Annotated in this window: 44 protein-coding genes (1 of these 44 cut by a window edge); 28 read left to right on the forward strand and 16 right to left on the reverse strand. The window is 50.1% G+C overall.

What is annotated here, in order from left to right:
- The 3 genes from JTN23_RS07015 to JTN23_RS07025 all read left to right on the forward strand — a co-directional run.
- Positions 1 to 2,136: PKD domain-containing protein (locus tag JTN23_RS07015; RefSeq protein ID WP_247233360.1), on the forward strand; the 2,136-nt coding region annotated here is incomplete at its 5' end.
- A 244-nt stretch (positions 2,137 to 2,380) separates the two neighbouring features.
- On the forward strand, positions 2,381 to 2,785 hold the full coding sequence (locus JTN23_RS07020; protein WP_247233361.1) for a hypothetical protein: 405 nt from the start codon (positions 2,381 to 2,383) through the stop codon (positions 2,783 to 2,785).
- An 833-nt stretch (positions 2,786 to 3,618) separates the two neighbouring features.
- Positions 3,619 to 6,615: a PKD domain-containing protein gene (locus tag JTN23_RS07025; RefSeq protein WP_491630934.1), complete on the forward strand. Its 2,997-nt coding sequence runs from the start codon at positions 3,619 to 3,621 to the stop codon at positions 6,613 to 6,615.
- 1,113 nt (positions 6,616 to 7,728) lie between these two features.
- Here the strand turns inward: JTN23_RS07025 and JTN23_RS07030 are convergent.
- Both JTN23_RS07030 and JTN23_RS07035 read right to left on the reverse strand, forming a co-directional pair.
- Positions 7,729 to 9,171, reverse strand: coding sequence for a DUF6371 domain-containing protein (locus tag JTN23_RS07030; RefSeq protein ID WP_310586710.1), 1,443 nt, complete (start codon positions 9,169 to 9,171; stop codon positions 7,729 to 7,731).
- 170 nt (positions 9,172 to 9,341) lie between these two features.
- On the reverse strand, positions 9,342 to 10,616 hold the full coding sequence (locus tag JTN23_RS07035) for a hypothetical protein (RefSeq protein ID WP_247233366.1): 1,275 nt from the start codon (positions 10,614 to 10,616) through the stop codon (positions 9,342 to 9,344).
- A gap of 654 nt (positions 10,617 to 11,270) precedes the next feature.
- On the opposite strand from JTN23_RS07035, the gene JTN23_RS07040 reads away from it, so the two are divergent.
- The 3 genes from JTN23_RS07040 (at position 11,271) to JTN23_RS07050 (ending at position 14,153) form a co-directional block, all read left to right on the forward strand.
- Entirely contained in the window at positions 11,271 to 12,128 is an 858-nt protein-coding gene (locus tag JTN23_RS07040) for a helix-turn-helix domain-containing protein (protein ID WP_247233368.1), read from the forward strand.
- Positions 12,129 to 12,130: 2 nt separating this feature from the next.
- Entirely contained in the window at positions 12,131 to 13,441 is a 1,311-nt protein-coding gene (locus JTN23_RS07045) for a tyrosine-type recombinase/integrase (RefSeq protein WP_247233370.1), read from the forward strand.
- Positions 13,442 to 13,868: 427 nt separating this feature from the next.
- Positions 13,869 to 14,153 carry a hypothetical protein gene (locus JTN23_RS07050; RefSeq protein WP_247233371.1) on the forward strand — a complete coding sequence of 95 codons (285 nt, stop codon included), beginning with the start codon at positions 13,869 to 13,871 and terminating at the stop codon, positions 14,151 to 14,153.
- 252 nt (positions 14,154 to 14,405) lie between these two features.
- Here JTN23_RS07050 and JTN23_RS07055 read toward each other — a convergent pair whose 3' ends face one another.
- From JTN23_RS07055 to JTN23_RS07065, 3 genes are all read right to left on the reverse strand, one after another.
- Positions 14,406 to 15,350: a DUF808 domain-containing protein gene (locus tag JTN23_RS07055; RefSeq protein ID WP_247233372.1), complete on the reverse strand. Its 945-nt coding sequence runs from the start codon at positions 15,348 to 15,350 to the stop codon at positions 14,406 to 14,408.
- 306 nt (positions 15,351 to 15,656) lie between these two features.
- On the reverse strand, positions 15,657 to 16,097 hold the full coding sequence (locus JTN23_RS07060) for a carboxymuconolactone decarboxylase family protein (RefSeq protein ID WP_247233373.1): 441 nt from the start codon (positions 16,095 to 16,097) through the stop codon (positions 15,657 to 15,659).
- 75 nt (positions 16,098 to 16,172) lie between these two features.
- Complete coding sequence (locus tag JTN23_RS07065; protein WP_247233374.1) at positions 16,173 to 16,748, reverse strand: Crp/Fnr family transcriptional regulator; 576 nt, start codon at positions 16,746 to 16,748, stop codon at positions 16,173 to 16,175.
- A 153-nt stretch (positions 16,749 to 16,901) separates the two neighbouring features.
- On the opposite strand from JTN23_RS07065, the gene JTN23_RS07070 reads away from it, so the two are divergent.
- A complete protein-coding gene (locus tag JTN23_RS07070; RefSeq protein WP_247233375.1) occupies positions 16,902 to 18,437 on the forward strand; it encodes a family 43 glycosylhydrolase in 1,536 nt (511 codons plus the stop codon).
- 59 nt (positions 18,438 to 18,496) lie between these two features.
- On the opposite strand, the gene JTN23_RS07075 is transcribed toward JTN23_RS07070, so the two are convergent.
- A complete protein-coding gene (locus JTN23_RS07075; RefSeq protein ID WP_247233376.1) occupies positions 18,497 to 20,323 on the reverse strand; it encodes an AMP-dependent synthetase/ligase in 1,827 nt (608 codons plus the stop codon).
- A gap of 443 nt (positions 20,324 to 20,766) precedes the next feature.
- Entirely contained in the window at positions 20,767 to 21,792 is a 1,026-nt protein-coding gene (locus JTN23_RS07080) for a sugar phosphate isomerase/epimerase family protein (protein WP_247233378.1), read from the reverse strand.
- Positions 21,793 to 22,043: 251 nt separating this feature from the next.
- Here JTN23_RS07080 and JTN23_RS07085 point away from each other — a divergent pair, with 251 nt between their 5' ends.
- Complete coding sequence (locus tag JTN23_RS07085) at positions 22,044 to 23,165, forward strand: TlpA disulfide reductase family protein (RefSeq protein ID WP_247233380.1); 1,122 nt, start codon at positions 22,044 to 22,046, stop codon at positions 23,163 to 23,165.
- A gap of 201 nt (positions 23,166 to 23,366) precedes the next feature.
- On the forward strand, positions 23,367 to 24,104 hold the full coding sequence (gene ric / locus JTN23_RS07090; RefSeq protein ID WP_247233382.1) for an iron-sulfur cluster repair di-iron protein: 738 nt from the start codon (positions 23,367 to 23,369) through the stop codon (positions 24,102 to 24,104).
- Positions 24,105 to 24,295: 191 nt separating this feature from the next.
- On the opposite strand, the gene JTN23_RS07095 is transcribed toward ric, so the two are convergent.
- Both JTN23_RS07095 and JTN23_RS07100 read right to left on the reverse strand, forming a co-directional pair.
- The gene (locus JTN23_RS07095; protein WP_247233384.1) at positions 24,296 to 24,841 is read right to left on the reverse strand and encodes a hypothetical protein; all 546 of its coding nucleotides are present in this window, start codon (positions 24,839 to 24,841) and stop codon (positions 24,296 to 24,298) included.
- Between the two features lie 80 nt (positions 24,842 to 24,921).
- Positions 24,922 to 25,494, reverse strand: a complete 573-nt coding sequence (locus JTN23_RS07100) for a Crp/Fnr family transcriptional regulator (protein WP_247233386.1) — start codon at positions 25,492 to 25,494, stop codon at positions 24,922 to 24,924.
- Positions 25,495 to 25,706: 212 nt separating this feature from the next.
- Between JTN23_RS07100 and JTN23_RS07105 the strand changes: the two genes are divergently transcribed.
- The 10 genes from JTN23_RS07105 (at position 25,707) to JTN23_RS07150 (ending at position 35,360) form a co-directional block, all read left to right on the forward strand.
- On the forward strand, positions 25,707 to 26,153 hold the full coding sequence (locus JTN23_RS07105; protein ID WP_247233389.1) for a response regulator: 447 nt from the start codon (positions 25,707 to 25,709) through the stop codon (positions 26,151 to 26,153).
- Between the two features lie 345 nt (positions 26,154 to 26,498).
- Positions 26,499 to 27,056 carry a GNAT family N-acetyltransferase gene (locus JTN23_RS07110; RefSeq protein WP_247233390.1) on the forward strand — a complete coding sequence of 186 codons (558 nt, stop codon included), beginning with the start codon at positions 26,499 to 26,501 and terminating at the stop codon, positions 27,054 to 27,056.
- Between the two features lie 63 nt (positions 27,057 to 27,119).
- Positions 27,120 to 27,923, forward strand: a complete 804-nt coding sequence (locus tag JTN23_RS07115) for a hypothetical protein (RefSeq protein ID WP_247233391.1) — start codon at positions 27,120 to 27,122, stop codon at positions 27,921 to 27,923.
- Positions 27,924 to 28,025: 102 nt separating this feature from the next.
- A complete protein-coding gene (locus tag JTN23_RS07120; RefSeq protein ID WP_247233392.1) occupies positions 28,026 to 28,349 on the forward strand; it encodes a helix-turn-helix domain-containing protein in 324 nt (107 codons plus the stop codon).
- 85 nt (positions 28,350 to 28,434) lie between these two features.
- A complete protein-coding gene (locus JTN23_RS07125) occupies positions 28,435 to 29,532 on the forward strand; it encodes a serine hydrolase domain-containing protein (protein WP_247233393.1) in 1,098 nt (365 codons plus the stop codon).
- Between the two features lie 86 nt (positions 29,533 to 29,618).
- The gene (locus JTN23_RS07130; protein ID WP_247233394.1) at positions 29,619 to 31,160 is read left to right on the forward strand and encodes a sensor histidine kinase; all 1,542 of its coding nucleotides are present in this window, start codon (positions 29,619 to 29,621) and stop codon (positions 31,158 to 31,160) included.
- Between the two features lie 62 nt (positions 31,161 to 31,222).
- Complete coding sequence (locus tag JTN23_RS07135) at positions 31,223 to 32,683, forward strand: serine hydrolase domain-containing protein (protein WP_247233395.1); 1,461 nt, start codon at positions 31,223 to 31,225, stop codon at positions 32,681 to 32,683.
- A gap of 18 nt (positions 32,684 to 32,701) precedes the next feature.
- Positions 32,702 to 33,391: a LytR/AlgR family response regulator transcription factor gene (locus JTN23_RS07140; protein ID WP_247233397.1), complete on the forward strand. Its 690-nt coding sequence runs from the start codon at positions 32,702 to 32,704 to the stop codon at positions 33,389 to 33,391.
- A 378-nt stretch (positions 33,392 to 33,769) separates the two neighbouring features.
- Complete coding sequence (locus JTN23_RS07145; RefSeq protein WP_247233399.1) at positions 33,770 to 34,186, forward strand: response regulator; 417 nt, start codon at positions 33,770 to 33,772, stop codon at positions 34,184 to 34,186.
- A gap of 829 nt (positions 34,187 to 35,015) precedes the next feature.
- Positions 35,016 to 35,360 (forward strand): TM2 domain-containing protein, encoded by a 345-nt coding sequence (locus JTN23_RS07150; RefSeq protein ID WP_247233400.1) that lies wholly within the window; start codon positions 35,016 to 35,018, stop codon positions 35,358 to 35,360.
- 224 nt (positions 35,361 to 35,584) lie between these two features.
- Here the strand turns inward: JTN23_RS07150 and JTN23_RS07155 are convergent, their stop codons facing one another.
- A complete protein-coding gene (locus JTN23_RS07155) occupies positions 35,585 to 36,013 on the reverse strand; it encodes a response regulator (RefSeq protein ID WP_247233401.1) in 429 nt (142 codons plus the stop codon).
- Positions 36,014 to 36,200: 187 nt separating this feature from the next.
- Positions 36,201 to 37,235, reverse strand: coding sequence for a LacI family DNA-binding transcriptional regulator (locus JTN23_RS07160; RefSeq protein ID WP_247233402.1), 1,035 nt, complete (start codon positions 37,233 to 37,235; stop codon positions 36,201 to 36,203).
- Positions 37,236 to 37,481: 246 nt separating this feature from the next.
- On the opposite strand from JTN23_RS07160, the gene JTN23_RS07165 reads away from it, so the two are divergent.
- From JTN23_RS07165 to JTN23_RS07195, 7 genes are all read left to right on the forward strand, one after another.
- Positions 37,482 to 40,553: a SusC/RagA family TonB-linked outer membrane protein gene (locus JTN23_RS07165; RefSeq protein ID WP_247233403.1), complete on the forward strand. Its 3,072-nt coding sequence runs from the start codon at positions 37,482 to 37,484 to the stop codon at positions 40,551 to 40,553.
- A gap of 14 nt (positions 40,554 to 40,567) precedes the next feature.
- Positions 40,568 to 42,319 carry a RagB/SusD family nutrient uptake outer membrane protein gene (locus JTN23_RS07170; RefSeq protein WP_247233404.1) on the forward strand — a complete coding sequence of 584 codons (1,752 nt, stop codon included), beginning with the start codon at positions 40,568 to 40,570 and terminating at the stop codon, positions 42,317 to 42,319.
- A 129-nt stretch (positions 42,320 to 42,448) separates the two neighbouring features.
- On the forward strand, positions 42,449 to 43,867 hold the full coding sequence (locus tag JTN23_RS07175) for a Gfo/Idh/MocA family protein (protein WP_247233406.1): 1,419 nt from the start codon (positions 42,449 to 42,451) through the stop codon (positions 43,865 to 43,867).
- A 90-nt stretch (positions 43,868 to 43,957) separates the two neighbouring features.
- Positions 43,958 to 44,704, forward strand: coding sequence for a glucosamine-6-phosphate deaminase (locus tag JTN23_RS07180; protein WP_247233408.1), 747 nt, complete (start codon positions 43,958 to 43,960; stop codon positions 44,702 to 44,704).
- A gap of 343 nt (positions 44,705 to 45,047) precedes the next feature.
- On the forward strand, positions 45,048 to 46,469 hold the full coding sequence (locus tag JTN23_RS07185; RefSeq protein WP_247234106.1) for a DegT/DnrJ/EryC1/StrS family aminotransferase: 1,422 nt from the start codon (positions 45,048 to 45,050) through the stop codon (positions 46,467 to 46,469).
- Between the two features lie 7 nt (positions 46,470 to 46,476).
- A complete protein-coding gene (locus JTN23_RS07190; RefSeq protein ID WP_247233410.1) occupies positions 46,477 to 47,847 on the forward strand; it encodes a neutral/alkaline non-lysosomal ceramidase N-terminal domain-containing protein in 1,371 nt (456 codons plus the stop codon).
- A 21-nt stretch (positions 47,848 to 47,868) separates the two neighbouring features.
- Complete coding sequence (locus tag JTN23_RS07195) at positions 47,869 to 49,194, forward strand: NHL repeat-containing protein (RefSeq protein WP_247233411.1); 1,326 nt, start codon at positions 47,869 to 47,871, stop codon at positions 49,192 to 49,194.
- Positions 49,195 to 49,314: 120 nt separating this feature from the next.
- Here the strand turns inward: JTN23_RS07195 and JTN23_RS07200 are convergent, their stop codons facing one another.
- From JTN23_RS07200 to JTN23_RS07210, 3 genes are all read right to left on the reverse strand, one after another.
- Positions 49,315 to 49,545 (reverse strand): hypothetical protein, encoded by a 231-nt coding sequence (locus tag JTN23_RS07200; RefSeq protein WP_247233414.1) that lies wholly within the window; start codon positions 49,543 to 49,545, stop codon positions 49,315 to 49,317.
- Between the two features lie 156 nt (positions 49,546 to 49,701).
- Positions 49,702 to 50,130, reverse strand: a complete 429-nt coding sequence (locus JTN23_RS07205; RefSeq protein ID WP_247233416.1) for a response regulator — start codon at positions 50,128 to 50,130, stop codon at positions 49,702 to 49,704.
- 35 nt (positions 50,131 to 50,165) lie between these two features.
- Complete coding sequence (locus JTN23_RS07210; RefSeq protein WP_247233418.1) at positions 50,166 to 50,321, reverse strand: hypothetical protein; 156 nt, start codon at positions 50,319 to 50,321, stop codon at positions 50,166 to 50,168.
- 283 nt (positions 50,322 to 50,604) lie between these two features.
- Between JTN23_RS07210 and JTN23_RS07215 the strand changes: the two genes are divergently transcribed.
- The gene (locus tag JTN23_RS07215; RefSeq protein ID WP_247233419.1) at positions 50,605 to 51,648 is read left to right on the forward strand and encodes a chemotaxis protein CheB; all 1,044 of its coding nucleotides are present in this window, start codon (positions 50,605 to 50,607) and stop codon (positions 51,646 to 51,648) included.
- Between the two features lie 101 nt (positions 51,649 to 51,749).
- On the forward strand, positions 51,750 to 52,751 hold the full coding sequence (locus JTN23_RS07220) for a chemotaxis protein CheB (protein WP_247233420.1): 1,002 nt from the start codon (positions 51,750 to 51,752) through the stop codon (positions 52,749 to 52,751).
- Positions 52,752 to 52,766: 15 nt separating this feature from the next.
- Here the strand turns inward: JTN23_RS07220 and JTN23_RS07225 are convergent, their stop codons facing one another.
- Positions 52,767 to 53,126, reverse strand: a complete 360-nt coding sequence (locus JTN23_RS07225) for a response regulator (RefSeq protein WP_247233421.1) — start codon at positions 53,124 to 53,126, stop codon at positions 52,767 to 52,769.
- Positions 53,127 to 53,316: 190 nt separating this feature from the next.
- Positions 53,317 to 57,671, reverse strand: the 3' portion of a protein-coding gene (locus tag JTN23_RS07230; protein WP_247233422.1) for a chemotaxis protein CheB. Its footprint extends 121 nt past the window's final position; the window shows 4,355 of its 4,476 coding nt (coding positions 122–4,476); its start codon lies beyond the right edge, outside the window — the gene reads right to left on this strand; it ends in the stop codon at positions 53,317 to 53,319.

The following is a 57,671-nucleotide window of genomic DNA, read 5'->3' on the forward strand; positions in this document are numbered from 1 at the left end:
GGGGACGGCTTTGGTGATGCGACCAAAACTGTGATAGCTTGTGCTGCTCCGGCTGGTCATGTCACCCAGGCTGGTGACTGCAACGACAGCGACAACACTGTCTATCCAGGTGCTCCTGAACTACCTGATGGAAAGGATAATGATTGTGACGGCAACACCGATGAAGATACCCCTGCTACCCAGCAGCTGGTGAGCTTCACGCTGATCAATGCCGATAATGAGCAGCCCATCCGGGATATAGCCCCTAATGATGTGCTGGATCTGAACAGCCTGCCTACGCGTAACCTGAACATCCGGGCCAACACGGCTCCTTCTTTGGTGGGTAGCGTCAAGTTTGTCCTGAGCGGTAAGCAGAGCAGGACTCAGACCGAGACAGGCTTCCCTTACGCCCTTTTTGGAGATCAGAACGGCAACTACCGCAACTGGACACCGGCTCTGGGTACGTATACCTTACTGGCTACTCCTTATTCGGAAGCGAATGCCGCAGGCTTAGCAGGGACTGCTCTTACACTTAGCTTTACCGTAGTAGAGCAGGCTGCTCCTGCCAATCAGAATCCTACGGCTGATGCGGGCGCAGACCAGACCATCACCCTGCCTGTTAACACAGTAACGCTGGCTGGTTCCGGTAATGATCCTGACGGCAGCATCGCCTCACACCAGTGGACCCAGCGGAGCGGACCTGGCACCGCTACTCTAACCAATGCAGGTACTGCTGCCCTGACTGCTAGTAATCTGGTGGCGGGCACCTATGTCTTCCGCCTGACGGTCACCGATAACCAGGGAGCCACTGCCTACGATGAAGCTTCCGTCTTAGTGAGTCCGGCTCCTTCAACTACTCAACAGGTGGTAAGCTTCACTCTCATTAACGCTGATAACGAACAGCCTATCCGGGATATAGCCCCCAATGATGTGCTGGATCTGAACAGCCTGCCCACGCGCAACCTAAGCATCCGGGCTAACACGGCTCCTGACCGGGTGGGTAGCGTGAAGTTTGTTCTGAGTGGCAAGCGGAGCCATACTCAAACTGAAACAGGCTTCCCCTACGCCTTGTTCGGCGATAACAGCGGCAACTATAATGGCTGGACACCGGCTGTGGGTGACTATACGCTGGCAGGTACTCCTTATACTCAGGCAGGCGCGAAAGGGACGGCCGGTACTACGTTGACCATCAACTTCTCCGTTGTGGAGCAGGATGCTCCTGCCAATCAGGATCCTACGGCTGATGCGGGCGCAGACCAGACCATCACGCTGCCTACTAACAGCGTTTCTCTGTCTGGCTCGGCCAACGATCCGGATGGCAGCATCGCCTCCCACCAGTGGACCCAGCGGAGCGGACCCGGTACGGCCTCTTTGGTTAATACCAGCACCCCTACATTGACAGCGAATAATCTGGTAGCCGGTACCTATGTCTTCCGATTAACAGTAACGGACAATCAAGGGGCTACCGCATTTGATGAAGCTTCTGTCACAGTCAATCCCGCACCCTCAACTACTCAACAGGTGGTGAGCTTCACGCTGATAAATGCGGATAATGAGCAACCCATCCGGGATATAGCCCCCAATGAAGTCATTGATCTGGCTGCATTACCGACTCGTAACCTGAACATCCGGGCTAACACCAATCCTTCTCCGGTGGGCAGCGTGAAGTTTGTCCTGAGTGGCAAGCAGAACCGTACCCAGACGGAGACCGGCTTCCCCTACGCTCTCTTTGGAGATGACAATGGCAACTACCGCAACTGGACACCCGCTTTGGGAAGTTACACCTTAAAGGCTACTCCCTATACTCAAGCAGGGGCCACGGGTACTGCCGGAACCATGCTAAGTATTAACTTCACGGTAGTGGATCAGTCCATGGCTCGCTTGGCTGTGGAAGAAAAAGTGGAAACAGAAGCCTTACAGGTCCTGTACTTTCCTAATCCGTTCACTGAATCCTTCGCTCTTAAGGTACAGGGAAAAGGGCAGGGGAAGCTACCTGTTGTAGTGTATGATGTTCAGGGACGACCCGTATTACAGCTGGAAGATATACAGCCTGAGCAGACTCTTAGTCTGGGCTGGGAAGCAAAGCCGGGAGTTTACTTCCTGCAGGTCGGCACGGGACGTAAAGCTAAACACTACAAGTTGATCAAAGTACAGTAGCTAGAAGTTTACAGAAAATAGAGGATCACAAAAAGAGCCTGCTGCACCAGCAGGCTCTTTTTGTGATCTATGTAGCTGATTTAAGTTCTTTGTACCTCTTGTTGGTTCTACTTCCGATGAATTCCTTCTATGTAAACTAAGCAGCAATTGCCTTACGGGTGGGTATAACTGTATCTTAATGAGCTTATAATATTCTGTATTTAAGTAGCTTATACAGCAAAAGGTCACAAGCATAGTAGCATAGATGAAAAAAGGTTTAGCCACACGAACCGTGCCCCTATGGAAAGCAGCGGCCCTCATGCTTCTGGTCCTGCACCTTCTTACTCAGATGAAATCTAGCATTCCTGAGTCAGGTACTCCCTCTCTATCATCTATCAGAGAAAGTACTATCAACAGGAGTACATCCTTTATGCTCAGAATGAGTAGTTCGATAGCCAGGAACTATATCTATCGGCAGCTACAGGCCTCCCACCACTACCGGGAGCTCTCTCATAATTCATACTACGTGATCGGTACAGACAATAAGCGATACTACCACATCAGTATCCGGTATAGGATCAAGCATTCGAGTGGGGAAGATGTGATTAATACCCACTGTTTTAACTTCACTGAATCAGGAACGCTTATAGAAACCTTTTCCTGTGACTGATGGCAAGTTTTGAAAGCATACCACCTCTCTGCTTTTATCAATTGCTAGTAGCGTAGCGATCCAGCCGGAGTACAATTTCCATAAGTTGGTGGTGAGTCATCTCAAACAGTAGTCAGGTAGCTTTATTCTTCTATTGTAAAAGAATAGATAATGGCTGTTCAACAGCATACGAGCTGTCGTCGAAAGTCCTGGAGTCAACACATGTATACTTTCAAAAGTAGCAGGTAGTTTACTTCACAGATCCGAATCAGTAGCGATAGAGAGTTTACTGTTTTTCAGATTGGTGCTGATTTGCTATTCTTTATAACCACCTACTAGCATAGAGATAAAAATACCCTAAAACAGGTATTGACAAGAGCTGCCCTATTCCTATATTTTTACTGATGGTTAAGGATATTGGATTGACATCCATACGCTTACTACCATCTGTCTCAGAGAAGTTCCTTAACTATATTGTCCACACATTTATATCTTCTAGCTGAACTATGGAGCAATACTACCTCCCTACTCTGCTGATCTAATCAGCCACTTTCTCATCTTTTGTTCTACTACTTCTAGTTGCGCCGCACAGTTTATATAGTAGTAGTGCTCTGCTTCGTCCCCAGCTACCAGGCTAAATCCATTAAGCTGCTTTTCTTTAATCTTAGCATGGTTGTAAAAGGGAGTTTGTTTGTATTCGTACAGGTATAAAATGTCTATGCCCATTTTGCGGAGACTTTACATCATATATAGTTCACTTATACATTTCAGTTTTATTTACCACAACCGCACCCTATTTTATGTCTGAACATTTATTCTCCCTCGTTATCAAGCACTGCCTATGTTTGCTGGTCATGCTCGCAAGTTTTTCCTTTAATACCAGCGCTCAGTACACTATCAACACTTACACCGGTACTGGAATTAATGGATACAGCGGTGATGGGGAAGCTGCTACGGCAGCTATGATAAATAACGTTCATGGAGTAGCCATAGATGGAGCCGGTAATCTCTACCTTGCTGATCAAGGGAACCACCGCATCCGCAAAGTGAGTACCAGTGGCATCATCACCACAGTAGCCGGTACTGGAACTTCAGGCTACAGTGGTGATGGGGGACCTGCTACCGAAGCTATGATAAGTCAGCCTGGGGGAATAGCGGTAGATGGAGCCGGTAACCTCTACTTTGCTGATGGTGCTACTCGCATCCGTAAGGTAAGTACCAGTGGCATCATCACCACGGTAGCCGGTAATGGATTTAATGGCTGCAGCGTTGATGGAACAAATCCTACGGAAGCCATGCTGAACCCTAATAGTGTAGCGGTAGATGGAGCCGGTAACCTTTACATTGCTAGTTATGGTTGTAGTCGAATTAGTAAGATAAGTACGAGTGGCATCATCACAACAGTAGCAGGTACAGGAACTCGTGGCTACAGCGGTGATGGGGGACCTGCTACGGAAGCTATGATTGGTATTGTTCAACATTTAGCTGTAGATGGAGCCGGTAACCTCTATATTACTGATTATAGTAATGCTCGCATCCGCAAGGTAAGTACGAGTGGCATCATCACCACAGTAGCCGGTACTGGAACTTCGGGCTACAGCGGTGATGGGGGACCTGCTACGGAAGCTATGATTGGTTATGCTTTGGGAGTAGCGGTTGATGGAGCGGGTAACCTTTACATTTCTGATCAAGGTGTTTATCGCATCCGCAAGGTAAGTACGAGTGGCATCATCACCACAGTAGCCGGTACAGGAACTCAAGGCTACAGCGGTGATGGGGGACCTGCTAAGGAAGCTATGATTGGTGAGTCTGAGGGAATAGCGGTAGATGGAGCCGGTAACCTCTACATTTCTGATGCTAGTAATCGGCGAATTCGCAAACTAATTCCTACCACCCAGCAAGTAGTAAGCTTTACGTTGATGAATGCCGATACTGAGCAGCCCATACGTGATATAGCCCCTAATGAGGTACTGGATCTGGCAAGCCTGCCCACGCGCAACCTGAACATCCGCGCCAACACCAACCCTTCACGCGTAGGCAGCGTCAGGTTCGTCATGAGTGGCACGCTCAGCCGCACGCAGACGGAGACGGGCTTCCCCTACGCCTTGTTCGGAGACAATGCAGGTAACTACAACGCGTGGATACCTGCTGTGGGCAGTTACAGCCTGACGTGTACGCCTTACACAGGCTCCGGAGCAACGGGGACGGCGGGTGCACCTCTGACTGTTAGCTTTACCGTAGTAGAGCAGACCGCTCCTACTAACCAGCCGCCCACGGTCAATGCAGGAGAAGATAAGACCATCACGCTGCCTACCAACAGCGTTACCCTTACCGGTTCAGCCCATGATCCGGATGGCAGCATCAGCAGCTATGGCTGGACCCAGCAGAGCGGACCTGGCACCGCTACTCTAACCAATGCAGGTACTGCTGCCCTGACTGCTAGCGGACTGGTAGCAGGTACCTATGTCTTTCGCCTGACGGTGACGGATAATCAGGGAGCTACTGCCTATGATGAAGCTTCCGTCTTAGTGAATCCAGCACCTTCTACTACTCAGCAGGTAGTGAGCTTTACGCTGATGAATGCGGATACGGAGCAGCCCATACGTGATATAGCCCCCAATGATGTATTGAATCTGGCTACACTACCCACCCGCAACCTGAACATCCGGGCCAACACCAACCCGGGCCGGGTGGGCAGCGTCAAGTTCGTTATGAGTGGTAAGCTCAGCCGCACGCAGACGGAGACGGGCTTCCCCTATGCCTTGTTCGGAGACAATGGGGGAAACTACAACGCCTGGACACCTGCTGTGGGTAGTTACAGCCTGACGTGTACGCCTTACACAGGATCCGGAGCAACGGGTACGGCAGGTGCACCTCTGACTGTTAGCTTTACCGTTGTAGAGCAGACTGCTCCTGCTAATCAACCTCCTACGGTCAATGCAGGAGAAGATAAGACTATCACGCTGCCTACCAACAGCGTTACCCTTACCAGTTCAGCCAATGATCCGGATGGTAGCATCAGCTCCCATGGCTGGACCCAGCAGAGTGGTCCTAATACAGCTACACTGGTCAATGCTAACGGCGCTACCCTGACTGCTAGCGGACTGGTGGCGGGTACCTACGTCTTCCGCCTGACGGTGACGGATAACCAGGGAGCTACTGCCTATGATGAAGCTTCTGTTATTGTCAATCCGGCTCCTTCAACTACCCAGCAGGTGGTGAGCTTCACGCTGATGAATGCGGATACAGAGCAACCTATACGGAATCTGACAGCTGGTGATGTACTGGATCTGAACAGCCTGCCGACGCGTAACCTGAACATCCGGGCCAACACCAACCCTTCACGTGTAGGCAGCGTCAAGTTTGTCATGAGTGGTAAGCTCAGCCGGACGCAGACGGAGACGGGCTTCCCCTATGCCTTGTTCGGAGATAACGGAGGCAACTACAACGCCTGGACACCTGCTGTGGGCAGTTACAGCCTGACGTGTACACCCTATACCGGCTCTGGAGCAACGGGGACGGCAGGTACACCTCTGACGGTTAGCTTTACCGTAGTGGATAATTCCATGGCTCGTCTAGCGGTGGAAGAAAAGGTAGAAAGGGAAGACATGCAGGTGCAGTACTTTCCTAATCCGTTTGTTGACTCATTTACGATACAGGTGGGGGATAGAGGGCAGGGTAAGCTACCTGTTGCAGTCTTCGATATTCTAGGTCGCCCAGTACTCCAGCTGGAAGATGTACAGCCCGAGCAGAGCATCAGCCTGGGTAAGGAAGCAAATCCCGGAATGTACTTCCTGCAGGTCGGCACGGGACGTAAAGCCAAACACTATAAGTTGATCAAAGTACAATAAGTAGAAGTTTACAGAAAATAGAGGATCACAAAAAGAGCCTGCTGGTGCAGCAGGCTCTTTTTGTGACCTATCTGGCTGGTTTATGTTTTTTGTACCTATTGTTGGTTCTACTTCCGATCAAATGGTCCTATCAGTAGCAATTAGCATCATATAGCGGTGTTTCATCAGTAGCCTGTTGCGTCAATTAAGCTGTGTACTGAAGGAGTAGGTTTTCTGCACATTTTTAAACTGCGGATCAGTAGGAATTATGGCTTTAAGCTTGAAGGAAAGGTCCACCTACAACTACTCTTAGCGTTGGAAGACCCAGATTACTTGACGCGTGTAGAATAAGTGGTGCTTGTCCCTGTAAAAAAGGACTAATGATTAAGTTAGACTTAACCAGAGCCAGGCTGTACTCTGGCTAGCTGCTTAGTAGTACACAAAATATACTGTAAATCTGGTATTGCTCCTTGATACACCTTTCTCTACATTTGACTGCTGAATTCCAGCATATTATCCACACCATGAATAAGGATATTAGGCAAAAGCCTGGTATCCTTTCTTTTTAGAGAGTCCATTATCTCTAATTGGCAAAAGAGTCTTGTCCTATTATTGATTTATATCTTTTATAAAAAGAAATTTACTTCTAGCTTCTTTATACCTCTTATTGGTTCTACTTCCGATAAATCCATTTTATCAGCATCAACTCTTCTGAAAGAGCCGACGTAGGGATAGCTGTCAAAGGTGGCTTTCCGAAGTGATATTGGCCCGATCTTGCGAACATCTTTAAGGCTATATAGTGGTAAGAATCCTTCCAGCGGTTTCGAACTGATAAGGGTTTTTAACAGGTGCTACTATTCATATTTGATGATAGGCTATTAACGTAGCATCTAAAGAATGTGCAATCCAAACAAGGTTAGTAAAACTAATTTTTTACGTATAAACCACCTACTTCTCGAGCTTTACTTTAATACTATAGTACTTTAATATTTATGTATAGAATCAAAAACTCTATTAATCTATGTTAAGTACAAAATGGCTCTTGTCTGGATATGTTTTCAGAATAGTATCATTGAAGTTGATAACATGAAAGGCGTAGGCCGAGAGTGCCTCATTAAGCCTTCACTGAATCCTTTACTTTAAAAACTCACTCACTTCGTACTCCCTACTGAACCCCAGGCATGGGTAATGTTCAAGAATACCAAAATGGGTGTAACCTCCTTTTCTGAACCGCTCCCGGATGAAGTCTCGCCTTTCCGCGGCTGATAGCATGCCTAAATAGGTATGGCCCAGTCTATGGAAGTACTCTTTCAATGTATCGGCCGTAACAGTGGCGGGAAGCGTATCTTTATTGTGGAGCAGAATCAACTCCCAGCTTTTGCCTCTGTCAAGGTCTGCTATCAGACTATCAAGTATGGCTTGCTCCTGGGTAGGAGTATCAAACATGGATGGTTCACCTACATCTAACTCCCCATCAGTGATAGTAGATTTCTCGTCTGAAATAGGTCTTGTGCCCTCTGGAAGGGAGGCAGGTGAGTGAGCCGTTTCCTGACGACTTCCCGCATGGCTGGAAGTAAGACAAGCCGAAGAGCCCTGTATCCGCTTGTGCCGGTACTTTCTGTAATCTACCCTCAGAAGATAATCGGCCAGATCAAGGCCCTGTTCCCTTTCTGGCTGAGTAGCTTTTTGCTCCAGAAAGTCCGACACCACAAAGCTGGCCAAATCAGCATTTCTTTTGGTCTTTTCTACCCAGTCCCTGAAAGCTTTGCCATCTTTGGACAGATCAGGAAATAAGATCACCTTTCGGCCCCTTAGGGCTTGCAGTCGTTCATCGTTGAAGCCTTTCCCTCCGGTAGCCAGCCAGAGGTATCCGGGGAGGTAGATACTGGCGATGATGGCTGTTTTTTCACTCTCCACCAGGGCCACCACTTTTTCAGGTTCCTGCTCAAGCAGGTGCTCCCCATACAGGCATTGGCTGAGGTGATACTCCCTGCTGTCTTGTAGTCTGCTGTGAGCAAAGGTGATATGATCATAGGGTTCTTTCACTCTTTTGCCAGTGAGCCGGTTGTACAGCATGATCTTGCCTGTTCTAATCCTCCCTGCCTTGTCTTGCTGCCAGAAAATAGTAGCTCCCGGCCAGACATCAGAGGTGCCTATACCATAGAGCTCCTTCACTCCTTTGACTGCTTCCTCATCAAATCGGGCGAGGAGGAACTGGATGAACTGGTTGTCTTGCTCGCATTCGAGGCTCTTCTGGAAGACTTCGGAAGGGATATAGGAAACGGGTCTGGGCGGTGTTAGGGTTGGCTGGTGGGCTCGGCATCCGAAGCCCCACTCCTTATCCTTTTCATAGATCAGCCGGGAGTACCCAACTTTGTACGGGCTCAGGTGATAGCCACAACTGACTTCGCGGTCGCAGCGGCCGTACTGTTCAGGCAGAAGCTCTTCGGTATGGGTATCGATGTATCTCACGAATTTACGCCTGGCTCCACAACTGGGGCAGGTTTCTTTATCACCTGGTATCTTATAAGGTTTAAGAATAAATCTGTACTGATTACTTGACATACCTAGGAACATTTATGAGTAAATGCTCTACAGAATTGGACATTAAGTGGTGAAGTAAACGTTGGAACGTTGGAAAAAACGTTGGAAAAAGTAGATTTCCAACGTAATGGAAGGGCTGGAAGAACGTTGGAAGTTGGAAATTGCCTATATAGGGCTTTTCCAGTTTCCAACGTTATTAGGGGCTATGAACCTGCCGGCCTGTAAGGATTGATTGCCTGGAGCCGATACACAACTTCTTTGCCCGCCTTCGCCTTGATCAAGCTGCAGGCCTGGCCATGCTCATTGTGCAAGGTGGTCTCTTCTTCTATGATCGTACTAAGGCGCTCACTAATGGTTCTTGCGGAGGACTGGAAATCCTCGCAAAGCTTTTTCATCAGTTCAGACTTAGGTAGGGGCTGTCCATCCCCCAGGTAAGCTTCCAGGAGCTCTACCAGGTCTTCCACCTCAGCCTTATGCCTGCGCTTGTTTACTAGTTCGGACATGTCGGATGCATCTGCCAGTACAAGTCCCTTTGCCTCCTGGGAATATTTGATGTGGAAGGGATCCAGACGCTTTGTGCTGCGGCACTTCAGAAACTTTACCCGGATCAGGTCCGTATCGTTCTGACTAGCATCCTTTTCAAAACCTACCTGAATAACCGTAGAGGCCTTGTTCATGATCTCGGTTCCCAGGTGCCCCCGGGCCTTTTCACCTCCCGGATTTTCATGAATGAGAGCCAGGAAAGTAACATCATACTGGTTGATGTAGAGATTCATCAGGTCTAGCAGCTGCATGCTGTCTTCGGTACGGTTGAAATCCCGGATGCAGTCCGTAATGACATCCAGTACTATGAAGATGTGCCTGTCGGGATGCTGCTCACGTGTAAAGTCCAGATACTCCTGCAAAGCATAAAAGCGCTGTCTCCGTTCAATATCCAGCAAGGAGATAAAGTCGAACTGTTCGGGCTGTTCTTCGATACTATACCCGGCTTTAAGCTGGATAGACTGCAAAGCATAGGGTAATTGTTCTTTCAGGTTACGCTCGGTATCCACGTACAGCACCCGGAAGTCTCTGGTGAAGTTCTTGGCAAAGCCCAGTAATTGGGTCTCATCCCCGGTCAGAGGATCTCTCAGCAGGAAGCAGGAACTGAGTACCTCAGCGAGCCGTGACTTATGAACACCCGCCTTGCCCTGGATGACATTAATCGTGTTGGGGAAGATCACTGGATCCGCACCACGCCTTATGATCGGCTTGGTAAACTCGATCCTGCGGGTTTTTGCCACTTTCAGCAGCAGCTGACTGTCCAGGATCTTTTGCAGGTTCTTACTGATCTTAGACTCTGCGGAGTTCTCATCCCTTATGGCCGGATCACTGAGAGTAGCTGTCCTTTCTTCTATATGGCTTTCTAATTCATTAAGTACAGTTAAATCAGCTTCCGAGCCAGAGTCGGTGTTTAGATTTTTATGTATATTTATCATTAGAAAAAAAATTAAGCATTACATCATTCCTGTTGTAAAGAGCGGCTTCCTATGGTCGCTCTTTATTGTTTATAGGCCCTCACTACCTATCTGCTCTACGATTTGCCTATTGATAGGTATACTGCCATTCCTGCCTACTGATGCGTCTGAACTAGTTGAGCCTTTCCGGGCCTTGTCCTGTTGAGAGAAAGGCCTCACTCTTACCTTCTCCATGGAGCTGGTAGATGTTAGGACTTCTGATCTCATGGTACTGACTGGTTTTGGAATAGTTTAGAAAAAGAAAAGGCCCGCATAGGTGGGATGAACTATACGGGCGTGGCTGCCATCGAGGGCAACCAGTATCTTCGGCAATACATCGCGCTACATCCCATGACTGCGATGTATTGCTATTCTCAATGATCGAATAAGTGGCTTCTCTTTCGATAGAGGCAAATATAAGTGCACTTATCAGAAATTAACATACATGTAGGCAAAAATTATGTATTTTCCATGATAGGAGTATATTACTGTCTGCTGCTGTCAGTGTTATATTATGGTAACATTTGCTGTATTAATAGCCAGTAATACGCCTCAGATTTGACTATTTTGTTATCTTTCGTTAACATTGTAGCAGTATTTGTACTCCATGTTGTTACAATTTAGCAGGGACAAAAGGTGACAGATAAAAGCATTGCTGATAGCAGACTGATCAGGGCTACTAAGATTAAAGTGTACATAGAGCAGTACACGGAAGGAAAACATAAAGCCTTCGCGGAACTGGTGGGTATCCTGCCTTCTAATTTATCGCAGATGATCTCCGGCAGGCGTCCCATCTCCGATCGTATATGGCACCGGATCCACAGCCGCCTGGGGATAAAAGAAGTAGCAGCGCCCAGGGATGTACAGGGGGGGGGCAGCAGTCAATCAGCCGCTACGAATCACGAGGGAGAGCAGCTCAGAAAGTGGCTTATTGAACAGGGCATTGCTCAGAAGGAGCTGGCTGAAAAGCTTGGCGTTAGTACAGTAGCTGTCCACAACTACCTGAAGACAGAACACTTTCGGGCTGATACACTCAGAAGTATAACGGATGTCTTCGGTGTTTCTGAAAACGAGATTTTGGGACAAAGGAAAGATCAGCGGATACGGGAGGGCTATTTGCCGTTAGTAAAGGTTGGGCAGCGTAGAAATACGAAGTGGAAAGAACTAAGCTACTTATATGTAGGGGATAATTATAAAGAGGGGGGAGTGGTATTTGAACTTGGGCACGATGGATTGCAGTCCCCCTTTGCTCCGGGCTGGCAAGTCATAGGTGTAGAGGTTGCTTCTGAACGCTACAAGTTCACAACGGGATTGGTAGCGGTGCAGTTTGATGATACGATCCAGATCCGCCGGATTCGTAGGAATGACATTGTATCACATGGCTACCTGGTGCTGGAGTCTGATGATCCCAAAGGAGATATAATCACCGTATTGAAAGAGGATATTCAAAAACTGTGGACAATTAATAGTATAATCAAAGGTACTTTGCAATAGTAATGGTAGGAGGTTCATTCAAGTTTATTCTACGGGATAGACCCAATGAAGACGGTACACATACAGTTCGGCTGCGCTACGCTTACAACCAGAAGGATTACAAAAGAAATACGAACGTACGTGTAAAACCTAGAGAGTTCTATCCCAAAGGGACGCTGAGTAAGGCTAACTGGATAAGGCCCAGCAACTCGAATTATGCTATTCATAACGCTACATTGAAGGCCATTTTTGAAAGTGCATTAAAGGCATATAATAAGCTTCTGGAGCTAGAAATAGAGCCTACAGTAGAGAATGTAAAGAATGCGCTGAAGGGATCATTGGATGCACTTGAGCCAGAAGAGGTACAGGAAGGGTGTTACCTGGAGTATTTTCAAAATGCTATTGAGCTGATGCGCCAGGAGCCGCAGCATCGGCGTACGGCCATGAACTATGAGGCGATCTACAATAAGTTTAAGGAGTTTGTCGGTAAAGATCGACTACCTTTCTCCCAGCTCACTCCAAAGCTGATAAGAGACTATGAACTGTGGGAGTTACAGCGCAATGGACGTACCACCGTTAGTAAATCGCTGCAACGTATGAACAAGATTTTTAAGGATGCTGCCAAAGAAGAATTACCCGGTACCGAAAAGAATCCATTCCGCAACATCAAGCTGTCCTTTGAATCAAGGGAGAAGGAAAAGCTCGAGCTGGAAGACTTTTACAAGCTGGGGGAATTGGAGCTTGATCCAGGTAAGAAGGAGTACCACGTCAGAAATCTATTCATGTTCCTCTTCTATGCACATGGAATGCGGATTGGAGATGCCTTGACGTTGAAGGGGCAGGACATTAGGGAAAGTAACGGTATATATACTATTTACTACAAGATGGAGAAGACTAATAATAGGGTAGAAGTAGAAATACCCTTTCCAGCTTTAAGTTTCATAGGGGAATACTTACAGTCGAAGAAGTATAACAAGTTCCTGTTTCCATTTCTCAATAATAGCCTCGATTTTTCCGATCACTGTTTCCGATCCCGGCAGATAGAAGCGAAAACAGCCTATATAAATAAAGTTTTAAAGCAATTAGCTAAGAAGGCAGGGTTAATCAAGGGATATAACGATGCAGGTGAGCCTGAATTTAAAAATCTTAGCTGTCACGTAGCCAGGCATAGTTTTGCAGACCTGGCAAGGAGGAAGGGAATTGACCTCTATGTGATCAGCAAGGCCCTGCGACATAGCAGCGTTAAGATTACGGAGCAATACCTCTCATCGTTTGATGCAAAGGCCGTCAATTCAATCAATCATATCTATGAAGATGGTCCTAAAAAGGCTTGAAAAGTGGGGCCATAAATGGGGCCATAAATTTTTATCTTCCTGTTATAGATATTGTAACATGAAAGGCCCTAAATGAGCTAAAAACGAGGATTTGTGAAATAAGCCTTTACACAAGTTATCACAGTTATAACTCCGTCGGGGTCACATTTTGAACATGAGGTACTATGAGGTACCACAGAAAAACCGCCTGATTTTTACAGTCAGGCGGTTTTTTGTTTACTATAAGTGTCAGTAATAGGAGGAAATATTCAGCAAAGTTCCGTAAGCCTGTATTGCTTAGAGGCTACTGTATGGTGCCTTTGAAATATTATTATGTATCTGGTGATCAGTTTTGTATAGTATGTGATGGGTGTTTACAACTATCTATATAGCCCGAGGGTCTATTTAGATAATTAATAGTTTAGTATACATCCCTATTCTGTCTGTGATGAAAGATAAATCAATGGCTGACCTGTTGGACATGGCATTCTCTATGAAAGCCTTAAAACTTTGCGGCAAGATCGTCGCTGTTACTATTATTACGCTCTGTACGGTAGGAGCTTTGCCAGCTATCCTTGCCGGTATGGTAGGTCTGGGCATAGCAGCTCTGGCGGTTCAGGTCTGCCTGATCTGGCTGATTATGGGGGCTCCCAGGTTTTGGCAAAAGCATCAGTTCAATAGCCTTCCAGCATCTGCCACTCTGGAACAACAACTGGAACAACAAATTGTATAGTAACCCTTCCTTGATGTTTATTTGGCTGAGCCAGGCTATAGTAGGCCTGGCTTTTTTTGTCCTCAGCCTTAGGGCCAGGGTTACCCCATCGGGCGTACCTGGGGTACTACAGGATTGTCGCTGCTTCACAATAGAAAAACAGGGCCCGAAGGACCGAAAGGGTGGGGAGCTGGATTAGAGAGATACCTACTACTTAAACAAAAAGGCCGCCTATGCACGGGCGACCTTTTTACTTTATATCAATCCAGACTATTAATGCGCGGTCTTTGCTTCTGAACGCTTGAATAGTTTGCTGCCCAGGGTTACAAATTGTGCTATCACCGCTCCCAGTAGTACACCGCCCAGCGCTAGTACCAGTACCTTTACCAGCCACGCTACCACGGGCACACTAGCCAGGGAGTGCTCTAGTGCCTCCAGCGGGTGGTGCAGAAATGGCAGACCGTGCGCAATGATTTCGGCTCCTACCCACAGCATGGCCGCCGTACCTACATAACCCAATATGGTCAGGAACTTTGGCATCGACTTCACCAGGCCGCGCCCGATCTTCTGGGTGGTCGGGCTGAATCTTTCCTGCGCCATGTGCACGCCAATGTCATCTGCTTTGACGATCAGGGCCACAAACCCATATACCGCAACGGTAATAAAGATGGCAACCGTCAGCAGCACCACGATCTGGGTGACCAGGGGGCTATCGGTAACCGTGGCATAGGCAATGGCCATGATCTCGGCCGAAAGGATCAAGTCGGTTCGTACGGCGCTGGTGACCCGCTCTTTCTCCAGCTCCTGCGGAGTTATTACTTTCATATCTTCGGTGGGCTCATCATCCGGTGCGTGGTGAGATTTGCTGAAAATGGAATGCACCTTTTCGTAGCCCTCAAAGCACAGAAACGCACCACCTATCATAAGTATGTAAGGTATAATGGCCGGAGCAAAGTACCCGAGCAGCAGGGCTGCCGGCCCTAGTATAAGCACCTTGTTGATGAGCGACTTTTTAGCGATCTGGTAAATGATGGAGAGCTCGCGCTTTGGATCGAGACCCACCACATACTTAGGCGTTACGGCTGTATCGTCGATCACGATGCCGGAAACTTTGCCCGTTGTTTTAGCCACCTGCGTCGGAACGTCATCGAGGCTTGCCGCACTGACTTTGACCAGTGCCGCCACATCATCTAAAAGTGCGAGAAGACCTGTCGCCATTATATAGAGTTTAGTTTAAGTTTGAATTAGGCTCATGCTGACTCATACTACTGAATAACTGTGCCAGCACTTTTTTCCACGATCCGAATGTAAGCGAAAGACGTGGGATTGCAATTGCAGGGGAATCGTAATGTAGAAAAATTTAGATGAGGTGGTGTGGGCGGAGGGGCTTTTACCCGAAAGTAGACCTGTATCTTCGGGTTGTATACGTGCAGGAAACGCTACGTCATTGTACTAAGCAATCACCAAAAATGCAGCCAGCAGGGGATGATCCTGTGGCTGCATTCAGTGGTAGGAGAAATGTCCCTACTGTGGTATCTCCAGCCGGGTACTTACCGCTATTCTGTTCCAGGCATTGATAATAACTACTGCCATGATTACCTGGGCTATGTACCCTTCGTCAAAGATGGCCCTGGCCCTGCTATACGTCTCCTCCGACAACCCATGCTGGTGGATCAGCGTGACTTCTTCTGTGATGGCCAAAAGTACCTTCTCTTCCGGCGAAAACAGGTTGGTTTCCCGCCAGGCGTTCAGAAGAAAAATGCGCTGACTGGATTCCCCGTTCCTGAGGGCATCTTTGGTGTGCATATCAAGGCAGAAGGCACACCCGTTTATCTGAGAGGCCCTGATCTTGATCAGCTCCTTGTGTGCTTTGGGTAGTTGCGTAGAGGCCAGGTACCCTTCCAGTCCATACATGGCTTTGGCTGCCTGCGCCTGTGTTTCCATTATGTTTATGCGCTTTTCCATTTGCTGTGTTATTTGTTTAATGATCAATGACACAACAAAGGTGGGGGGGGGAGCGACCAATCTTCTTAAACTGGTTTAAGAACGTCTTTTGCTCCTGATCTCACTGAGGTATTCCGGCGTGAACCCCAGGAAGGAGGCAAGCAGGTACTGCGGTATGCGCTGCACAAACTCCGGGTAGTGATCGTGGAAGTGGTAGTAGAGGTCTTCGCGGGAGTAATCGTACAGGTACTTTATGCGCATCTGCGAAGCAGCATAGGCCCGTTGGTATACAAACCTGAAATACCGCTCCATCGCAGGTACATTCCGGAGCAGGGCTTCCTGGGCATCATGGCTGATCACCAGTACCTCGGAAGGCTCCACCGCCTGTATAAAGAACCCGGTGGACTGCTGTCTCTCGTAGGCCATGTTATCGGTGATCCACCAGTTCTCAATGGCGAACTCGGTGGTCTGCTCCACGCCTTTATCATTGATAAAGAATTTTCTCAGGCACCCGCTCAACACAAAGAAATGCGATCGGCAGATCTGGCCCTCCTCTAACAGGTTCTCTTTCTTCCGCACCGAAGCCTGCGTAAAGTAGGTACTTATCTCTGCGTATTCGTCGTCATTAATCTCGATAAACTTCTCCAGATGGTTTCTGAATGTTGCTGGCATAGGTACTTAGGGTAGTAGTGATTGATTATGAAAGATAGTTAATTACTGCTCAGAGTAGAGGAAGGTATTATATCAGATGCAAGGCAGTACTTCAGGAGAGTATTAAAGTACATAAGCCTACTCTTACAGGTACGCTCTGCAAAAAACAGCAATATGAACTTACTTTATCTGCTTATTCCACTGCTACTTCTCAGTTTTTCCAATGATCGCAAGGAAGGTGATTTCCGTGAAAAACAGGTACAGGATAGCACCCAGCGCAAAGAAAACCCCGTGATTCCCGGCGACTTTGCCGATCCCTCGGTGATTCGGGTGGGCAACACCTACTATGCCGTAGGCACATCATCTGAGTGGGCGCCGCATTTCCCCATCTTTCAGTCCACCGATCTGCTGCACTGGCAGCCCATGGGTTATGTATTCCCAAAGACACCCTCCTGGGCGGCAGCCTCGTTCTGGGCGCCTGAGCTCTTCTACCGCAATGGTACCTACTATGCCTACTACGTGGCCCGTAAAAGGAGTGACGGTATATCCTGCATCGGAGTAGCCACGTCCAGTGATCCGGCCAAAGGTTTTACTGATCGGGGGATCCTTCTGGAATATGGCAAAGAAGCCATTGATCCGTTTGTGGTGGAAGATGAGGGGCAGTTGTATATGACCTGGAAAGCGTACGGCCTGGACCAGCGGCCGATTGAAATTCTGGGTGCCCGGTTGTCGGATGACGGCCTGAAGGTAGTAGGAGAGCCATTTATGCTGCTGCGTGATGACGCGAAGGTGGGGCTGGAAGGGCAATGCCTGGTGAAGCGGGGTGGCTACTACTACCTGTTTTATTCGCCGGGTAACTGTTGCGGCCGGGGGTGCAGTTACAAGGTGGAGGTAGCCCGGTCGGCCACGTTGCAGGGCCCTTATACCCGGTACCCGGGCAACCCTATCCTCTCTGAAACCAGGGACTGGAAATGTACCGGCCACGGTACCCTTGTCACCTCTGCCGATGGGAAGGACTACTACCTCTACCATGCCTATAGCAAAGAGGCGGATGTCTATACTGGCCGGCAGGCCCTGCTCGGTGAGGTAGTCTGGAATAGTCCGGACGGGTGGCCTGATCTAAAACCGCTGGGAGAGAAAGCCGGTGTTATCAATAATTTTCGGGACGATTTTGCCAGGGCTCCCTTAGCCGGTGCCTGGCAGTGGGACTTCCGACATGCCCAGCCGGAATGGAAGGTAGAGAAGGGGGCTTTGTATCTGACCGGACAACCGACCGCCGACAACCTGACCGGCACCGTCCTGACCGTTCGTCCCCTGGCCGGTGAATATGAAATGACAACGGAAGTCGTCAACCCTAATGCTTCTCTCAAAGGATTGGTACTATACGGCGATGCGGGACAATCGGTAGGTATAGGAGTTGCCGAAAATACAGTACAGGTATGGGAGGTCAGGAAAGCTAAGCGGTCTGTCCTGAAGGAAGAAAAGCTAAGCGGCAAGGGGCCGGTACAGCTAAAAATGAAGGCGAAAGAAGGGTACCAACTTCGGTTTTACTGGAGCCAGGATGGAAAAGACTGGAAAGAACTGGAAACGGGCAGTACGTATTACAACGGCGATTTCCTGCCGCCCTGGGATCGTAGCCCCCGTCCCGGCCTGATGCAGAGCGGAACACTACCAGCGGCATTTAACTACTTCGAGATCAGGTACCAGTAAGGTATCAAGTTATAAAGTGCACAGCCCGTTGGAGGCTGTGCACAGAAGTATCGGTTGGCCTACGCATACAGGCTCTGGATGATTGACTGGTATCTTTCCAGCAGTACTTTGCGCTTTAGCTTCAGGGTAGGGGTCAGTTCCCCGCTTTCAACGGTCCATTCTTTGGGTAGTAAAGCAAAGTTCTTGATTTGCTCTACATGGTTGAAGTACTCGTTGTACTGCTTTATGGCTTCTGAAATAAGAGCCCGGACCCGTTCATCCGTAGCGGCTGCCAGATGCCCCGGATACGTCAGACTCTGACCGTCGTACCATTCTTTAACGGCCTGAAAGGCCGGTACAATGAGTGCTCCTACATACTTCTGCGACTCACCTACTACCATGATCTGCTCGATCCAGCGGCTCTCCACCATTTTGTTCTCAATGGGTTGCGGTGCCACGTATTTGCCGCCGCTGGTCTTGAAGAGTTCCTTTTTCCGATCCGTGATCTTCAGGAACTTCCCGTTTATCATAGTACCTATATCGCCGGTGTGTAGCCAGCCATCCCTGATGACTTCCGCGGTGAGGTCCGGACGTTTGTAGTAGCCCATCATCACGTTGGGGCCTTTGCAGAGGATCTCTCCGTCTTCAGCAATTTTTACTTCCACCCCTTTCAGCAGGGGGCCGACAGTACCAAACATCCGGTTGGTTTCGGGATAGCGGTTGCCGCTGATTATGGGAGAGGCTTCCGTCAGTCCGTATCCTTCCTGTATGATGATATTGGCGGCAGTGAATACTTTCAGGAGTCGTACCTGGCAGGCCGCCGCACCGGTAATAATGGACTTTACTTCACCTCCCAGGGCCTCACGCCACTTGCTAAATATCAGCTTATTGGCAAGCGCCAGCTGTACTTTATAACCCAGCGGAAGGGGCGTGTTGATCTCATAGCGCTCGGCTAGTCGCAGGGCCCAGTCAAAGAGGCTCTTCTTGATGCCGGTTAGCTCGCTTCCTTTCCTGATAATGGCTTCGTATACCTTTTCCAGGAGCCGGGGAACCGTAGTAAAAATAGTAGGCTTGACCTCCCGCAGGTTTTCACTGATCTTCTCCATGCTTTCGGCGTAGTAGATTGCAACGCCCGAGTAGATAAAGCAATAAGTAGCCATCCGCTCAAAGGCGTGATTGAGCGGCAGAAAACTAATGGCTCTTTTGCCCCGTACCCCCACCTTAGCTATGATCAGGCTACTGCTATACATGTTGCTCATGATGTTCCGGTGCGAAAGCATTACTCCTTTGGGGGTACCCGTAGTGCCCGATGTATAGAGAATTGAGGCTAAATCCTCCGGATGTACCCTAGCTTTGCTTTGGGCCAGTCTCCTTTCCAGCTCCGGCGAGACATCAAAAAGCAGTTCTTTCCAGTGGCGTACATTGGTGATCGGGTTGAAAGAGAAAATAATATCCAGCTCAGGCAACTCGTTGCTGATACCGCTCACTTTGTCGTAGAGGTTCTGGTCTTCTACAAATACTGCTTTTACAGAGGCATTCTGCAGAATAAATTTCAACTCATGTACATTGATGGTAGGGTAGATCGGAACAGAAATAGCCCCTATCTGCTGGATAGCCAAGTCTACCATGATCCACTCCGGGCGGTTGGCACTGATGATGGCTATTTTATCACGTCCTTCGATGGAGCCGTTGCCGGAGGAGAGCCCCTGAGCGAGTAAACCGACACTCAATTGATTAACCATGTCGGTCACCTCCCGGGTAGAGTACTTACGCCACTGGTTGTTTTCCTTGGCGCAGAGCATGTCCTCCAAAGGCGTATGCTCTAACTGATACGCCACACAATCAAATAGTCGGGTTGGCTCTGAAGAGCCTTTTGTGTTATGCAACACGTCTGCCTGCAATCTCATTTTCAGTAATTGCTTCTTCTCTTATCAGAATAAATAAAAGTACTGCTATGTACGGGTGTAAGATAAGAGGGGAGTAAACGGGATACAGCTATGGTCGTAGGCTGTGTTTGAATAACGGGAATAGGTAGCTTAATGTTGGTACCGGTATGCATTTATGCCGCTGGCCCGCAGCGAGCAGGCAGGTAGACTACCATCAGGAATAGCCAGTGTACCTCGGTGTGAGATGCAGGTGTTGTGGGTAGTATAGATTTAAGGGAAAAAACTGAAAAATAATACGTTTATTTTTCAAGGAATACAACAAAATTACAAGAAGGCCGTTATATAGCTGTTACGCTTCTTCAACCCTGGTACATCCCACCAGGGTATTTTTTTGTCCGTACTGGCTGCTAATCTATCTTCTACTTATCCTTAGTTAAAGAATCACTCGGTAGTACACTGGACCTCTACTTTACAAATGGCGCCCTGGCTACGTACTCGTAGGACTTCCTGACGGCCTCTATCTGGGGAAGCGAGGTACTGGTAGCGGGGTTAGGATATTCAAGCTCGACATAGTACCTCTCCAGGCCGCCGGTCGAGTAGCCGACGGTAAAGATGTTTTCAAAATTCATAAATCCGGTCGAGCCCAGGATGTCGCGGTCCTTGATGTGCAGGAGGGGGAACCGTCCGGGGTAGCGTCGGAAGTAGGTAACCGGGTCGCACTGGCCCATGACCGCCCAGTACACATCCATCTCGAAGAACACCAGGCCGGGGTCGGTGTTCTTGATAAGAAAATCATAGAAGATTTCGCTGGGGTAGGTATCCTTGGTAACCTCCATCTCCGGCGACCAGTCCTCCCCCCGTTTTACTCCAATCCGTTTGAACTCCTGGCTGTGGTTGTGGTAGCCCCAGCGGATGTTGGCCTGCTTGGCCAGTTCTCCCGTCTGGTTAAATACCTCACATACCAGCTTAGCATCATCCAGGGTATTGACCACGGGCATAATAGGCTGTACCATCACGGGTACCCCCATCTCCTGATGGTCCGCGACGGCCCGCTTCCAGTATTCAAGAACTGTCTTGGTATTCTCTTTGGTATACGATTCGATCTGGATGCTACGCTCGCCCTTGCCGGTTCCGCCGCCATCCCCAAACTTATAGATGCTCTGCAGGGGAGGCTCCAGGTGCGCACTGGTCGGTTCTAGGCCGATGTCATCCAGCATTTTGCGATAGTCCTTTATCGTGTACCCTAGTATGGAGCCTTTCTTGTCCTGCTGCTCATACCCGTGGAGCTCCACGTGCGAAAAGCCAATGTTCTTCAGAGCTTTCAGCGAACCCACCATGTCCTGCTTTAATTGCCGGCGGATCGAGTAGGTCTGGATGCCTATTTTTTTGGATGGGGCAGCGGCCTCTACTTCCCGGGTCTGGGCGGTAGAAAGCATTCCGGTGGCCGCAAGGGCCGAGGCTTTTTTGAGGAAAGATCGTCTTTGGTTCATACTGGGTAGTGATTAAGGGCCTTTGGGGCTACGATATAAAGCGAGGGGAGGAGGATCATATACTAATGAGATGATCAGAAAAATGGGGTGTTATATAGAAGCCCATCCACTCAAAGCAGGCTTCTCCTCCTTTCCATCAGACCGTTAGATAAAATAAATTGAATACTGCGGGTGTACCCTGTACCTTCTGCATTCATCCTACCGTTGATCTGTCATAAAGACAGAGATCTTAACTCAACTATACACTGCTTATGAAAATGCTCCCCCTGTTTCAGCTCTTGGCTTTACTCGTTGTAGTTTTAGCCTGTAGTAAACACCGCTCCGAAGTGGTGATCCGAGGCGATATAAAAGATCTTCCGGCCGGTGAACTGCTCCTCAGGGACTTGGGTACCTGGCGAACTATTGATTCCGTGCAGGTGGTAGATGGCACCTTTACCTTCTCCATCCCGGCCGATAGCGTTCCGCAGCCCCGGCTGGTCATGCTGAGTCATAGAGACTCGTTGGGTATTATTACATTACTTACATTCAAGACCGGTAAGATACATAAGGGGAAGCCTACGACAGTTGATGTCTTCATGCTGGAAGATGGCCTGCAGATCAGTGGGAGTTATGCAGGTAGCTATAAGATACATGATAATGTGCATGGTATGAAGCAATATCTAACCGTTACATCGGGTAGGCAGACGATGGTAATGTATAATGACACGGCGAACTTTCCGATGGTCAAAAAGATAAGTCAGCTCAAAGAGCTGGTCAGCAGGCATCCCTACTCCTACTACTACCTCTATGAATTGGAGAGGCGGGTGGGCCGGCTGGACAATGATCAGTTCTTCACCGTTTTTAATCGTTTTGAAGAAGAGGTAAAGGAGAGTCCGACGGGGCGGGAGCTCCGGCAGTACGTAGAAAGCAGGAATAGCAAAAAGCTGGATTTCGCGACGGTGCTACCGGATATACACCAGCAACCCAAAGCAGTACTTGATAAAGACGCGGCTATCCATGTGGTGGTGCTCTGGGCCTCCTGGTGTGGGCCCTGTCGGAGAGAGATCCCTCAGCTAAAAAGGGTATATCAGGCCTACTCGGGTAATAAAGCCTTTCGGATGGTGTCTATTTCGATAGATGAAAGTACCCAGGCCTGGGAAAAGGCCGTGGCACAGGAGCAGATGCCCTGGGACCAGTTGCTGATGACGGCGGAGGCAAAGACCTACGCGAGAGAGCTATTCAGCTTTGATAGGGCCGTTCCCGTCACCCTGTTTATTGACGGGAAGGGAAAGCTGATCAGGAAAATGGTAGGGTATGATGAGGGGAGCCAGGCCGTATACGATAGTATCATCACCAGGAGTCTTATACAACAGCCCGTTGTGAGCCTGAGGTAGCAGTAAGGCTCAGCAGCTACTTAGTACCAGTCGATTTGAATCCTTTCAGGGAGAGTAAGGCTGACGCAATGCTGGCAGGAGATGTATGACCAAGCTCAGGGAATGGACTGACCGTAGTCACAATTCAGGATAAGGGAGTGAGGTACCTTTACAGAAATTTGGAGAGTATCTCTTACTTAAACATTCATAGCCTTACTATATATGGAGACCATACTGGATTTTGACGCAACTGCTATTACAGTTGGTGAGTTAGTAACGGCTGATATCCGATCAGCCGAAGTATTTAAGCGCCTGGGGATTGATTTCTGCTGCAACGGCAAACGTACTCTGGCGGAAGCCTGTGACCGGGCAGGTATTGAACTGCCGGTAGTACTGGAAAAACTGGAACGGCTTCCCGCCAGAGAGCGGCTGGCTTCCGAGCAGTTTGACCAGTGGGAGCCGGATTTTCTGGCGGACTATATCTTGAATGTACACCACCGCTACCTGTACCAGAACCTGCCGTTCATCCAGCCGCTGGTACAAAAAGTAGCTACTAAACACGGAGATCGGTATCCGGCTATGCGGGAAGTACTGCAGACCTTTGAAGAACTGAGTGAGGAGCTAGTCTCACATCTGCAGAAGGAGGAGGAAGTACTGTTCCCGACCATCAAGAGCCTGGTGGCCGCTAAGCAGGAGTACGGTGACCCTACCCGCCGGGCTTTTCTGAATGCTCCCATTACCGTGATGGAGCATGAGCACGACAATGCGGGTACGTTGTTGTTCCGGTTGAGGGAGTTGACCAATAACTATACCCCCGCGGAGGATGCCTGCAACTCGCACCGCCTCATGCTGGCTAAGCTGGCTGAGCTGGAAGCAGACCTGATGCAGCATATCCACCTGGAAAATAATATCTTATTCCCCAAGGCACTAGAGCTGGAGCAGGAGGTGGTGCTTAGCTAGTAAAGTGGTACGCAGGTGGTACTGGGTACTTGGGTCTGGTACTACCTGTATTCCTGGTCATGGCCGGGCTCCCTTTCATGTCCTACTTTTACGAGAGTCATTTAGTACTATCAGCAGGCATGTGGGCGGGTGTTCTGTTTATGTGGCTCGCTCAATTTACTGGCAGGTAGTGGTACGGGTAATTAATTGTACTACTGCCACCTGACCGGAAAAGCCAGGATCAGCTTTACTTCATAGAGCGCTAGCAGCAGGAGGAGTACCGCGTATGGGGTACCCATCAGCAGGAGAATGCAAAGGCCTGCTACCAGTAAAAAGGCGGCGAGTACCCGCTGCTTTGCATCAACCCTGAGCCAATTAACCAGCACCATGGCCGCGATGGTATAGATGGCCACAACCGCGATGGCCACCCACGCAGCCGGAAATATCCACCCTAGCAGGCAGGGCTGAATAACGTGCAGCATAATGAAAGCAGACCGTTTGGCCGGGCTTCCGGCGTAGTACTTAGTGGTGGGTTGGGTGAAGTTGGAGACTACTCCCCCGGCAAGGTCCAGCGATAGGATACCCAGCAGAATAACCCTGAGGTTGCTCAATGGGTAGTACCGGGCTTCCCAAAGTACAAGTACTGTCACCAGTAGGGCTGCCCCATAGGTGAGGAGCAACTCAAACGCCGAAGTCTCTACCCCATGTAGTTCCTGTAAAACCTTCGGTACCTTGATGGATCTGTCTAGTGCATTCATAGTCTTGTTTTATAGCATCCATACAAAGATCCGTTTCAGCGGTGGCGATTCCTTTTACATTTGTTAAAAGCCGCCGAGACTCACTGCTTTTTCTGGGTACCTGCCCGGATGCGGCTCAGACTAACCTGACTAATGCCCAGGTACGAAGCGATGTGCCCCAGGGGAATTCGCTGTAGAATGTCCGGACGCGCCTCCACCAGTTCCCAGTACCGCTGGGTAGCATCCTTATTTCGCAAAGCCTCGTAGTAGTGGGTAATGCGAAGCAGCTCCCTTTGCTGAAAGCGGAGTGCCCACAGCGCCCACCGGTGCGAATGCGCATAAAGCGCCTCCAGATCTTTATGATGGATACAGATCAATCGGGTATCGGCCTCCGCTACTTTGATGATAGTCTGGCTGGGCGTCTGGCGGTAGAAGCTGTCCAGTTCCGTAAAAGACTCTCCTTCCGCTTCGTACCAAAGTATCTGTCCGTCCGGGCGCTGTGCATACACCAGGCCCTCCTGAATAAAATACAGCCTCTGACATACCTGCCCCTGGTTCACCAGAATATCCTCACGGCTACCTACCAGCTGCTGAAACTGGCCCTCGGCCAGCGCCCAGTCATCAGGATGCAACTGCTCCGAAAAGGGGATATGCTGAGCGACATTCATCTTCATACATTAGCTAACACGTTTGGATCACTCTTCCTGCTCACACTGATTACAGATACTACTATATTAATCAATAATGGGATTACACCTACTATACGGACGTATCATGCCGGGCCTCTACAGGTGCTTAAGTATAGCTAAAAGCATTTTTTTGCTATTTATGCAAAGTATATGTAATCTTATGGTTACTTTGGCTTCATGTACTTCTGATATATAGAATGATAGATAGAAGGAACGGCATCTGCCTACTGATAGACGATGATGTGGAGGATCACGAGATCTTCACCATAGCTATGATTCAGGTAAATCCTTACGTGGATTGTGTGACGCTGAGTAGTACCGCAGCGATCCGGGAGCTACGTACTAAGCCTGAGTTTGTACCTGATGTTATCTTTCTGGACCTGAATATGCCGGATATGGACGGCAAGCAGACAATCGCTGAGTTGAAGCGTATAGATCGGCTTCAACAAACTCCCATCATTATTTTCTCGACCCTGGAGACTATGGAAGATGTGAATGAAATGAAGGAGCTAGGGTCATTCGGCTATGTGGTCAAGCCAAGCTCCATTGAGGAACTGGTCAAAACGCTCGGGAAGGTATTTAATCATTATTCCCTCGGCGAAGGGCAGTTCTTCTACCCCAGGAATCCCTTCAGAAATTTCTGATCCTTGCTTCATCAAGCGGGAAGGACTAATCCAGGCTCTCATCCCAAACTTCTATTCAGAAGCTACCGCTTCAGGTGCGACCGCTACTATCAAAGTCACCGTTACAAACAAATAGTATCACTATCGGTTACTACTGTTAGTACGGTCCTAATTCCCATACAATGATGTTCATAGTTAAATACCCCGTTGCATAGAGACAATGGGGTATTTTGTCTGCTCCACGTGACACCAAACCCTTTACTCACTTCTACTCTAGTAGAATATCCATACGGCGGAAGCTTTATGTAGAGAATATACTTTTCTTTACATACTTGTACTCAAACAACGGCTACTACCTGAAAGGCTATGATCCATCCGCTGGAAACCGAAAGGCTGATTCTCCGAAACTACACGAAAGAGGATCTACCCTATGTACATAGTCTGCGAGCAGAGCCCCTGGTATGGAAGTACTCTACCATTACTACTACCAGTAGCCTCGCGGATGCCAGGGTATACCTGGAGGATGTGCTGGATAAGTATGCTCACCATGCGTGTGGATTTCAGGCCCTGTTTGATAAAAGTACCGGTCAGTACATAGGCGAAGCAGGTGTCATGGCTTTTAACACGGCTGGTAGAAAAGCCGTAATTGGCTATAACCTGCTACCTGACTTTTGGCATAAAGGATACGCTACCGAAATAGTCAACGCCCTGGTTGTTTACCTTTTCGGGAAGATCCATGTGGAGAGAGTAGAAGCTCTGGCCGTGGAGAGTAATGTGGCATCAAGAAAAGTACTGACAAAATCGGGGTTCGTACTGGAAGGAGTACTACGAAACTACGCCTGTATTGATAGCCGGTTTGTCAACGTCTGTATGTATTCGATGATTAGAGCAGACTATGAATATGCCCTGACCAGGCAAAGCTAGGCCATAAAGTATTTAAGGTAAAATGGCTATTATTACCTGTCAATTCAACCTTGCTTTTTCACATTGTACCCGCGCTTTTCTCTTTTCGAAGTACTGGTACTTATTGGCATCAGTCAGGGACTGGTTACGACTGTACTTATCTGGCTCAGAAAGAGGAGTACCAGCCAGTGGCTGCTGTCGCTGGTGTTGATGGTATTTAACCTGCTATGCTTCAAGATACTCCTGCATACTACGGGGCTCTGGCACACCCGGACCTTCAGGTACTTTCCACTGGCGTTTGAGCTGGCCATCCAACCGCTCCTCTGGCTGTACATCCATTCCCTTATCCGCCCCCGCTACCGGCTATCCACAAGGCACTTGCTGCACTTTGTACCTTTTGCACTTTCGTTTATCTACTCCCTGTTTGTGTATATCGCCGTGTATCCACATACTGACCTGGGTGCCAAGGACGCTATTGCCAATGGGTACCACTTCAACCAGGTAAAGGCCCTGGAAGATTACCTCTCCATACTTTCGGGTTTAGTATACTGGTTTTTGGGGTTACGGCTTATCTTACGCTATAGGCGGTGGCTGTACAACACCATTTCTAACACCGACTACCCCACCTACGCCTGGCTCCGCAATGTCCTGCTCCTGATGGGGCTTCTCGTGGCCGGATTGGCCTCGGCCATCCTTCTCGATTCCGTGTTCCGGTTTGGTTCCTCCTATTTTATTCACTGGCAGGTGTTCTTCGTGTACCTGGCCCTTCTGGTGTACTATCTTGGGTACAGAGGTACTCAGGTACCCGACCGAACGCTTGCGGTTGCAGCTGATGAGTCTGGTGTACCGGTTGATTCTGATCGGGATGACTACCCGGAGCTACCGTAGGAAAGGAACCCGGTACCCACTGCCCCGGCAGATAATGTCAATTCAGCGGATAGGGACTCCAGGGTACCCCCTGAACTAACCCAGAAGGTCCGCGAAGCTATCGTGCAGGCCCTCGAGGAGGATGAGCTATACCTTGACCCGGAGCTGAATCTCCAGAAGCTGGCCGAGAGGGTAGGTTTCAGTCCGGCAGTTGTTTCGGCGGTTATCAATAGTGCCTTTCAGAAAAGCTTTCGGAACCTCATTAATGAGTACAGGGTGGCGAAAGTAAAGCAACGGTTGCAGGACCCTGCCACCAGCTACCTTTCCATCGGTGGGATCGCCTATGAATGTGGGTTCAATTCGGAAGCGAGCTTTTACCGGATCTTCAAGGCAGCGGAGGGCGTCACTCCCAAAGAGTACCTGAAGCAGCTCCAGTCCACCCCATAGCGGCATTTTTTACTCTCAAAACAGGTTTTGAGAGCGCCCGAGGGTCCCGTTTCTCTTGCTTTGCCCAAAAACAATCAAGAGAAACATGAGACGAATCAGCTACGTAGCGGGCTTTGTACTACTGGCCTGCTTACTTATTTCGGCCTTGCCCAGAGTCTGGTACCGAGAGAGCCCCTACGGCTCTGAGCTTCCCCGGCGAGCGCTACTGCCCGCCCAGGTACAGGACCAACTCAAAGCGTACGTGCGGGATACCTCACACTATGCGGAATCCCAGCAGGTGGTAGCTATCCATAACGAGGAAATAGTTTTTGAAGAAGGGGACGTGAAGAGGCTGATCAACTGCCACTCGGCCCGCAAGAGCATCATGAGCCTGCTGATTGGCATCGCCAGGGAGAAAGGCTTTCTGAGGCTGGATGAATCCCTCGGACAACTGGGAATTGATGAAAGTAAAACGCCCCTGACACCTCAGGAGAAATCGGCTACCATACGCGATCTGTTGATGGCCCGCTCGGGGGTGTACCTGCCTGCCGAGGCCGAGACAGATTTTGCCAAAGCCAACCGCCCCAGGCGGGAGCAGTATAAACCGGGCGAATTCTTTTTTTACAACAACTTTGACTTTAATGTACTCGGAGCCATTCTTGAGCAGAAGACGGGTAGGTCCATCGGGGAATTCATGGAAGAGTACCTGGCCAGGCCGCTGGAGATGCAGGATTTCTCGGCCTCCCATGTTGTGTACGGCAATCCGTGGCCGGTTCGGGATGATAAGTCGGATTACCGGGTATACTGGATGTACCTAAGCGCCCGGGACTTAGCCAGAGTGGGTGCCATGGTAGCCCAAAGGGGCCTGTGGAAAGGCAAACAGGTAGTATCGGCCGAATGGATCCGGGAAAGTACAGGAGCCTACACCACCACGCTGGACGAAAGCATGTGGCCATTTGACGGCTATGGCTACCTGTGGTGGATGGATAAAGACAACAACACCATCTGGGCCGACGGGTACGGAGGGCAGTTTCTGCTCATTGACACCACCCGAAATCTGGCCATCGCACAGCGAAACTTTACCGGCAACTCGCTTCTCACCTCCGGCCTGTTCATGATCCGGAAAAGAAAGAGGCACGGGGGTAGGGTGCACCTGATGCATATCTATGACCTTATTAAGGGGTATGTTGATGAGGATAAGTAGGCGTGTTTGCCCCTTTTTCTGAGCGGTTCACCCCATTTTCCATTATGCCTCTTTAAAAGGGAATAGCTTTGAGAAATTTATCAGCTATGCAAGACAGGATCCGAACCAGACAAATTCAGCTACTCATACTGACCGGTGCTGCCGTGGTGTATGTACTCCGGCGACTGCTGCAGGAGGCCAACACCTTCAATGGCATGATCCGGCGAGCCCAGTCCGTGGGAGTAACGAATAGCAGAATACTGGATGATCTGGCGGAATATGATCATGTACTTAATACGAATGTGCCGGTCATCGCGGGGGCTGCTCTGGTCCTGCTTGCCCTGTATATGTACTACCGCTTTGCCCTTCCCGCATGGAAGCTCCACACAGCCGGGAGCAGGTGGGGGTATGGCCTGGTGGTACTGTTACTCCTGCTGGCGGCGGTGTTCGTCTATCACTATTTTAAGCTATACGTACGCTACCGCTTCGATAGTCAGGAGCAGATTCTGGGCTTCAGGGTGTACTCCCTGTACAGGAAGCGTACCGTACTGGCCGATGCGCTTGGGGTAGCTATTATCCTGTACTCCTTCGACAGGCTTACTCAGCTGTATTTTTATCTGATAAAACTACTCCAAAAGGACAATGAGCGGCAGGCCCGGGTGATCAGTTACCTGATTGTGGGTAGCGTAGGTGTAGGGCTCCTGAGCCTGGCTCTGCTGGTCCCTGTGCCCCGGGTGCTCTGGAGCAGGCCACTGAATGACCTGTTGCTGTTCCTGGCTTTGATCCTGCTGATCTATCATTTGCAGAACTTCTGCCTGGCCTACATTCTTCCTTTATTAAGGCGTCCCCAATCCTCCCTCTTATTCAACCATATCGTCACGTTTCTGCTGATCGGGTTACTGGGCGCTATCGTGGTGCTTGGAGCCTATGGGTATCCGGCCTTCACCTTTTATTCCCTCAATTTAACCCTTCTATTCTTATCTATTTCCTCCTTTGTCATTGCCTACCTCCGGCAGTCAAACACATCCGAGAAAATTGGTTTGCAGACGGAGGTAACCAGCAAATCGGCTGAGCTTGATAGCTTACGGGCTCAGATCAATCCGCACTTTCTGTTCAATGCGCTCAACAGCCTGTATGCTACGGCTCTGAAGGAGAACAGCGATAAAACGGCTGACGGGATCCAGAGGCTGGGTGACATGATGCGCTTCCTGCTGGAGGAGAACAACCGCGAGCAGATCCCCCTGGCCAAAGAAGTGGAGTACCTGGAGAATTACATCGACATTCAGCGGCTACGGATTGATGAGTCGCAGGGGGTAGATATTAAGGTAAATATCCATGCGCCCGATCGGGAGCTTTACCTGGCTCCCATGCTGCTGGTACCCTTCGTAGAGAATGCCTTCAAGCACGGCGTCAGCCTGCAGCATCCGTCCTGGATCTATATCACCCTGACTACCACGTCTACCCAGCTGTTTTTCAAAGTACATAATTCGCTGCACGTGCGTCCTGTTTTGGAGGCGGAGGAGGTGCGGTCGGGGGTAGGGCTGGATAATGTACGGAAGCGCTTGGGGCTACTCTACCCGGATCGGCACGAGCTCACTATCCAGCAGTCTGAACATGATTACTTCGTGGCCCTGGCACTTGTACTGTAACGCATTATTGCCCGCTTTTCAGCCTAAGATACACTCTATGTCATACCTATAAATCCAATCCCATGAAACTCTCTAACGCATTCACATTGATTGCCTTTCTGGCAGCCAGGGCCACCCTGGCCCAGACGTTCTCTCCCGAAGTAGAACAAAAGATCCGGCAGGTAGAGACCCACTTGCAGCCGCCTATACAGCTGGCGGGGCAGCCCACGGAGTACTATACCATCCAGGACCGGATGGAGCACTACCAGGTACCGTCGGTCAGTATAGCGGTGGTAAACAACGGACGGATTGAATGGGCCAAAGCCTACGGGTACCTGGAGAGTGACAGCCTCCGGAAGGCCGATACCTCAACCCTGTTTCAGGCAGCCTCGATCAGCAAGCCTGTCACCGCCCTAGCAGCCCTCAGGTGGGTGGAGGAGGGGAGATGGCAGTTGGAAGAGGACATCAATAGTTACCTGAAGAGTTGGAAGCTGAAAAGTAATCGTTTTGCAAACCCAAAGCCTATTACCCTGCGGCAGCTCCTGTCACACACGGCGGGGGTGACTGTACACGGCTTCCGCGGGTACATACCAGGCGAGGCTGTTCCCTCCCTGACTCAGATCCTGAACGGCGAAAAGCCAGCCATTTCTCCTCCCATACTTTCGAATATAGAGCCCGGCACCCGATGGAGGTACTCGGGAGGTGGGTATACGGTGGTGCAGCAGGCCCTTCAGGATGGGGCGGGGGTGGATTTCCCTGCGCTGATGCAGCGTACCGTACTGGCACCGCTGGGCATGTCGCGCAGTACATTCATCCAGCCCTTGCCGGATGCCTACCAGGGCAATGCCAGCCGGGGACATTCTGAGGAAGGGAAGCCGGTTCCGGGCGGCTGGTTTATCTACCCCGAGGGGGCGGCTGCCGGCCTGTGGACCACCCCGAGCGATCTGGCCCGTTACCTGATAGAGGTACAGAAATCCTTCCGGGGTGAATCCAACCGCCTCTTATCTGCGGAGATGACGAAGGCCATGCTCACCAGGCAGCAGGGCATCCACGGGCTAGGACCAGAGGTACTGACTGCTGAGGAGGATGTAGTATTTGCCCACGGCGGTAGTAACGTAGGCTACAAGTGCTACTTCTACGGGATGGCCAAAGCCGGGAAGGGCGTCGTCATCATGACCAACGCGGACAACGGGATGAAACTGGTATTTGAACTTATGCGGAGCCTCGCCCAGACCTACGGCTGGCCTCACTACAAGCCTTTTACCCGGACATTAGCTAATGTGTCGAATCAGCAGCTCAGTAAGCTGGCGGGTCACTACCAGCTTAAGGATAATCCGAAACTAACCCTGGAAGTGGCTGCCGGGGAAGGGCATCTGCTGGTGAAGGAACTTTGGAATGGGCGCAAATTTAGTTTACTTCCGGAGTCCGAGCTGGCCTTTTTTGTAAAAGGAGAGGGAGGAAGTTTTAAATTTGCTACCTCCGCCGACGGAACTACCACGGGGCTACTGGCCTTTGGGGAGGATCAATGGGTAAAGGTTAAGTAAGTTATTAATTCGTATCGTATGATGTTGACGGCCATAGCCATTGATGATGAGCCCCAGGCACTGGATGTAGTAAAGCTGCTGGCTCAAAAGGTGCCTTACCTGGACCTCAAGGCTACCTTCACCAATGCCATGGAAGCCCTGGTATACCTGCAGAACAACCGGGTAGACCTGCTCTATATCGACATCAATATGCCGGACATATCGGGTATCGACGTAGTGAAGTCCCTGCCCAGGGCACCGATGGTTGTTTTTACGACCGCCTACTCTGAGTATGCGGTGCAGGGATTTGAGCTGGATGCAATAGATTACCTGCTGAAGCCATTCTCTCTCCCCCGGTTTGTGAAGGCTTGTAACAAGGCGCTGGAGAAGAAACTTTCCCAACAGACCGATGCCGTTGATTCTATTTTTGTCAAGACCGGCTACGAGGAGGAAAAGGTACTACTGAGGGACATCCTGTACATTGAGGCAGATGGAAATTATATCACCTGGGTGCTAACCAACAAGAAGCTTCTCTCACGCCAGACACTCAATGATATCCAGACTATCCTGCCATCCAGCCAGTTTGTACGGGTACATCGCTCTTTTATCATCGCCCTTGATAAAGTAGCCAGGATAGCACGTCATGAATTAACGGTGGGGGATATACAGGTACCCGTGGGGGCTTCCTACGAGCATGTCATGAAAACCATCCGCGAAAAACTTATTTAACCGACGATGTAGGCCCAGGGTACTGACTCAATCCTGTTCACCCACCCTCAGACTTCCTGACGTATACACCAGATAGTAGGTACTTGATCATTGCCTTTCCCCATCTATATACCTGCTACTTGTATATACAGATCTGCCGTTGCGTGATTGGCTTTGCTTAGAGGGTAGTGTACCGGGCTGTTCATCCGTACAAGGATGGCAGCCCGGTTTCTTTTTATGAGCCACTATCCAGGAAATGTACAACCTGCTTTCTGTTCACCAGGTACCACGCTATTCAAAAGATATTTAATAAAATGACTGACAGTCAAAACAATTTTCACAAAAGATGCTTCTTTATCTAGCTATATCACTTGTAGTTACATGATAATTTGGCTCATCATGATAAAAAGTTTACTCATTATTGATGATGAACATACCACAGCGAAGCTCCTGAAACTAACGGTTATCAGACATGGATTCGCCGAAAACATCATCACGTTGAATAATGGTCAGGAGGGAGTGGATTATTTTGAACAGCTGGCTTCCGGAGAAGAAGACGTAGTGCCAGACCTGGTCTTTCTGGATATCAATATGCCTATCATGAATGGCTGGGACTTCCTGGATGAGTTTTCGGCTCGGTTTGAGGAGCTATTTCCGGAAACGAAAATTTGTATGCTGACGTCCTCAGTCGATCCTCAGGATAAGCTACAGGCCTACTACTATTCGAGCGTCATTACCTTTATCAGTAAGCCACTGTTTCTGGAGGAGATCCGACAACTCAGGCATCACACCTGTCTGAAGCATTTTTTCGGGTAGAGGAAGCATAAGAGTCAGGAGTCACTGACTCTTATGCCTGTGCAATCCCTGTTTATTACAGGAGTAATGACTACTTATTCTCGTATGTAGTCCAGCCTGGCCCCGTAGCTCTGGCACCGCCAAACTCCTGGCTTACTACCAGATGTCTTTTCTTATTTAAGTACCACGTCTATTGCGCCTGCCGGGATAGAAGTACATTACACTCCTGCCTGGGGCTTACTACGGGATAGAGTAAGTAACTGCATACTGGCTAAGGAGTAACCAGTGGTAATTTTTTTTGAGCAGGGGCTGAATTGGCAGGAAATATGTATGACTTGTACATAACGTATATACATAGGCCGTAGTGCCTGTATATATATAAAGCATGATAATTAGTCCTCTTCTCTAGTGATGAAAGGCAAAGGCCGTGCTGTTCCCGCATATATCTCAATAAATACTAGTGCCTGACGTAAGGGGTTGTTGTATTAATCGCCTCGTTACGAGCGTGGTAAGCTCTGGTTTGATACTCATAACCGGTAGGGCCGGCATAGGTGTTGGAGCGCTTATAGTGCAGGTATTCCTGATTTGCAAGATCAGGAGCAGACCACGCTTCTGGAATAAGGGCAGGTTAGGGTTTACAGCCAGATCATCTGCCCCGGAGGCAGGTTTTTATAAAACAGGTGGCTCAGTACTAAGTAAAGTCCAGTGGGTGAGCAAGTTGCTTTTTTAGGCTAAAATCGCAGATTTATTAGGCTAATAATGGTTGAAGTGGTACAAAAATTGCATAGTAACTACGTATAATTACGCATAAAACACGTAGTATTACCTGTCTGTCCCTTACTCAACGATTATGAAAAACAAAATTACTGCTGGTCTTTTAGCCCTCTTTTTAGGAGGTATTGGTATTCATCGATTTTACCTGGGCCAGAACGGCCTGGGTATTCTTTGTATCCTTTTTAGCTGGACACTCATTCCATTCGTTTTAGGAGTCATTGATGCCTGCGTATTCTTTATCCAATCCGACAAAGCCTTTGGAATGAAGTATAACTACGGGGCCTTCATCGCTGGTGCATGTCCAAACAGGATATCCATTCATGAGGTGACCCGATATCAGCATGAGTACAACGCCATCAAAAACGCAACGCCCAGAAGATCAAGAATGGGTACCTGGAACTATACCCACACATTGGGATAAGAGTAGCTCAGTCTAATATCAAAAAAGGTAGATCAAGTAGCTATAAGCCGCTAATGCATTAGCGGCTTATACTTTCATTATAACTGCTACATGCTTTAACCTTTGGGTATAAACGAATGCATCATAGTGTCAAAAGCCGCCTGACGAGTACTCGTCAGGCGGCTTTTGCTTGTAAGGAGTTATCCAGGTTGTACAATCAAGCCAGGCGGCGTTCCCTATGCCGACTACTTCACGGATACCTCCATGAAGTACCGCCTGAGTAGTTCGTGGTCTTTCAGCCCTTCCAGGACGTGCAGGCTAAGCGGCTTGTTGATGAAATTAATGACGCAGGGGTGTACGATGGCTTTTACCTCTTCACTGGGATTCAGAAACGAGGTGATGCAGATTTTGGTGCTGGGGAACAGGGGCAGAAAGTGCTTGGTGAATAGCTTTACAAACTCCCAGCCATTCATCACGGGCATACTCAGATCCAGAAATATAAGCTCCGGTATTATCCCTTCCGGGTTGGAGGATACATATTCGAAATAATCCAGTGCCTTGGTGGACTTGCTCATCGAGATGATATTTTTGGCAAATCCGGTTTTGATAATCTTGTGTTTTGTAATAAACATGGAGATCTCATCGTGATCTACCACCATTACATGATTTATCATTTTTTAGTCTATGTTGAGTAAAGCAAGTGAACGATGCTTGTTAGTCAACAATAATTAGGCCGAGAGTCGTTGGGAGGCGGCACCGCTTACTAAATAAATATATAACGGGCTAATAAGCCACGGAGTCTACCCGTGCGATCCGGAAGCAGCAGCGTCCTCATAAGATCAGTAGTAGCTGCACAGGATGTTAACTACTTTGACGAGATATGCTACGGATTGTAGATTCTCTTTGTATCAGGCGGCTTTCCAATATTACTTCCTGAGCTTCAAAGTGGCTCTTTCGTATATGTTTAAGTAGCAACTCACAGCTTTTTAAGCCGATTTCATAGGCAGGTTCAGCGATAGTTGACAGTGTAGGTGATACAATCTCTGATATAGGATCATTAGTAAAGCCAATCACCCCAATCTCTTCGCCAACTTTTATAGCATTTCTTTTTAAAGCCAGTATGGCGCCTACGGCTTTTCTGTCGTTTACTGCAAAAATAGCATCAGGTACACGTTCTCCTCCCAGAAGTTTAAGGGCGTCCTCCTCTCCATCTTTTTGGGAAAAGCCTGAGTGGATAACCCATTCCGGATAGCTTGCTATACCATATTGATCTAACGCGGCATAATAACCGAGCAGCCGGTTGTCAGTTAGCTGTAATCCCTTCGGACCCGTTATATGCGCTATCTTATTGTAGCCACTTTTGATTAAGGTCTCCACAGCCATAAAAGCGCCGTTAAAATCATCCTGCATAACTTTAGAGGTGTGAATGGTAGGTACGACTCTATCAAAAAAAACTACTGGCAGACCATCATCTATCAGATCCTGGAAGTGGGTGTAGAAATTAGTTTGGGAAGATACGCAGGCCAGCAAGCCATCCAGACTACTCAAGGATAGGTTTTTTACAATCCTGATCTCATTCTCAGGAGAGTCATTGGTAATATACAGGATTATGTTGAAGTCGTTTCTTTGCGCAACTTCCTGTATACCCGTTATAACAGTTGAAAAGTAGTAGTTGGTTATGGTAGGGATAATCACACCAATATTATGAGTGCTTTGTCGTACCAGTCCCGTTGCATTAAAGTTTGGCTTGTAATTCAGCTCAGTTGCTACATCCAAGACTTTTTTACGCGTTTCCGGCCTTACATCATAGCTGTCACGCAACGCCCTTGACACAGTTGCTACCGAAATGCCTAGTACCCGGGCGATATCTTTTATAGTCGTGTATCTTTTACGCACGGTGAAATGGTTAGTCCTGCTCGATAAACAATAAGCGTTTTAGCTCTTTGGCTTACTCCTTTACTCTTCCGGTACCCAAGCTGCTTCCTTTTGATCTACATGTAAACGTTCTCGTAACTATTTTGCGGGGTTTAGGAGCAAGCCAATAAGAACAGTTGTAAATTACTGAAAAGAGCAATTAAAGTATTGCTAAACAGCCTAACCCTAAATGATTATTTGCTTATGAAGGATAATCTACCTTTTTACATGAAATCACTGCTGCTGTTTCTGGCGGTTCTACTTTCCGGGCAGGCCCAAGCTCAGGGAGGAAGAGAAGTAAAGGGAACAGTCATTGATGCTGTTACTAGTACGGCTTTACCAGGAGTTAGTATTGTCGTGAAAGGTACAACCCGCGGTACCCAAACGGACGCAGAAGGAAAGTACAGTATCCGGGTTGAATCCAACGAGGTGCTGGGGTTCTCCTTCATTGGGTATGAAATGCAGGAATTCAACGTTCAGAATCAGAGTACACTTGACATCCAGCTGAAGCCTTCACAGACTAATCTGGATGAATTGGTAGTAGTAGGTTATGGTACTATGAAGAAAAGTGATCTGACGGGTGCCGTAGCCCGGGTAGACGCAAAAACATTTCAGAACCAACCCATGACCCAGCTAACGGATATGTTAACGGGTACGGTTGCAGGTTTTAATGCTAATCAAAGTACTTCAGCCTCCGGCGGAAGCTCAATGCAGATCAGGGGCCCCAAATCACTGAATGCATCCACGAGTCCTATGATCGTTATGGATGGGGTTATTTTCAATGGAAGCATTTTGGATATAAATCCTGCCGATATAGAAACCGTTGACATCTTAAAAGATGCCAGCTCAGCAGCAGTGTTCGGTGCCAGAGCGGCAGCAGGGGTAATTCTGATCACTACCAAAAAAGGGAAAACGGGTAAGCCTACTATAAATGTCACATCCAATGTAGGTATAACGGAGGTAACCAACGATTTTAAGCCTTTTGATGCGCAGGGGTATCTGACGTATAGAAGGGATGTGCTAAGGGCTATCAACCCTAATATGCCGGGTTTTTACTATGATAACCCTGCTATGTTACCCAGTGGAGTCACCCTGGAGGAGTGGCGAAATGCGAGCAAGAACCCTCAGGCTGATAACACGCAGGAATGGTTAGGCCGACTCCGGTTTTTCCCAATCGAGACTGAGAACTACCTGGCCGGCAAGACCGTCGACTGGTATAACGAAGTGATTCAAAAGGGACTCCGTCAGAACTATGATGTTAGTATTGGCGGTGGATCTAAGGACGTCACCTACTATTGGTCAATCGGGTATCAGAATAATGAAGGCGTCATTCGTGGTGACAAGTTTTCGACGATTCGGTCAAGGTTAAACGTCGACTTCAGGGTGACAGACTGGCTTAATGTCGGGGTGAATACTCAATTTGCTGATCGGGACGAAAGTTCTGTTCAGGCAAACCTGTCACAAATGTTTGTAATGAGCCCCTACGGGTCCATGTTCGAGCAGAATGGTGATGTCTCTTGGTTTCCTAACGGCTTTGCTACGGCCAATCCAATGATAGACTACTACGGGCAGGACAGGATGCGAAAGGTACATACGCTCTTCTCATCTCTTTTTGCCAAAGTTAACCTGCCATTGGGCTTTAGCTACAAGATTTCATTTCAGCCACGTTACCGGTTTTTGAAGGATTACAATTTCTGGTCCTCCAAAACCATTATGGGAGGTGCAACCCGTTCCAACGGATATGGTATGCGTGATGAATCTTCACAGTACGAATGGATACTCGATAATTTGGTTCACTGGAACAAGGAGATAGGCATTCACAGATTTGATCTGACTCTTCTGTATAGTTCAGAGCAAAATAGAAGCTGGGCTTCAACCCTGGCTAATCAGACATTTGTCCCGAATCAGAATCTAGGCTTTCATGGATTGCAGTACGGTACCAATCCTGCCCTGACCACCACTGATACCTTAATCACGGGTGATGCGGCCATGGCTAGAATCAATTATAGTCTGCTGGATAAGTACCTGTTTACTGCCTCGGTAAGAAGGGATGGTTATTCGGCCTTTGGAGTGAAAAATCCGAGAGCTACATTTCCCGCCGCTGCTTTTGCTTGGAAGATATCTGATGAGAAATTCTTCAATATTGATATGATAAGTCAGATGAAGTTTCGGGTGTCATGGGGGGTGAACGGAAACCGGGATATTGGCGCTTATTCTGCACTTGCTCAACTGATATCTAATCAATATTACGATGGGTCTAATGTCCAGGTGGGGGTATTCAATAACTCTCTAGCTAATCCAAATCTGGTTTGGGAGAAAACAGAGTCGATAAATCTGGGTCTGGACCTGAGCTTGTTGCGTAACCGCGTTGATATCAGTGCTGAGTACTATGACATGACCACTACTGATCTGCTCATGAACCGGCTCCTACCCGAGATTACTGGCTTCAAGAATATTACCTCCAATCTTGGAAAACTTGGTAATAGGGGGTTCGAGTTGACCATGAATACGGTCAATCTGGAAAGAAATAACTTCAGCTGGCGGTCTAATCTGGTGTTTTCATTTAACAGGAATAAGATTAAAAACTTATTTGGAGACTATGTAGAAGAAGAAGTAGATGGTAAGATCATAAGAAAGGAGCTACCTGATTATACAAACGAATGGTTTCCTGGACAGGCTCTGGATGCCATCTGGAACTACAATGTAACAGGAGTGTGGCAAATGAATGAGAAAGATGCAGCTGCCGTTTACAGGCAACAGCCAGGTGACTACAAAGCCATAGATGTGGATGGAAATGGCAAGTACGAAGCCCTGATAGATAAGATGTTCATAGGTTACCTGCAGCCAAGATATCGATTCGGACTAAGGAATGAATTCACCTTCCTGAAAAACTTTACAGCATCCATATTCATCAGGAGTGAACTTGGGCACCTGGGGCAATTCCAGGAAGGCCTACGCTTTGGTGGTTCAGATACCTATGACAGGCGGAACACCCATGCCTTCCCCTACTGGACTCCTGATAATCCGATCAATGACTTTGCTAGCCTGACTAATAATTCCTACGTTTTTGGGGGCGGTATCAGGATTTATAAACCTCGCTCCTTTGTCAGAATTCAGGATGTCTCCCTAGCTTATGGGTTGCCAAGTTCTCTGGCTGAACGTTTGAAGCTTAACAGTATGCGGATTTTCGCATCAGTCCGTAACCTCTACAGTTTCGATAAGTGGCCCGGTTGGGACCCTGAGACAGGAAATACGCCTCTGCCCCGAAATTTCACCGTTGGATTCAATTTGTCATTGTAATCAAGAAAAGGACTATGAAACGCCTGAAATATATATCAATAGTAGTGGTGCTGCTGACCTTAGCATCATGTGATACCGAATGGTTAAAGCCGGAACCCCTTTCTTTTTTCAGTCCTGAAAATGTCTTTGTGGATAAAGCAGGATTTGAATCATTGCTGATCACCATGAGAAAGGACCTGAAAAACGAAAATACGGGTACCATGCCCAACCTGGTAATGGAGTTTGCCGCTTCAGATCTGGCCTCTCCCTGGTCGCAACTAGATTTCTATAACCTGACACCTAATACAGATCAGTATTATAGATTCTTATCCATGTTTACTCAAATCTATGCATCCATCAAGAATGCTAATGTTCTGATATCGCGGATCGATAATATCCAATGGGCTTCTCAACAGGAACGGAATGCCATATTAGCAGAAGCTTACTGGCACCGGGCGTACTGGTATTATCGACTTGTCAACTCCTATGGAGACGTTCCTTTTATAAATAATGAGATTCAGGGGGCAAAGCTTGATTTTCAGTCCCATAGCCGATGGGCCGTTCTAAAAAAAATCCAGTCCGACGTGGAGTTTGCGGTAGAGTGGCTTCCGGTAGCAGCCAGGGCTGGGGCCATTTCGAAAGGTGCAGCCAACCACTTACTAACAAAAATATACCTGGCTAATACCGAATTTGATAAAGCAATTGAAGCTGCGACACGAGTCATCAATGGGCCGTATGCACTTATGCAGCAAAGGTTTGGTATTGATGCAAATAACAAGACGCGGAATCTTATCTGGGACTTACATCGTGCCAAAAACTTCAACACAGCCCAGAATACTGAAACCATACTGGCGACTGTTGATCGCTTTGAGGCTCCTCCGGGTGCAAGATCAGCAGGGCTCTATACCATGCGTATGTATAACCCTCAGTGGTTCCAGCCTCAGGTGCTTGACAGTAAAGGTAAGCCCGGAATGGTTGCGAGCGGCCCTATGTATGACTCTCTGGGAAGAGGAAATGCTAACGTCCGCCTCACCTGGTTTTATCAGTATGGCCTCTGGAGTTACGGTGGGCACGACTGGCGTACTACACCTGACCTCCGCAGAAGTGATATAAATTGGGTAGATATACATGAGTTTAAATACAATAACCCCGCCTCTGCAGACTTCGGTAAACCTATAAATGTGGCCTACCTGGCTAATCCGGTAGATACTTTCAAACATGTGTATGCTATCCCGCACTACATCATGTACAATCCTCAGGACGATCCAAAGGCGCAGCCAATGGGGGGGAATGGCGACTGGTACGTGTACCGACTGGCTGAGACGTATCTGCTAAGAGCGGAGGCTTACTACTGGAAGAACCAGTTAGCCCAGGCCGCGGAGGATATCAATAAAGTCAGGGAGCGTGCCAAAGCCTTACCTACAACAGCCGGTGAAGTCACTATTGACTTCATCATGAATGAGCGGGCCCGTGAGCTGTTTGCCGAAGAGCCCCGACATTCCGAGTTGGTCAGGGTTTCGTACATCATGGCAAAATCAAACCTTGGTGGTTATAGCCTGAACAATTTCAGCCAGAAGAACTACTACTATGATCGGGTAATGAGGCACAACAAGACGTATGAAAAGAAAGTGCAGCTATTAGGAAATACCGCCAATATGGCGCCATTTCATGTACTCTGGCCTATTCCCTCCAATGTTATAACGGCTAATACCAAAGGTGTTATTAACCAGAATGCGGGATATGATGGAGCCGAGAAAAACATACCTGCGCTGACTACTGTCGAGTAACACCATCTGTCGGGTTTTCAGAAGGTTTGCCGACCAGCATTAGGGTACTACCAGCTTTAGAGTAATCACTTTCACCGAAGGAGGTAAGCTCTTATAACTATTTACTGAAGTCAATCAAAAACAGGAACAATGAATAAAAGAGACTTTCTTAAACTGGCAGGATTAGGTGGGGTAGGACTGGCCGGAAGTACATTAGGTCAAGGCTGTGCCTCTACTAAATCCACTACGAACTTATCCCATATCAAAAAGCAGGCTGACGGAGGGCATCGACAGACTTTTAATATGTCTGGTTTTGCCGCGCCCAAAATAGATACCGTCCGCATCGGGTACATTGGTATGGGTAGTAGAGGGAACGGGGCCATAAAACGAATTATTCACCTTGATAATGTGGATGTAAAGGCCTTATGCGACATCCGTACCGCGAATGTTAACACGGCAAAAAAGATATTCGAAGGTACCTCCCATAATCCAGCCCTTTATTCGGGACAGGAAGATGAATGGAAAAAGGTGTGTGAGAGGGATGATGTAGATCTGATCTATATCTGTACACCCTGGAATCTGCATACGCCCATGGCTCTATACGCGATGGAGCAGGGAAAACATGTCGCCTGCGAAATTCCAATTGCCACTACGGTTGAAGACTGCTGGAAGCTGGTAGAAACTTCGGAACGGACCAAGAAGCATTGTATGATGCTGGAGAACTGCTGTTATGATTTCTTCGAGTTACTGACGCTCAACATGGCCCGCCAAGGCTTCTTCGGGGATATTGTGCACGTGGAGGGGGGATATATCCATGATATTTACGACTCATTTTTTGATAAATCCAAGCGCTATAATATGTGGCGTTTAAGAGAAAATCAGCGAAATGGAAATCTTTATCCCACACACGGGCTAGGTCCGGTATGTCAGGTACTTAATATTAACCGAGGAGATAGAATGGACTACCTGGTTTCAACCGCAAGTGATGATTTTATGCTTGCCGAAAGAGCCCACAAGCTGGCTCAGGAGGACCCTGCTTTCAAAGAATTCGCCGGTAAGACATTTCGTGGTAACATGAATACCACTACCATTCGTACCCACAATGGTAAAACCATCATGCTGCAGCATGATGTTACCTCACCAAGACCCTATTCGCGTATTCATCTGATCAGCGGTACCAAGGCTACTGCACTTAAATATCCGTTACCCGGACGTATCTCAAAAGGACACGAATGGATGTCAGAAGAAGAGTTTAAGACACTAGAGAAAAAGTACGAGCCTGTAATTATTAAGAGAATAGGAGAGCTAGCCAAAAAAGTTGGTGGGCACGGAGGTATGGACTTCCTGATGGATTGGCGGCTGATAGACTGTCTGCGCAACGGCTTGCCACTGGACCAGGATGTGTACGATGCAGCATCATGGAGTGTGATTTCACCACTAAGTGAATGGTCGGTAGCTAACCGTTCCAACTCAATTGACATTCCTGATTTTACATCAGGTTCGTGGAAAACTAACAAGCCGGTGGATATCTCGCTGCTTGAAGGGGGAAACACCAAGGTAAAAGCCTAAAACCTATGGGTCGCCTGTAGACAACATACAATGTATGTCTTGCTGGTGGACTGACCTCTACGCCATTTCTATCTATTAATCCATACGTTGATGAAAGTTACTATTACAAAAACAAACAAGGAGCTGGGCAAGGCTGCCGGCAAAGAATCAGCAAGAATAATTCGAAAGGCTATTGATGATAAAGGCTATGCTAACATCATATTAGCAACCGGTACCAGCCAGTTCGAGACAATCGACCAGCTTTTAATTGAAGACATTGATTGGAGCAAAGTTACCATGTTTCATCTGGATGAGTACATAGGTTTGCCCATCTCACATCCTGCGAGTTTTCGTAAGTACCTGAGAGAACGTTTTCTGGAGAAAGTGGCACCCTTAAAGGCAATCTACCTCATAAATGGAGAGAATAATCCTGAAACGGAGTGTAACCAATTAAACGATATTATAAGTCAGCACCCTATCGATTTAGCTCTTGTGGGAGTTGGTGAAAATGGTCATCTGGCCTTTAATGATCCCCCAGCTGATTTTGACATAGAGAGTCCCTATCTGATTGTCAATTTAGACGAAGCCTGCCGGAGACAACAGCTAAATGAGGGATGGTTCAACTCTATTGAAGAAGTACCTACCCAGGCCATAAGTATGTCTGTGAAACAAATAATGAAGTCGGAGTACATTATTTGTTCGGTACCTGATGCCCGCAAAGCGCAAGCCGTTAAAAACAGCCTGGAACTGGAGGTAAGTAATCTGTTCCCCGCTAGTATATTACAACTACATCCTAATTGTACTTTTTATCTGGATGAACTTTCGGCTATTTTGCTTTCCGAAGAGGTAAATTTCTAGGAGTAGATAATTCCTGTTACAGCTACTAGTGAAGATAGAGTTAAGTTCTGAATAGTAATTAAACCTGGTCCAGGATAGACTGATAAGCCCTGTGTGCTGCTGATACTATCAGGTTACAATAAATAGGGAGCCTTTAAGAGGCTCCCTATTTATTAAGGGGCATTAGGATGAGTAAACAGTTAGCTTTTATACATGTAGCGTACATAGCTGATGGATTGGTAGTAGTGTGAATCCTACTATTGAACCAAGTTAATACCTTACCCTGGCAGTGACTTGCCTGGAGCAGATCCGTACTGCCGGTATCACCCCTGACCACTTCCTACACTTCCTAACCCGAAAGAGCATGTCAAAAGACCAGTTTTCAAGACGTGAATTTATCCGGCGCAACTCCCTGACCGGCCTGGGCGCCGTGCTGACCCCGGCCCTGCTGGCCGAGGGGGCTAAGGCTGCCCTTCCCGTAGTAGATGGGCCAGCCGTGCCAACCATAGTCAACACATCAGGGCCGGCCGCCCTGCTGGGCGGCCAGCCGGTACGTACCCGCGAGTGGCCCCAGTGGCCGCTGTGGAAACCCGAAGCCGACGAGAAAAAGCTGCTGGAGGTAATCCGGAGTGGCGTATGGTCGCGGGGCGCTACGGTGACCGAATTTGAGAAAGAATGGGCCAAAGCCGTGGGAGCCAAGCGTAGCCTGGCGGTGGTGAATGGTACCAACGCCCTGATCGTGGCGCTGACCCAGCTGGACATCCGCGGCGGCGACGAGGTAATTGTACCTCCCTATACCTTCATCGCTACCGTGTCGGCGGTACTGGCTACGGGGGCTATGCCCGTGTTCGTAGATGTGGACCCGGAAACCTTCCAGATCGATCCGGCGAAGATCGAGGCCAAAATCACGCCGCGTACCAAAGCCATCATACCGGTACATATCCTGGGCCTACCCGCCCATATGAAGCAGATCCTACCCATCGCCAAAAAGCATAACCTAGCGGTGATTGAGGATGCCTGTCAGGCCCACCTGGCTGAGATCAACCACCAGAAGGTAGGTACCTTTGGTCATGCGGGCTGTTTCAGTTTCCAGAACTCCAAAAACCTGCCCATTGGGGAGGGGGGAGCCATTGTCAGCAACGACGACGTATTTATGGACCGCTGCTTCTCCTTCCAGAACTTCGGCAACCCCTACGGAGCCACCATCGGGGCGGTGAGTATGGGCAGTATTATGCAGGGTACCAAACTTCGATTCACGGAGTACCAGGCCGCTATCGGGCTGGCCCAGTTGAAGCGACTGGAAGAGCAGACCGAGCGGCGCAGCCAGAATGCCGCCTACCTGAAGTCCCAGATCAAGGACATACCCGGTATAGTACCCTACCGGCTATACGATGATGTGACACGGGCCGTGTTCCACCTGTTCCCGTTCCGGTACCGGCAGGAGGAGTTCAAGGGGCTGCCGCGGGAGGCTTTCCTGCAGGCGCTCAAAGCCGAAGGCGTACCCTGCCAGAGCGGCTACGCAACGCTGTACAACCAGCAGTTCCTGAACGACGCGTTCCAGTCCAAGAACTACCGGAAGATGTACCCGAAGGAAATGCTGGACTTCAAAACCTATGTGGAGAAGAACCGCTGCCCCCAGAACGACCGGCTGTGCAACGAGGAGGCCGTGTGGCTGACGCAGAATATGCTGCTCGGCCCCCAATCGGACATGGATGAAATAGCCGGCGCCATCCAGAAGGTGTACAACAACGCGGATCAGCTCAAAAAGCTGACGAAGAAAAGCTGACACATACATGAAGAAAATCGTACTATTCCTGGCCTCTCTATGCCTGCTGGCTACCCTGGGGACCGAAGCTGGCGCCTTGGCGGCCAAGGGTTGGAAGGCGGGCGTGGCCCGCAGGGTGATTACGCCGAAGCAGCCGATGTGGATGGCCGGCTTTGCCGTGCGCAACCACCCCTCCGAAGGTACCCTGCACGACCTGTGGGCCAAAGCGCTGGTGCTGGAAGACGAGGAGGGAAAGCAGGCCGTACTGGTAACCACCGATCTGTTAGGGATTCCGAAGGGCATTTCCGACCGTATCCGTACCCGCCTGTACACCGACCATAAGCTGAGCAAGGCGCAGATCATCCTCAACAGCTCCCATACCCACTCGGGGCCGGTGTTGTCGGATGCACTTTTTGATATCTATCCGCTGGATGCCGAGCAGATCACCCGGGTCAACCAGTACTCCCGCTTTCTGGAAGATCAGATCGTGGCGCTGGTAGGGGAGGCCCTGCGCAAAACGGAGCCCGCCCGCATCTACGCCGAGAACGGCGTAACCCGCTTTCAGGTCAACCGGCGCAATAACAACGCCGCCGTGCTGCCCCGCCTGACGGAGCTACAGGGGCCCAACGACTACGCGGTACCGGTACTGAAAGTAGAGAATGAGCGGGGGGAGCTGAAAGCCGTAGCCTTTGGGTACGCCTGTCACCCTACAGTGCTTAATGGCTATCAGTGGTCCGGTGACTACGTCGGATTTGCGCAGATTGAGCTGGAAAAAGCTCATCCGGGTGCTACGGCCTTGTTCTTCCAGGGTACCGGAGCCGATCAGAACCCGCTGCCGCGCAATACCATACCCCTGGCGCAGCAGTACGGCCGGGAACTGGCCGCGGCGGTGGATCGGGTACTCCAGGAAGAGATGCATGCCCTACCGGCCCGACTATCCACGGCTTACTCCGAGATAGAGCTACCGCTCACGGCGCACCCGGATAAGGAAGGCTACGCCAAAATAGCGAAAGAAGTTACCACCGACTACCAGAAGCGCTGGGCCAACCGCATGGCCAGCAAGCTGCAGCAGGGCGAAGCCATGCCCAAAACCTACCCGTACCCCGTACAGGTGTGGCACCTGGGCGACCTGCCCCTGGTAACGCTGGGCGGAGAGGTGGTGGTGGAGTACGCCATCAAGCTCAAGCAGATCTTTGGCCCCAGTACCTTTGTCATGGGCTACTCCAACGATGTCATGGCCTATATCCCCTCGAGTACCATCCTGCGCGAAGGCGGCTACGAGGGCGAGTCGTCCCAGATGGTGTACGGGCTGCCCAGTACCTGGGAGTCCACCATCGAAACCATGATCCTGTACGAAGCGGTCAGGCTGGCCCGGCAGGCCGGTGTGCCCACTCCCTAACCCTTACTTATTACCTACCTGATGAATACCACTACCTACGACCCTGCTATCCATACTACACACACCACTCATGCGCTGACTGCGCAGCCCTACTACTCCGGCTTTGAGCTGGCCCATGATACCTACAATGCCATCACGGTAGCCAGCGACGGCAAGGTATACTACGTACTGTCGTCGGAGGCTCACGACCGGGGAGGGCAGCTGTACGTGTACGATCCGGCTACGGACCAGATCCGCCACCTGGCCGACCTGACCGAGCTATGCGGCGAAGCTAACGCGAAGGCCATTGTGCAGGGCAAAAGCCACGTTCGCTTCTACGAGCGGGCGGGCAAGCTCTACTTTGCTACCCACGTCGGCTACTACGAGATGATCGACGGCATGGAGCGCCTGCCCCATCATGCGCCCGAAGGGTACAGTCTCTATCCCGGCGGGCATCTGCTGTCGTATGACCTGGTTACCGGGGAGTTTGAAGACCTGGCCCTGGCTCCCGACGGCGAAGGCATCCTGACCATGACGCTCGACAAGGACCGGGGGCATATTTATGCGCTTACCTGGCCGTTGGGGTACTTCCTGCACTACGATCCGGCTACCGGCGAGCTCAGGAACCTGGGACTGACCTGCGCCCGCGGCGAGGCCGGTACGCCCGGCGACGACTACCGCGTCATCTGTCGGTCTATGTTCGTGGACCCGCGCGAGGGAGCGGTGTACTTCTCCACCGCCGAGGGGCATGTACTTACCTACCAGCCCGGCGCTGCTGAGCTGCGCACGCTGGAAGACTTTGACCTCCGGCTCGACTACTTTGGCCGGTACGACGCCACCCGCCCCGGTAGCATGGGGTACAACTGGCGCAAGATATTCTGGTACGCCCCCGAGGAGGTAGCCTACGGCGTCCACGGCAACTCGGGGTACCTGTTCCGCTTTGATCCGCGCGAGCCGAAGATTGAGATCGTGGAGCGCATTACCTCCGAGCCCTCCCGGCGGAGCGGTATGTTTGACCAGTTTAGCTACGGGTACCTGGGCTTCCAGCCGGGGCCGGACGGCGACACCATCTACTACCTCACCGGTGGCCCCATCTACCTCAATGGCAAGCGCGTCAAGGGGGCGGAGGAGATAGCCAAGGGAGCCGCCAGAGGGCTAGAAAACCTGCACCTGGTGACCTTCCACATCCCCAGCCGGACCTATACCGACCACGGGCCCATCTTCTACGCCGATGGGCAGCGGCCTACTTACGTCAACTCTATTGCCATCGGGCACGATGGTACCGTATATACGCTGGCGCGTTTTGAGCACGAAGGAAAGGAAATTCAGGACCTGGTAAAGATTCCGGGGCCCTATGCCACTATATAGCCAAAATGCAGCTGATGCGGGTGATACACCCGCATCAGCTGCATTGTATAAAAAATAAGGAGTGCCGGCAACGTAGCCTGCGCTTGTGCGATTGTGGATCAGGAGAGGTACATGAGCTGGCTATTCGAGCCGTATCAGGTACCCGATCTCTTCCAGCTGGGTCAACAAATGACCCATACCGCGTATGCTTACCCGTTTTCCGTAGTATACCTGAATACGAAGGGCCAGTACTTCCAGAAATTCCCACAAAGTCAGTTTAGAATCGTACGAAGAATCGTTTTTCAGATTTTCAAACACCTCTACTGGTGAGTCACCCTCAATAACTTTCCCCGTAGCGGTCAAAAACTTCATCTTCGAGTAACGTTCTTCTGGAAATGTGTACGATTTAGATTGAACAGGTACTACCTGGCTGCCGGAGAGGCAGCTACTTTCATGCCATAATGCACATAGTTTACCTGCCACTACCAGGTATAGTACTTATTCTTCACGAAAGCTTCGGTCAGGTTTTCAATAAAGCCCTGGAGACAAAATAACGTTTTTCCCCAAAGAAGTACTGTATAATATCTTACTTAGTAACTGGATCCATTTACTGATTGTATCGGGCTTTACCATAAAGACTGTTGCGCCTAACCCTAACCCTTCCTTCACATCCTCTTCATCCTCCGTAGCAGACATGACAATCACCGGTACCTGGCGCAGCCGCTCTATCCGCCTTAGCTCGACCAGTGTCTGTCGGGCATCCCGCCCCGGCAAATTAAGATTTAAAAAGATATAATCAGGTGTAAAGCCCGGATCGTTCCGTAGCTTTTCGAGGGCGGCCGTACCACTCGGTACGGCTACACAGTCTACATAAGCGTCTACCTGGACCATCGCAATGGTTAAAAAACGCTGATCCTCCTCCTCATGGTCTATAATCAGACTTGTCCGGCTTCTCATGCTTAGGTAATTTGACTATATAAATAAATGATAAACTAGTAAATAAAAAGTCCGGGAGGAGTAAGTGCCTGCCCCCGGTGTGACCAGTCGTCTACACTTCCACAGGCCGCCAGGTACAGGAGAGGGAGCGGTAGCAGCCTCATTCCTTCTCCTGTACAGTACTTCGTCCTGTGGTGGTACACGTAGTACATGGTAAACTTATATATACGTAAAAAGGTATGCCAATAGCAGCAAATAGTAGTACTATTCGCTGACAGGCTGGGGAGTGACAGGTGCAGGTACAACCGGACTTTCTTAAATCTCCTGACAGCAAGCGGGATTTATTTACAGCGGGTACTAATCAATTAGGGCTGTTCGCTGGTTACTAGGTAAATGCCTGTCTGACGGACAGGTACTGCTACCCAATTAGTTGCTTCCATTACCGGGCGCAATTCGTGTAGACTACTTCAACAGATCTTACTTAAGAAACAGAGTATGGTTAGACGGGACATCGTAGTAATAGGTGCTTCAGCGGGCGGCGTGACGGCCCTGAGATATCTTGTGAAGGGGTTGCCGGAAGATTTTCCGGGGTCGATTTTTATTGTGCTGCACATCCCTTCCTATACGGAGTCGCAGCTGCCCGGAATACTTACCAGCGCCGGGCTGCTGAATGCCGTGCATCCCGAAGATGGTGAAGCCATAGAGCCGGGCAAGATCTACGTCGCGCGCAGCGATCATCACCTGCTGCTGGATGACGGTAAGGTACTGGTCCGGAAGGGCCCCAAGGAAAACCGCTTTCGCCCTTCTATTGATGCCCTGTTCCGCTCGGCGGCCTACGTATACGGGCCACGGGTGGTGGGCATTATCCTGTCGGGGGTCCTCAACGACGGCGCCTCGGGTATGTGGACCATCAAGCAGCACGGGGGCGTGGTCATGATCCAGACGCCGGCGGACGCGGAGCAGTCGCAGCTACCCATCAATGTGATGGAGTGTGTGGAGGCCGACTACATCCTGAATGCCGCCGATATGGGACCCATCGTATCGGGGCTGGTAAAGGAGCCCGCGCCGGATAAGTACAAGTTTACGCAGGAGGCCCTGAAGTTGCTCAAAATGGAGGTAATCATAGCTACCCGCGACAATGCCTTCGAAATGGGTATTATGAACATGGGAGAGCTGTCACCCTTTGTGTGCCCTGAGTGCTACGGGGCGCTCGTACGGCTGGTAGAAGGCAACATACTGCGGTTCAGGTGCCACACGGGCCACGCCTATACCGCCAGTTCGCTGCTGGCCGAAATATCCGAAAAGGTCGAGAACCAGCTATGGCAGGCCATGCGCGGCCTGGAAGAAATGAACATGCTGCTGAGAAAGATCGCTGACCAGTACGACAGGATGAGCAACGAGCGCTCGGCGGAGCTGTTCAGGGCCAAGGCGGACGAAAGCGCCCGGCGCGCCCGCGTCATCCACGACTCGGTATTTCACCAGAGCCAGTACAGCGAAGATATACGCCTGCACCAGGGCAAAGCTACTTTTGATAAGTAGGCAGTACTTACCCCTGTACACAGTCCGGGACGCAGATATACTGGGTCGTACTGAACAGTATGAAGTAGATCAGGTTTAGTAGTTAAATACCCGTAGTAAGCATGGATGACCAACCCCAGTATGTTATTGTAGTAGGTGCCTCGGCCGGTGGGCTCAAAGCCCTGCAGGAGCTGGTAGTACAGATCCAGGAAGGTACCGAAGCGGCCATCTTTGTGGTACTGCATCTTTCCAAGAGAGGCATCGGTGAGTTGCTGACGTATCGCCTGCAGCAGCACACCCAGCTTCCCTGTCAGGTGGCCGCCGATGGGATGCCCATCCGGAAGGGGCACGTGTACGTAGCTCCCCCGGACCATCACCTGATCGTCAAGCAGGGCATCATCCGGATCGTCAATGGCGCCGCCGAAAACCGCTGGCGGCCCTCCATCGATGTGATGTTCCGGTCAGCGGCGGTAGCCTACGGCGAGCGGGCCATTGGTATTATCCTGACGGGTATGCTTGATGACGGCACGGCCGGTATGCTGGCCATCAGCAGGTGCGGAGGTACCTGTATCGTGCAGGACCCCAACGAAGCCGAGTACCCCGATATGCCCCTTTCGGTAGTCACTAATATGGAGGTAGACTACTGCGTACCCCTGACGCAGATTGGCTTTGTGCTGTACAACGTCATGAAGACCAAAGAGATAAAAGGCATACCCATACCCCCCGACCTACGAAAAGAAGCGGAGATAGCCGAAAAGGTAGTCACGAAGATAGAGGATACAACACAACTGGGTACCCAGTCTACCTACGTATGTCCGGACTGCGGAGGGGTATTGTCCGAGTTAAAGGACGATGGATTCAGCCGGTACCGCTGCCATACGGGCCATGTTTTCACGGAGGGCGATCTGCTGACCCTGAAAACCGAAGAGATAGAGTCGACGCTGTGGGTAGCCCTGCGAATCATGGAAGAAAAACGCAACCTGCTCGCCAAGCTGGCGGAAGAGGAAATCCGTAAAGGCCTTAATATAATCGCCATCGAACACCGCCGCAGGGCCGATGAGTTGGGCGTACACATCAGCAAGATCAAGGAAGTAATCTTCAGATCAGCGACCGACGACGAGTGAGCTGCCCGGCAGGCATTATTTGGTAATATGCCTGGCGATAACATCCAGAAGTTCGCGCGATTTGAAGGGCTTCTCCAGAAAGTCGTCCGCCCCGGCTTCGCGCGCCAGCTGGGCTATACCGGGCGTGGCTGATATCATGATCACGGGTATAGAGCGGGTCATCTCGCGGCTCTTGAGGTACCGGCATATCTCCAGCCCGTCCGATCCGGACAGGTACCGGTCGAGTACGTAGATATCGGGGTACTCGTAGTTATCTTCAAGGAGCGGCTTTCCGTCCGTAAAGATCAGGGTGGAGTATCCGGCCCTTTCGAATATGATCTTGTACACATCCTGAATGCCGGCATCATCATCTGTGATAAGTACTTTTTTCTTCATGGTGTAGTGTGGTTGCAGAGAAGGCTTTCAAACGCTTTTCGACCCCTTCTTCCTGTGATACTGATCATCTACTTCTGCGACAAGTATACTACCTGTTTGTAACCTTTGTGTCTAAAGCAGAAGCATAGAGCGTACTACTTGCTACTCAATGAAAAAGCAGTTCCCTATGCTTTTGCTCCTACTAGGGTACCTATACGGCCCCGTCGGGGACATTCCTGTCCGGGACACCAATCGGGATGGTAAAGTAAAATCTGGATCCTTTGTGCGGCTCGCTGTCTACCCAGGTAGTACCTCCGTGCCGCTTCACGATTTCGGAGGCAATGAATAGCCCCAGCCCGATACCGGGGAACGTCCTGTTGGCGGCTTCCTTTACGCGGTAGAACCGGTCAAACACCTTCTGCTGCGCTTCGTCCGACATACCTATACCGAAGTCCTGCACGCATACCGTTACTCTGTCCGGCTCGGCCTGGGTAGAGATGACTACCTCATTGGCGTCGGGTGAGTACTTGATCGCATTCGATATGAAGTTGATCAGTACCTGGCCTATGCGGTCGCGGTCGGCCTGCAGGAGCGGTACCGGCTGCAGCTTACTGACCAGCGTATGCTTGTCCGTGGTCCGCTGCAGGTCTTCTGCCACTTCCTGGACCAGCTCGTTAAGATCAATGGCTTCCTTCTGCAGCTGCAGCTGTCCCTCCGTAATACGGGTTACGTCCAGCAGGTCCTTGATCAGCTTGGTCAGGCGGTCGATCTGGGAGTCCATCTTCTGCACCAGGGCCGCCGTCGCCACATCATCCGCGTCCATCAGCATCTGGTACAGCAGCTCGGCGTAGGCTTTGATGCTGGTTACGGGGGTTTTGAGCTCGTGGCTGGCTATGCCTATAAACTCATCCTTCTGCCTTTCCAGCATTTTGCGATCGCTGATATCCATGTTCACGCCCATCATCTGCTCGGGCTGTTCCTGCTGGTCGTAGCTGGTGTGGGTCTGGAACAGGATCCACCGGACGGAGTTGTCGGGGAGCAGCAGCCTGAACTCGAGCTTGAGGTCCTGCCGGTTGGTTACGGCCTTTCGGATGCTTTGCTGTACCTGAGCGCGATCATCGGGGTGTACAAAGGCCAGCCAGTCCTCGAAGGTGCCGCTGAAAGCGCCCTCGCCCAGGTCGTAGTCGGCATGGGCATCTTTGGCCCATCTGACTTCGTTGCTCTTGATATTCCAGAGCCACACGCCTACGTTACCGGCCATCAGGGCCAGCTTGAGCTTGGCCTGGGTACCCTGCAGGGCTATTTCGGCCAGCTTCTGTCGGGTAATGTCGCGCTGGGTACCCCATATGCGTTTGAGGGTGCCATCCTCCACAAAGCCCACTATATTGTGCAGCGAGTACCTGGGCTGTCCGTAGCGGTCTATTTCGCGGGTTTCGGCGTCGCTCAGGCAGTAACCCGACCGCACAAAAGCCTCCATAAAGGCCAGGTGGCCACTGGTACGCGGGAGCAGGGTCTCCATCCGCAGGCCGATAACCTCACTGGCGCCGGCATAGCCGTGCATGGTGGCTATGGCGTCGTTGCACTCTTCCAGCGTAGCGTGTCTGAAGAGCGCATCTACCTGCTCAGGCACCGGCAGTTCCGTATCAATGGGCTTCAGGATCTCAAACCGCCAGATGCCTTCGGTACTGCGGGATATGAAGTTCTGGTACCGCTCCTGACTCTTTTTAATTTGTTCAAGAGAATGTTTCTTCTCGGTGATATTAGTAGAGTAGATCGACAGGGTCTCCTCCGAAGGGTAGATGCGGTAGAGCAGCCACTCATTGAGCCGTTCATCGAAGTATTCAAACTCGACGGACGTTTTGGTCTGCATGGCTTCCAGAAGCCGGTCATGAAACTCCGTACCCAGGTAGTCGGGTAAGGCTTCCCATAGGTTTTTGCCCAGCAGGTTCGGGCTGCCCTTGCCCAAAAACTCCTCCGCCCGCTTATTGATGTACATGAGGTTCCAGTGGTTATCCACCGAAACAAATATATCATGGATGCTATTCAGAATGGTGGTATTAAGCCGGTGCGACCTCAGCAGGGCTTCTTCGGCTCTTTTGCGGTCGGTGATGTCTTCGATCACCAGCAGAATCTTGTTCTTGCGGTCACCCTCCTGGCCCATACGCATGGCGCTGATCAGCAGGGTCTTTTCGCCAATGTGTGAAAATACGTGCGTCACTTCGAAGTCATCGAAGGATTTGTTGCGGGCTATGATCTCGGTAAGCTGCTTTCGCAGGCCGGGTATATCCCACTGCCTGTTGCCAATCTCGAAGAAGAAGTTGCCTTCTGTTTCTTTGGCACTTACCCTGAAGTCGGCGTAGAAAGCCCGGTTGGCGGTTTTGATGCGCAGATCGGACGTCAGCACCACCAGGGGCTCCCGGATGGTCTCGACGATGGCCTCGCGGTACTCACCGGCCTCTTTCAGTTCTATATTGCGCTGGTACAGCTCCTCGTTGATCGTGATCAGCTCTTCGTTGGTCGACTGCATCTCTTCCTTCGAGGTCTCGATCTCTTCGTTGATGCTCTGCAGCTCCTCGTTGGACGACAGTACCTCCTCGTTGGCCGACTGCAGCTCTTCGCGGGTCGCCTCAAACTCCTCACTCATGGACTTCATCTGCTCACGGGCCTCCCGCAGCTCCAGTTCCAGTATTTCGATGCGGCGGTCTTTGGCATCCTTGCGGGTTTTTTGCCGCGCCGTGGCCGGTACCTGCACCGGCTTTATATCGTAGGTCTCCCTGAACAGGACCAGGAAGCAAGGCTCTTTGGCCGGGGCCTTGATGGGGACCACCTCCAGATTAACCTCGTGGACCTGATCATAAACGATAAACGGAATACCCTCTTTTTTGACGGTCTGTCCGTCTTTACGGGCCCGCTGGATCAGCCCCCTCAACTCCAGGATCAGCTCGTCGCGCACCATTTTCATCAGATGAAAACTGGCCTTGCCCGCTGCCGGATGGAGGTACTTATGCGTATCGCCGTGGAAGCGTATGATATGCAGGTCTTTGTTGACCAGCACACTGCCCGGTACGTAGCGTGCCAGCAGCAGCTTGTCGGCCTCTTTCTCTACATCTACCTCAGGCGGTTCCAGCGCGGGCCGGCCCCTGTCGAAGTCGATGTCAATAATACCCGGTACCGGACGTGCCGTGAAGTCGAAGTTGAGGGTGGTCTCAGCCTCCTTCTTTTTATAGATCTTCAGGTCCTGTTCTACCTGGGCAAACAAGTCAGTGGAGCTGCCAATGGTTTCGGACCGGCCCAGCAGCAGGAAGCCCGAAGGCTTGAGCGCGTAGTGAAACGCCTGCAGGATTTTCTTCTGAGGGTTCTGCTCAATGTAGATCAGCACGTTCTGGCAACTGATCAGGTCGATCCGCGAGAAGGGAGGGTCCTTGAGCAGGTTATGCGTGGCAAATATGCAGGTATCGCGCAGGGCTTTAATGACCTGATAGCCTCCGGCGGTGGGGGTAAAGAAGCGCTTAAGGCGCTGGGGCGATATCGACTGCAGGACATTCTTGGGGTAGATACCCGCCCGGGCCTTGTCGATGGCCTCGGCGTCCAGGTCGGTCGCAAAGATCTGAAACGGCGTAGTGATGGACTTGCTGCTCAGGTACTCAAACAGGCATATCGCAAACGAGTAGGCTTCCTCGCCGGTGGAGCAGGCCGGTATCCATATCCGGATCGGGTCCAGGGTTTTGCGGTCCTTCATAATAGCTAGGAATACCTTCTTCCCGAGGGCCTGAAATACATCGGGCTCCCGAAAAAAGCTCGTCACGTTGATCAGCAGGTCCTGGTACAGCAGTTCTACTTCAGCACTTTTTTCGAGCAGCAGCCTGGTGTAGTCGCCCAGGTGCTCAAAGCGGTTGAGCGCCATGCGGCGCAGGATACGCCGCTGGATAGTGGTCTGCTTGTAGAGCGAGAAGTCCACCCCGTATTTATTGAACAGCAGCAGCTGTATTTTCCTGAGTTCACTTTCGTGGCCCCGCAGCAGCTCCTCGGGCTTTTTGACCGCGTATGGTATCTTGATCAGGGCGGCCAGCTCCCGGGCTATCTGCCGGGGCGGCAGGATGTAGTCGACATGGCCGGAGTCGATGGCGCTCTGGGGCATACCCTGAAACCGGGCCGTGCCGTCCTGCGCGAAGGTAATACCGCCTTCGGCCTTGATGGCCCTCAGTCCGGCGGTGCCGTCGGAGGCCGTCCCGGACAGTACTATACCGATGGCTTTGTTCTGGTAGACGGGGGCCAGCGCCGAAAAGAAAAAGTCGATGGAATGATAGCCCCCCTGTGAGGTCTTTTCGCGCTCCGAAAGCGTCAGATGCCCATCCATAATACTCATAAAAGTATTGGGCGGAATCACGTAGACATGGTTAGGCTCTACGCGCATCCGGTTGGTGACCTTATGCACGGGCATGGTCGTCTTGTTGGCGAGCAGCTCGGGCAGAACACTCTCGTGCGTAGGCGAGAGGTGCTGAATAATGACAAACGCGATACCGGTATCCGGGGGAAGGTGTTCCAGTAGTTCAGAGATAGCCTCCA

Source organism: Telluribacter roseus (assembly GCF_017355915.2).
In the GTDB taxonomy this organism is placed as follows: domain Bacteria; phylum Bacteroidota; class Bacteroidia; order Cytophagales; family Spirosomataceae; genus Telluribacter.

Bases quoted from the DNA above. Each gene is read 5' to 3' on its own strand.
- JTN23_RS07170 (WP_247233404.1), top strand. From the start codon at position 40,568: ATGAAACGCCTGAAATATATATCAATAGTAGTGGTGCTGCTGACCTTA.
- JTN23_RS07125 (WP_247233393.1), top strand. From the start codon at position 28,435: ATGAGACGAATCAGCTACGTAGCGGGCTTTGTACTACTGGCCTGCTTA.
- JTN23_RS07045 (WP_247233370.1), top strand. From the start codon at position 12,131: ATGGTAGGAGGTTCATTCAAGTTTATTCTACGGGATAGACCCAATGAA.
- JTN23_RS07100 (WP_247233386.1), bottom strand. From the start codon at position 25,494: ATGAAGATGAATGTCGCTCAGCATATCCCCTTTTCGGAGCAGTTGCAT.
- JTN23_RS07130 (WP_247233394.1), top strand. From the start codon at position 29,619: ATGCAAGACAGGATCCGAACCAGACAAATTCAGCTACTCATACTGACC.
- JTN23_RS07225 (WP_247233421.1), bottom strand. From the start codon at position 53,126: ATGAAGAAAAAAGTACTTATCACAGATGATGATGCCGGCATTCAGGAT.
- ric (WP_247233382.1), top strand. From the start codon at position 23,367: ATGGAGACCATACTGGATTTTGACGCAACTGCTATTACAGTTGGTGAG.
- JTN23_RS07065 (WP_247233374.1), bottom strand. From the start codon at position 16,748: ATGCCAGCAACATTCAGAAACCATCTGGAGAAGTTTATCGAGATTAAT.
- JTN23_RS07210 (WP_247233418.1), bottom strand. From the start codon at position 50,321: ATGTACTACGTGTACCACCACAGGACGAAGTACTGTACAGGAGAAGGA.
- JTN23_RS07150 (WP_247233400.1), top strand. From the start codon at position 35,016: ATGAAAAACAAAATTACTGCTGGTCTTTTAGCCCTCTTTTTAGGAGGT.
- JTN23_RS07050 (WP_247233371.1), top strand. From the start codon at position 13,869: ATGAAAGATAAATCAATGGCTGACCTGTTGGACATGGCATTCTCTATG.
- JTN23_RS07085 (WP_247233380.1), top strand. From the start codon at position 22,044: ATGAAAATGCTCCCCCTGTTTCAGCTCTTGGCTTTACTCGTTGTAGTT.
- JTN23_RS07200 (WP_247233414.1), bottom strand. From the start codon at position 49,545: ATGAAGTTTTTGACCGCTACGGGGAAAGTTATTGAGGGTGACTCACCA.
- JTN23_RS07080 (WP_247233378.1), bottom strand. From the start codon at position 21,792: ATGAACCAAAGACGATCTTTCCTCAAAAAAGCCTCGGCCCTTGCGGCC.
- JTN23_RS07060 (WP_247233373.1), bottom strand. From the start codon at position 16,097: ATGGAAAAGCGCATAAACATAATGGAAACACAGGCGCAGGCAGCCAAA.
- JTN23_RS07220 (WP_247233420.1), top strand. From the start codon at position 51,750: ATGGATGACCAACCCCAGTATGTTATTGTAGTAGGTGCCTCGGCCGGT.
- JTN23_RS07135 (WP_247233395.1), top strand. From the start codon at position 31,223: ATGAAACTCTCTAACGCATTCACATTGATTGCCTTTCTGGCAGCCAGG.
- JTN23_RS07165 (WP_247233403.1), top strand. From the start codon at position 37,482: ATGAAATCACTGCTGCTGTTTCTGGCGGTTCTACTTTCCGGGCAGGCC.
- JTN23_RS07180 (WP_247233408.1), top strand. From the start codon at position 43,958: ATGAAAGTTACTATTACAAAAACAAACAAGGAGCTGGGCAAGGCTGCC.
- JTN23_RS07195 (WP_247233411.1), top strand. From the start codon at position 47,869: ATGAATACCACTACCTACGACCCTGCTATCCATACTACACACACCACT.
- JTN23_RS07155 (WP_247233401.1), bottom strand. From the start codon at position 36,013: ATGATAAATCATGTAATGGTGGTAGATCACGATGAGATCTCCATGTTT.
- JTN23_RS07215 (WP_247233419.1), top strand. From the start codon at position 50,605: ATGGTTAGACGGGACATCGTAGTAATAGGTGCTTCAGCGGGCGGCGTG.
- JTN23_RS07020 (WP_247233361.1), top strand. From the start codon at position 2,381: ATGAAAAAAGGTTTAGCCACACGAACCGTGCCCCTATGGAAAGCAGCG.
- JTN23_RS07110 (WP_247233390.1), top strand. From the start codon at position 26,499: ATGATCCATCCGCTGGAAACCGAAAGGCTGATTCTCCGAAACTACACG.
- JTN23_RS07105 (WP_247233389.1), top strand. From the start codon at position 25,707: ATGATAGATAGAAGGAACGGCATCTGCCTACTGATAGACGATGATGTG.
- JTN23_RS07140 (WP_247233397.1), top strand. From the start codon at position 32,702: ATGATGTTGACGGCCATAGCCATTGATGATGAGCCCCAGGCACTGGAT.
- JTN23_RS07055 (WP_247233372.1), bottom strand. From the start codon at position 15,350: ATGGCGACAGGTCTTCTCGCACTTTTAGATGATGTGGCGGCACTGGTC.
- JTN23_RS07205 (WP_247233416.1), bottom strand. From the start codon at position 50,130: ATGAGAAGCCGGACAAGTCTGATTATAGACCATGAGGAGGAGGATCAG.
- JTN23_RS07025 (WP_491630934.1), top strand. From the start codon at position 3,619: ATGCTCGCAAGTTTTTCCTTTAATACCAGCGCTCAGTACACTATCAAC.
- JTN23_RS07175 (WP_247233406.1), top strand. From the start codon at position 42,449: ATGAATAAAAGAGACTTTCTTAAACTGGCAGGATTAGGTGGGGTAGGA.
- JTN23_RS07145 (WP_247233399.1), top strand. From the start codon at position 33,770: ATGATAAAAAGTTTACTCATTATTGATGATGAACATACCACAGCGAAG.
- JTN23_RS07190 (WP_247233410.1), top strand. From the start codon at position 46,477: ATGAAGAAAATCGTACTATTCCTGGCCTCTCTATGCCTGCTGGCTACC.
- JTN23_RS07030 (WP_310586710.1), bottom strand. From the start codon at position 9,171: ATGTTCCTAGGTATGTCAAGTAATCAGTACAGATTTATTCTTAAACCT.
- JTN23_RS07185 (WP_247234106.1), top strand. From the start codon at position 45,048: ATGTCAAAAGACCAGTTTTCAAGACGTGAATTTATCCGGCGCAACTCC.
- JTN23_RS07070 (WP_247233375.1), top strand. From the start codon at position 16,902: ATGAACTTACTTTATCTGCTTATTCCACTGCTACTTCTCAGTTTTTCC.
- JTN23_RS07075 (WP_247233376.1), bottom strand. From the start codon at position 20,323: ATGAGATTGCAGGCAGACGTGTTGCATAACACAAAAGGCTCTTCAGAG.
- JTN23_RS07035 (WP_247233366.1), bottom strand. From the start codon at position 10,616: ATGATAAATATACATAAAAATCTAAACACCGACTCTGGCTCGGAAGCT.
- JTN23_RS07095 (WP_247233384.1), bottom strand. From the start codon at position 24,841: ATGAATGCACTAGACAGATCCATCAAGGTACCGAAGGTTTTACAGGAA.